Source organism: Pseudoalteromonas sp. c7(2019), from assembly GCF_011378625.1.
Lineage (GTDB): Bacteria > Pseudomonadota > Gammaproteobacteria > Enterobacterales > Alteromonadaceae > Pseudoalteromonas > Pseudoalteromonas arctica.
In genome coordinates this window covers 288,357-343,671 of record NZ_WTKS01000003.1, presented here as the reverse complement: position 1 = coordinate 343,671, position 55,315 = coordinate 288,357, and the positions used below count along the sequence as shown (strand labels likewise).

Below are 55,315 nucleotides of genomic sequence, written 5' to 3'. Positions count from 1 at the left end.
GGTTGTTAGAAGCTATCGCTTCGCGCGAGCTCAGCGCCACAAGAAAGGTGTCGTACTTTGAAGTTATGAGGTATGAGTGAGGTACAGAAGAGCTAATACTTTGAAACCTGAAGCTTTTGTTAAAATAGCTCCCCCTGAATAGTTGCTATAATACGTCTAGCTCCGCCTGAGTTACGATGTTCACCTAAATAAATGCCTTGCCATGTACCTAACGCTAAATAACCATTTGAAATAGGAATACTTAGCTCGCAGCCTAACGTACTGGTTTTAATATGCGCGGGCATGTCGTCATCACCTTCATAATCGTGGCGGTAGTAAGGTTGACGCTCAGGAACGAATTTATTGAAATGGCTTTCCATGTCCATACGAACAGTGGGATCTGCATTTTCGTTTATTGTAAGGCTCGCTGAGGTATGCTGAATAAATAAATGTAACAAGCCTATTTTGTAACTCGCCAGTTCAGGAAGTTGAGATAATATTTCGCCATCAATTATATGAAAACCTCGCAGGCGAGGTTTTAATGTAATTTGCTTTTGCTGCCAACTCATAGTTTATCGAAGCTAACTTCAATGTTTGCATTACCTGCGTCACAGCTAAATGGCATGATGATCTTTTTACCTTGGCTTTTATGAGTAATTGTATGACCTTTACCCGATACCACAATAGGCGTTGCCATATCAAAGTCGAAGCCTTTCTCGCCAAGTAAATTTTTAGCACCACCAGTTACCATGTTGGTTATTTCGCCAACCATATCGGTAACTTCTTCATCTATGGTATCAGGGCGTTCGCCAAGCATACGCTCCATGATGGTTAATGCTAATCCTTCATCAAATGTAATTGAAAATGAGCCTCGCGTTTGCGGGCCAACCATACCAATCAAACCTGATACATCACCACAGGCTATCTCATCAGTTTTAATGCGAGGTTTACCCGGCTTCAATTGAGTTTGAGCCATAGTGCTTAAAACATTAATTAAAGAAGATAAAAAAGGATTGATGAATTCTACATTCATAGTGGCTACTCTTAAATTTGTTCTGTGAAATGACTATATAGTTTGAGTATAGTCACTAAGGATAACTTTGAAGGATTATGATGCTCTGCAAGATTCACATTTACCATGTGCTTCTATTGTTTGCCCTGATACGACAAAGCCACCTTCGGCAGCTAGATTATTAAGCTCATGCGAAATTACACTCGAGTGTAATTCTTTAACAAAGCCACATGTATCGCAAATTAATAATTGTACCGGGTGAATATGATCAAAATGATGGCACAGCATAAATGCATTTGTGCTTTCAATTTTATGAATAAAACCTAGTTCAGCTAAAAAGTCTAATGCACGATAAATAGTTGCAGGTTTAGCACCTGTTTCAGTTACTTTTAATTGCTCAAGCAAATCGTATGCACCAACACCACCTTGTGCACTGGCTAATAGACGAAATACCTTCTCGCGGATAGGCGTAAAACGCGCACCACGGTTGTCACAAACTTGTTTTGCTTTACTTACGAGTGATTCTATATTCATCATTACTCTTATCCTTATGCTACCGTGATATACTAACATACTGTGTTGTAGTTGCAGCGTTTTTATTAAGCGCTTTTTACCTAGGAAACCCAGTAATGCACGAACTATTGGCTATATTTATTTTCTTTTTTGCGGTTATTGACCCCATTGGCACTGTACCTGTATTTATTGCAGTCACACGTGGTGATGATGAGAAATTTAAACGTAAAGTTATATTTAAAGCGGTAGGCGTATCTGCATTAGTGCTCTTATTTTTTGTACTCGCAGGTGAGCAATTACTTAACGCAATTGAAATTCCACTTTCGGCTTTTCAAATAGCCGGCGGTATCATATTACTTATTTTTGCGCTTTCAATGATATTTGGTGAAAGTAAGCCTGAAGCCGAGATTAAAAGTGTACGCGACAGCACTGAAACCGCTATTTTTCCGCTTGCGATTCCGTCTATCGCGAGCCCTGGCGCTATGTTAGGCGCCGTATTAATGACTCGTAATGAAGAATATACCTGGGTTGAGCAATTACTAACGTCTTCAATGATGCTTGCTGTATTAGCGGTTGTACTGGTTTTGTTACTGCTTGCAACGCATGTACATAAATTAATTGGTGATAGTGGTGCAAGTATAATAAGTAGAATTATGGGGCTTATTTTAAGCTCGGTTGCGGTTACCAATATTTTAAATGGCATAGCCCATTATTTTGGCTTGCAGGTATTCTCTTAACATTGATGCCTGCCAGGCTTTTGTGTAAAATGCAGCGCCTTTTAAGCTGTGCTTAATAACTTTAATACCCTGAGGTTTGCTTTGAATAAATGTACTTTGGATAGACGCTTTTCTGTGGCACCAATGCTTGATTGGACTGATCGCCATTGTCGTACTTTTCATCGCAAAATGACTAAACATACTGTGCTTTATACTGAAATGATAACCACAGGGGCTATTTTATTTGGTCGAGGCGACTACTTACATTTTAATAAACACGAAGGCCCAGTTGCACTGCAACTTGGTGGCTCTGATCCTAAAGCGCTTGCGCAATGTGCAAAGCTCGCAGGTGAGCGTGGTTATGACGAAATAAATTTAAATGTAGGTTGCCCGTCAGACAGAGTTCAAAATGGTCGATTTGGCGCATGCTTAATGGCTGAGCCTCAATTAGTTGCGGACTGTGTTGCAGCAATGAAAAACGAAGTAAGTATTCCTGTAACTGTTAAAACGCGTATTGGTATTGATGAGCAAGATTCGTATGAGTTTTTATGTGCGCTTATTGAAGCGTCTCATAAAGTAGGATGTGATGATTTTATTATTCATGCTCGTAAAGCATGGCTTAATGGTTTAAGCCCGAAAGAAAATCGTGAAGTCCCACCGCTTGATTACCCACGTGTTTATCAACTTAAAAAAGATTATCCGCAGCTAGACTTAAGCCTAAATGGCGGCGTTAAAACAATTGAGCAGAGCCTAGAACATCTACAACATATTGATGGTGTAATGATTGGGCGTGAAGCTTACAGTAACCCATTTATGCTCAATGACGTTGATGAGAAAATTTATGGTGATGCTGCAAACACACAATCACGCCACGACGTAGTGCGCTCAATGTACAGCTACATTGAAGAAGAAATGCGTTTGGGTGCTAATTTTTGGCATATTGCACGTCACATGCTCGGTATTTTTCAGGGGCAGCCTGGTGCACGAGGTTTTAGACGCCACCTTTCTGAAAGTGGTCATGGTAAGCAAGCTGATTTATCGGTAATGGATAAAGCATTAAGCTTTGTACCAGAATAAAGCTAAGCTTTAAAAGTTCTAAATTTAAGCCACTTTCGAGTGGCTTTTTTGATCCTAAATATTAGTCAAAAGCATAATTTATTGGCCAATTACACTCTATGCTGTTCAGCTGGAAGTCACTAAAAACTAGAGTGCTTATTGTTTATCACTATGATTTTAAATGTTTTATTTTTGTTTTGATGAACTTGGCACAACTCTTGGAATCTTCTTGTTGAAATTAATTAAAAATCAACAGGAGAATACCATGGGAATATTTAACCGCGTAAATGATGTAATTCAATCAAACATTGTCGCTATGCTTGATAAAGCTGAAGACCCAGAAAAACTTTTAAACTTGATGCTTACCGAGATGCAAGATGCGTTGAATGAGTGCCGTAGTACAGCAGCCGCTTTATTGTGTGAAGAGAAAATAATTAATCGCCAAATTGATACTAAAAAAACAGAATTAGCAGCTTGGCAAGTTAAAGCAGAACGTGCGGTTGAGAAGGGCAGTGATGACCTTGCTAAGTCTGCCTTACTTGAAAAGCAGCGCGTTAACGAAAGCATTGAAAATAAGCAAACTCAACTAGAAACACTGCAAGAGTCTATTGCAAAAATTAAGGTTGATTGTGAGCGTCTGCAGCAAAAAATGGCTATGGCTAAAACTAAGCAAGCTCAGTTAATGCAGCGTCATAATGTTGCTATTGCTAGAGGGCGGATCAGTACGCAACTACAAAGCGATAAAGTAGCTCATGCGTTGTCTCGTTTTGAACAAATAGAGCAGCGTGTTGAAGGTATTGAAGCTCAAGTAGAGGCTTATGAGCTGACTGATACAGCAAGCTCTACGAGTGCCCAAATTGAGTCGTTAGTTAAAAATGAAAAAATTGATGCTGAACTGGCTCGCTTAAAAGCGAACTTAAATACTAATTTAAAACAAACTGCTTAGGAGATTGCTATGAACAGCTTTAATCGTCAACGAGGTTGGTATAAAGATACTCTAAATAAAAAAATATCGGGTGTTTGTAGTGGTTTAGCTCATAGATTGGACTTTCCTGTATGGGCAACACGCGTAGTTACTATTTTGTTGTTTTTGAGTTTTCCGTTTGCAATTGCACTTGGTTATTTTATAGCGCATTGCTGCCTTGAAAATAAAGAGTATTAATACCAATAGGCATAAATATTTGAACAATTTAACGAATTAAATCACTCTATAACGTTGTTAAAAATTTTTATTTAGAACAACTAGATATAAAAATTTTTGCCTAGTTATAGCGAAATTTTCTTATCATTAAATCGACCTCATATATAAGCCGGTTAGTATAAGGAGAATTACTATGAAAGCTTTGGCAGTATGTGTAATTATCTATTTATTACTGTTTACTGATTTAATAACGTTTGTGCAGATTGATTCTTGGCAGTTGCCGTTATGGATTGCTGATATTAGCTGGGCTGGGCTTGAGCTTGTAGGTGCTTTGGCCGCAATTGTTGCTGTAGTTGCTGTAGTGGCTTTAATTACTATGGGATTAGTTGGTGCGGGTGTAGTGGCATTAGCAGGGACTGTTTTAGCGCTTTTATTCGGATCTATAATGATTGCATGGCCGTTACTATTTGTTGCAGTGTTGTGTTGGCTTGTTGCCGATAACAAAAAAGTAGCCTCTTAATCCTTAATTTGACTGACTATTATAGGTTAACTATGTTAAATTTAGCCTGTAATTTAAAGTTTTCATAAGGATAAGAATGATGATGAAACTATGTTTTTCGATGGCTTCTGCATTAATATTTAGTTTTTTTTCGTCATCGTTGGCGGCGCACTCAGGGCACGATCATGGTTCTGATGTGGCTGTGCTCGAAGTAACTAACGCGCAAGTTAGAGAGTTTTTACCTGGCAGTACTTCAACTGTAGGTTATTTAACGCTAATAAATCACAGTGGAGCCGCAGCAACTTTAACTAAGGCAACTATTGATGGCTTAGGGCGTGTTGAAATACACGAGCATTCACATGTAGACGGCATGATGAAAATGCAACAAGTTGAATCAGTTGAAATTAAAGCGCACGAAAGTGTCAGTTTTCAACCTGGCGGTTATCATTTAATGGTATTTGAACCACAAGAGCCATTAAAAGTAGGGCAAGAACGCAAACTCACGCTATATTTTAGTGACGGTAATCGCTTGTTCACTAATGCTCAAGTCGTGTCGCTTGAAGCGCAAGCTACGCAGTCAAAACCATCTACTCAACACGCTCATCACTAGGAGTACACATGTCGCAACACAAAGGAAAAATAGCAGGAATAGTTGTTTTACTGCTTATCATATTTTACGCAATTGCTGTTTACTGGAGCACTGAGCCTTCACGTTTTGATGTTGTTGCAAACGCCAAAGAGCAAGCGCAGCTTCGTAATGAAAAAATAGTTACGGGTTATGTAACGACTTCTACATTAATTACAGTAGCAAATACCTTACTAGATAAACCCGGTGGCTACTTATCAAATGATGTAATACCACCAAGTATTATTATGGATGATATGCCGGCGTGGGAATATGGCGCACTAGAAATGGTACGTGATTTATCGCTTTCTATGCGAAAAGATTTTAGCCGTTCACAATCACAGTCTACGGAACATGAAGCACTTAAAAAGGCGCAGCCACAGTTTAATATAAGCTCTGAAGCATGGGCATGGCCAAGTGCTGAAGGTGAGTACCAAAAAGGTATTGACTACTTAATGGTATATCGTGGACAAATTGCTAACGAGCATGAGCGTGATAGTCAATTTTATGCACGAGCAGATAACTTACGTAGTTGGCTTAAAGAAGCTGAAAAACGTTTAGGTAGTTTAAGCCAGCGTTTAAGCGCAAGCGTAGGCCAAGAAAAAGTGAATACCGATTTAGCAGGTAATTCATCTAATAAACAAGCAACCCTTGCTCCACTGCAGCAACAAGTAAGAACGCCGTGGTTAGAAATCGACGACGTGTTTTACGAGTCGCGCGGTGCTACTTGGGCGTTACTACACTTTTTACAAGCGATAGAGTATGACTTTAATGATGTACTTGAAAAGAAAAATGCACGTGTAAGCGTTCAGCAAATCATACGTGAACTTGAGGCAACTCAAGAAACAGTATGGAGCCCACTTATTTTAAACGGGAATGGTTTTGGCTATGTTGCTAACCACTCTTTAGTTATGGCAAATTATATTTCTAGAGCCAATGCGGCTTTAATCGAACTTAGCGAACTACTAGCTCAAGGATAAAAAATGAAAAAGTATTGTTTAGCAGCAGCCCTTTCAATGGCATGTTTAGCACCGGCAGCGCAAGCTGACACTCTACTAGGTTTATACGTAGGTGTTGATGGATGGAAGTCAGATAACGATGGCCAATTTTCTTATAAAAATAATGCATCTCAAGATTTTAATTTTGAAGATGAGACTTTTGTAAGTTATTACGCGGCGCTTGAGCACCCAGTGCCGTTAGTACCAAATATCAAATTAAAGTATACAGAGCTTGAGTTAAATGGTTCTGCGCTGCTTACAGATACATTTAGCTTTAATGGTTCTGATTATGTTGTTGGTTCTACTGTAAATACGGTAAGTGATTTAACGCATATTGATTATATTTTTTATTATGAAATTTTTGATAATGACTTAATTTCAATAGACCTAGGTTTAAATGCTAAACAGTTTGACGGTGATATTGTTGTAAGTGGTACTACCCAAAATGGTGGTACTAACTTTACCGAAACCAAAGACTTCTCTGGTTTTGTTCCTCTTGCATACGGCCGTGCCGAAGCTGGCTTACCATTTACTGGTTTAAGTGTATTTTTTGAAGGTAGCTTTTTGGCTATTGACGACAGTAAAGTACAAGATTACCAAGTAGGTGTAGCGTGGGAACTTATTGATAACTTGGCAGTAGATGTTGCTGTTAAAGCAGGTTACCGCTCTATGGTATTAGAACTTGATGATGTAGATGATATTACTACTGATATTGATGCATCTGGCCCATTTGCGGGTATTCAGGTTCATTTTTAATTAGTACTTTCTAATTAAATGAAGCGTGGCATATTATTTTATTGCGTGCCACGCTAAATCAAACTCTCCCTCTAGCGCATTATTAATCAACTGCTTATAGACCTTATTGACAGGGAAATTAATGAGTTTAGATAGCTCATCACCTGTTTGAGTAAATTTGTAATAGCTTAATACCAAATCACTACTCTTTGCTTTTAACGTTACTTTTTGCGATAAAAATGAAAGGGTAAGTTCTTGCCCCGCTTTAAGCACTGCAGATTCAATTTCTTTTCTATACAGTAAATTAAGATCCATGAGCGTTAAAATATCAGGAAAGCTAATACCCGTTTTTCCTAAATTTAAAGATACTTTATTGCCTTTTCGTAGCAAATCAAACAACGATGGTTTTTTGTAAAAGCCGAGTAATATAAAGTGGCTGTCGTCTTTTTCGTTATAGCCTGAGAGCGACACACATTTTTGCAAAGAGTCTGCTTCTCGCTGTGTCATATGCTTTAAAGTTTGTAGGCTTTTAATTGAAAACGTACCAGGATTGAGTGTTTCTCCTGTTAAAATTTTTGCCCATAAAATTTGCATTGATTCATTAGAAGTATCTTCACACAGAGCTATAAAATGCTCTACCCAATCAACATCGGGCTGTTTACTACTTGCTACATCAGGGCAAAACCCCATAGCCATTGCTAAAATTGATTCTATATTTTGTTGTTGTTTAATAAGTAATAAATCTTGGCGCTTTTGAGCGCGAGCTAAAACAGAGTTTTCACTGTTAATATGATAAAGCGGCTTAATTTGGCCCTTAATATCGTAACTTTGCTCGTTAGTGGGTAGTACACCGTTACTACCTACTTTTGTTATAGGGTAACCAAGTAAGGATTCGATGATGTTGGCAAGATTAATTCTCGCCTGTGCTGTTTTGACTGTCATGACTGTGCATTATCCTTTGTGGATCACTAAGCTGTGCAACAGTTTGAAGGTTATTTAAACCCAGTGAAACTGTATTACTGAGTACGTACTCGCTTAAAATTGCAGTGTAACCAGATATTAAAGGAGCAGTTGTTTGACCTTTAATATTACATATTAACGTAACTATACCGTTTTGCTCGCTAAGGTTAAAAGTGCCTCTAATAATATGTTCAGCATTTAAAAGTATGTTGAAGCTGACTTTATTTTGGCTTACCGAAGTTATGATCATTTCACCATATCCCCATTTTCCTTTCCAAGACTGATGAGCCCCTAGGCCAGAACTGGGTTCGCCCAAAGTAAAACGTATGCTGGGGTCTACTTTTTCCCATGGAGACCATTTTTGCCATTGGCTAAAGTCGGTGATAAGCGGCTTTATTACTTTAAGATTGGCATTAATTTCGATTGTTTTATTTACACTATAACTTTGAGGCAGTATTAGCCCTACCAGTGCCAATACTAATAGTAATAACAGTACGCATTTGATTAATATTTTTAATGGTTTAATAAGCACACCTTTTATTAGTTTTTCAAGTTGAAATACAACAACTTTTTATTAATCGACTATAGTATGAATTAGATTATAAACCAAAAATAATTTATTGATTGCTACTTAGGAGAGCGAATGTCGTCAGATCAAAACGATTTTTTATTTTTTGAACAAGATTTTGAAGACGATGCTGTTGTTGAGCAGACTAAGTTTTGGGATATTTTAATTGTTGATGACGAACCTGAGATTCATTCTGTAACAAAATTAGCTTTGTCTGGCGTTGAGTTTTTAGGGGCTGGCTTGCGATTTCACGATGCTTATTCGGGTGCAGAAGCAATAGAAGTGCTAGCTAAAAATAAAAATATTTCGGTTATTTTTTTAGACGTTGTTATGGAAACTGACGATGCCGGTTTGCAGGTTGTAAAAAGGGTGCGTGACGAATTAAATAATCAACATGTAAGAATTATTTTAAGAACAGGGCAAGCAGGTATTACACCAGAAGAAAAAGTAATACGAGAATACGACATAAATGACTATAAAACGAAAACAGAGCTGACTCGTTCTAAGTTAGTAACTTCGCTTATAACCGCTATTCGCTCATACGAGCAGGTATGTCAGCTTGAATATCAAAGTGATGCAATGAACACGATTGTTTCAGCATCAAAGTCTATTTTAGGACTTACTGATGTTAAGCAATTATGCAAAGAAATTATTAAGCACATGAGTATTATTTTAAAATGTTCACCTAGAGGGCTTGTTTGCAGTAAGTTAGATGGCGATGACTTTATTCAAGTCTTAGGTGGTTGCGGGCATTACGAAAGCTATTTTGGTAAAAAATTAATTAATGTTGATAGCAAAGTATTTGAACAAGTTGAGTCGTGTTTTGGTTTGTCAAAGCACCAACACATAGACTCAAGTTCAACATTTATATTAAAAAGTAAGCATCGAAAAGCGGCTTTATATATAGAGTGCGACCACATTCCCTTACAAGCACAGCTACAATTTGCTGAAATTTTCTTAACTAATGTAAGTGTAGCACTTGATAACATAAGGTTATTTGTAAAGTTAAGAGATGCTGCTTATAAAGATGTGCTTACTGGTATTTCAAATCGTACTAACTTTATTGAGCGGGTGGTGAGTTATCAAAAGCCACACGTGAACGATCATGTATTTGTATTACTTGATGTAGTTAATTTTGCAGATATTAATAATGGCTTAGGGCAAGAGGTCGGCAATAAAGTATTAATTGGCATTGTGCAAAGGTTAAGAGAAAATTACCCAACAGCTAAATTACTATCACGTATTGGCGCTGATGTTTTTGGTTTTATTATTCGCCAAGACGAATTTGACTTAAAAAAGTTGAATGAGCAATTAGGTATTTCATTTTACGCAGAAGAACATTTACTCCCTATCGATTTTAGAGTGGGCTTATGCCAACAACAAGACTTTCAAAGTAGCGGTATTGATACACTGAAAGTTGCTTATATTGCACTTGACCAAGCTAAAAAAGCAAAACATAAAGAAGGCGTTTATTACAATATTGATATGCAAGATAAGATGGCTTGGCGGATAGGGATTATTAGGCAGTTACGTCATGACTTTGCTCGAAATAAATTAGAGGTATGGTACCAACCTCAACTTGCACTAGATGACTTATCGCTAATTGGATGTGAGGCATTATTACGCTGGCCGGCAAGTGATGGCGTGTATATATCGCCGGCTGTGTTTGTGCCACTTGCAGAGGATGCGGGCTTAATTGTTGATATAGGGCAGTGGGTATTAGAACAAGCTTGCCAACAGCAAAAGCGCCTAGAAAATATGGGCACAGAAATTTGTATTGCAGTTAATGTGTCTGTTCCACAGTTTAAAGTAAAAGGTTATGCGCAAACTGTTAAAAATACATTGTTAAAATATGGTGTTAAGCCAAAAAACATAGAATTAGAAATCACCGAGAGCGTAGTAATGGATGAGCTGGAAACGGTTATTAGTACACTAAGCGAGCTAAAAGAACTCGGAATGGAAGTTGCTATTGATGACTTTGGTACTGGTTTTTCGTCGCTGAGTTACATTCAAAGTTTACCTTTGGATCGGTTGAAAATAGATCGTGCATTTATTAAAGATTTACCAAATGATGACACTGGCGCTATTGCTGCCTTAGTTATATCTCTTGGTGCTAAGTTGGGCTTAAAAACGATTGCTGAAGGGGTCGAAACACAAGAGCAAGCCCAGTTCTTAAAAAATTTAGGATGCGATGAAGTACAAGGTTTTATGTATGCTAAACCCATGCCTGAAAATGAATTAATAGAATTTATAAATAAACGCTAAAAAGATTAACTTATTATTTAAGCTAATGAACGATTTAGAATTTAAGGCGCGATATGCTTTGACTACTTTGTATATATAAACAATTTAGTAGGGTATAATTCGCGCCTTTTGTTATTCTACGGCCACAATTATGAGCACACTCAAAGCTAAGCGCGCCTTATTTTCATACCCTAAATACTGGGCTGAATGTTATGGCACCGCGCCATTTTTACCAACTACACGTGAAGAAATGGATGCACTTGGCTGGGATAGCTGCGACATAATAATAATTAGTGGCGACGCGTACGTTGATCATCCTAGTTTTGGTATGGCGGTAATTGGCCGTGTACTTGAAGCGCAAGGTTTTAGAGTAGGTATTATCGCCCAGCCAGCATGGGACTCTAAAGATGCATTTATGGAACTAGGCAGACCGAATTTATTTTTTGGTGTAACAGCTGGCAACATGGATTCGATGATTAACCGCTATACAGCTGAAAAGCGTATGCGCCACGATGATGCTTACACGCCAGATAACGTAGGTGGTAAACGTCCAGATCGCGCCGTAATGATTTACTCGCAAAAATGCCGTGAAGCATACAAAGGTATCCCAATTGTTATTGGCGGTATTGAAGCGAGCCTTCGTCGTATAGCTCATTACGACTATTGGCAAGAAAAAGTACGTCGTAGTATTTTGTTTGATGCAAAAGCTGATATTTTAATTTACGGTAACGCAGAGCGTCCGTTAGTTGAAGTTGCACATCGTATTGCTGCGGGTGAAACAATGGACACTATTCAAGATATTCGCGGCACGGCTGTTATCAGAAAAGAACCTTTACCAGGTTGGCGTGGAAGTGACTCCACCGCTATAGATAAAATTGGTAAAATCGACCCTATTCCAAATCCATACGGCGCTGATGATGTTGGCTGTAGTAAATCTGAATTTAAACAAGCCGGTATAGATTTAAAAGCAGAAGCTGCAAAACCAATTATGGTTCAGCCTGCGCGACCTAAGCCGTGGGAAAAAACCTATGTTAAGTTACCTGCTTATGAGCAAGTAAGTGTTAACAAACCTTTATATGCCCATGCTTCGCGTATTTTACATCAAGAAACAAACCCTGGTTGTGCAAGAGCGCTGTTTCAACGACATGGCGAACGCTCTATTTGGGTTAACCCGCCAGCATATCCATTAGAAACACATGAAATGGATGCTGTATTTGGTTTACCGTACCAGCGTATTCCTCACCCAAGTTACGGCGACTCTAAAATTCCTGCTTACGACATGATAAAAACGTCAGTTAATATTATGCGCGGCTGTTTTGGAGGTTGTTCGTTTTGCTCAATTACGGAGCATGAAGGGCGTATTATTCAAAGCCGTTCGCAAGAATCAATTATTGAAGAAATTGAACAGATTAGAGATAAGGTACCCGGTTTTACTGGTGTTATCTCTGACTTAGGTGGCCCAACGGCAAATATGTATAAACTGCGTTGTACTAGCAAAAAGGCAGAAAGTACCTGTAGACGTTTATCATGTGTGTATCCTGAAATTTGTAAGCATATGGATACAGATCATACGCCAACAATAGACTTATACAAAAAAGCACGTGAAGTTAAGGGTATCAAAAAGGTATTGATTGCTTCCGGTGTTCGTTACGACTTAGCTGTACGCGACCCGCGTTACGTTAAAGAATTAGTAACGCATCATGTAGGTGGCTACTTAAAAATAGCGCCAGAGCATACAGAAGATGGTCCATTATCAAAAATGATGAAACCAGGTATGGGGGCGTACGATCAATTTAAAGAATTATTTGATAAGTACTCTAAAGAAGCCGGTAAAAAGCAGTATTTAATTCCTTACTTTATATCTGCTCACCCAGGGACAAAAGATGAAGATATGGTAAACATGGCTTTATGGCTTAAATCAAACGACTTTAAGCTTGATCAGGTACAAAATTTTTACCCATCACCGATGGCTAATGCGACGACTATTTACCACACTGAAATGAACTCTTTACGGAATATAAAAAACAATACAGAAGTTGTTCCAGTACCTAAAGGTGCTCGCCAACGTAGATTACATAAAGCTATTTTACGTTACCATGATGCAGCAGGTTGGCCGATGATACGTGAAGCACTGCGTAAAATGGGTAAAGCTAATTTAATTGGTAAAGGGCCTAACTGTTTAGTGCCTGAAGAAGGGCGTGATGAAAAAGCAGGTAAAGGTGGCAGTAAAGGCGGACGTCCTGCACTAACGCGACATACCGGCTTTAGCCAATTTAAAAAGGCAAACACTAAACCAAAAGTAGGCGGTAATCGTCAAAGTACACGTTAGTGATTCAATCTATTAATAACTAGGGCGTGTTGATCTTTGGTGGGTGAATTTGCAGCAGTATGTTTGGTTTTTAGGCAAGGCGGAGCCTATGTAGTGTGGTTATTCCCCATGAATAGGCGATAACGCAGCATAAATACCAAACATGCGCTGCCCTTTGGGTTCTTTCTAGGGACGATTAACTCTTTGTTGCTCGGTTTTTACTTAGCCCACTAGGTTACAAACCTCGCGCCGCGATTTAATCGCCCCTAGATTGAACAAATTTCAATCCACAAAGATCAACACGCCCTAGTAGATTAGTTTAATTACGCTAAGGGTTTTTAAACCCTTTTAATGCGTAAATTAAGTAAACCTTGCTCTTTATTATCTATATTATTGTAGGTGATAAAGAGCAAGCTTTTAGAAACCCCTCTTGAGATAGCACATATTTAGTGCCTATATACTTGCAGTTAGTTTTTCTTAAAACGTTGATGATAACCACAAACGTAATTTAAGTGACCATAACGGCTGAATGCCTGTTAGCCCTTGCGTCATTTTATTATCTTTTAAGATTATATAAGATGGCGTGACTTGCCCTTGCCAATCGGCAAATATCTCACCGTGTTGATCGTTGACAGTGGTAAAACTGTAGCCATGATCATTTAGATACTCATGTAGTTTTTGATCCGAGCCTGATTTTATTGCGATGCTCACGACAGGGTAGTTATTCTCGTTTGCGAGTTCGTTTATGGCAGGGGAGGTAATACTACAAATAGGGCACCAAGTTCCCCAAAAATAGACAAGTGTTGGTTTATCTTGGCTCATTGCTGACAAATCAATGTTTTGCCCTTTATAATCTATTAATTGTAATTGAGGATTTGCTGGCATAACAGGTTGTCGCCACCAATTGACAGCGTTATAAATTACGAAAAATATGAAACCATATATCAACACACTTTTTAATATTGATAGGCCTTTTTGTTTTGGCGTTTTTTTAGGTGTGTCTTTTTTATTTTTGGTACCCGTTGTCATAGTTGCAGCTTTACCCTAAGTGTTTTTTACTTTAGTTATTTGCAAAAGTTTCTAATTTAAACCAGCAACCAAGTAGCAGTACCTAAAAAGGCGAATATACCCACAATGTCTGTAATTGTAGTTAAAACTACACTACCTGCAAGAGCGGGATCTATATTCATCTTTTTAAGAATAATAGGGATACTCGCACCAGCAACACCGGCCACCACTAAGTTCATAAACATAGCGAAGGCGAGTACGCCACCAAGCATAAAGTCCCACTGCCATAGGGCAATAACACCTGCTATTAACAACGACCACAAAACACCGTTTAACGCGCCAATAGCAAGCTCTTTCATCATCAAGAAACGTTGGTTAGTTTGATTTATATGACCTACCGCAATACCACGAATAACAAGCGTTAATGATTGGCTACCTGCAACACCACCCATAGAAGGGACAATACCGTTAAGCACAGCTAAAATAGGGAGCACATCTAAAGTGCCTTCAAAAAAGCTAGCTACAAAAGCAGCTGCAAGTGCAGTTAGTAAGTTGACACCTAACCAAACTGAGCGTTTTTTAGAGCTTTTTAGTACTGGCGCAAAGGTATCTTCTTCATCATCAAGACCGGCTAAGCCCAATAAACTATGCTCAGCATCTTCTCGGATTACGTCAACGATGTCATCGATCGTGACACGACCAAGGAGCTGATCGTTATCATCGACTACGGGGGCCGATATCCAATTATGACGTTCAAATAATTGCGCGACTTCACTTTCATCCATTGAGATTGGAATGGATTCACAATCTTCATCCATTAAATCGCGAACAATCTTTTCTGGCGGGTTAGTTAATAATGTACTCAGCGATAAAGCGCCTATAAAGCAGTTATGCTTATCAACAACGTACAAGTCATCGGTACCTTCTGGTAACTCGCCACGTAGCCTAATATATCTAAGTACAACATCGAGCGTAACATCAGGGCGAATGGTCACCGTATCGGTGTTCATTAGCGCGCCAGCAGAACGCTCTTGATACGAAAGTGCTTGTGTTGCACGTTCACGGTCTTGAATGTCCATCGCGCTAACAACGTCTTTATAAACGGTGTCCGGCAGACTACGTAATACTTCACCTAAGTCATCGTGGCCCATATCTTCTGTTGCGGCTGCAATGTGCTTAGGTTCCATTTGGGCAATAATGCCTAAACGAACATCTTCAGATAGTTCTTCAAGAACATCGCCTTGCACATCAGGATCAACCAACTGCCAAAGGAGTCGGCGAATTTTATGTGGTGATGATTCTAATAATAATGCGGTATCACAAGGAGCTGTTTTTGCGAGCATGCGCCTAACTTGAACAAATTGACCACTATTGAGTGACTTAGTCACCTGTTTTAGTTGCTGTAGTGGGTAATCTTGTTCAAAAGCTTCAGGCATTGGCGTCCTTTATAAATTTTTATATTACTTTATGGGGAGAGGTGAGTTAACTGGCGTCACTAACCGTATTTATTTTATATATCTGTTTTAGTTGGGGCATTAGTAATGCGAGCATTATTTTTATAACTGTTTATTCTTGTTCATTAAAACGTTGTGCTATTAATTCTCCAACAGCATGTAAAGCTTGCTCAGAATCGGGGCCTTTACATACAACTTTTACTTCTTTGCCTTGGCTACTTTCAAGTAACATTAATGCAAGTACGCTATCGCCTGCAGCTTCTTTGTCATCTTGAAATAATGTAATTGTCGCATCAAACTGCACTGCTAATTGGGCAAGCACGGTGGCTGCTCTGGCGTGCAATCCTAATTTGTTTTTTATTAAAAAAGTGTCTTCACAATGCATAACTTACTCTACCTAAGCTGAACAGGTGATTATTCAGCTATATTATTTTTCTTGTTCGCGATGGCGAATTTTAACATTGGGATGTGTCATTGCAAAACTTTCACCGATAGTTTGCGCTAAATATACAGAGCGATGTTGTCCGCCTGTACACCCAATAGCAATGGTTAAATAACTGCGGTTATTTCGCTCTAAGTGCGGTAACCATGTTTGTACAAATGTTTGAATTTGCCATGTGAATTTTTGCACTATGCTGTGATTGGCCAAATAATCTTTAACAGGTTGATCTAACCCATTTAAAGGTTTTAATTCAGGTTCCCAATGTGGATTTGGTAAAAAGCGTGCATCAAATACGTAATCTGCTTCTTTTGGTATACCGTATTTAAAACCAAACGATTCAAACGTGACAATCAGTTGCTTATCTTTTTTACCTAAAATCTTTTCACGAATAGATTCAGCAAGTTGATGAACACTCAAATCAGTCGTGTCTATCATAAAGTCGGCGCGGGTGATTAATACATCAAGTAATTCTTTTTCTTTTTTGATGGCTAAATCAAGAGGCAACGAGTCAATTGATAGTGGGTGTAATCTACGAGTTTCAGAAAAACGTTTGATCAATGTTTGATCGTCGCTATCTAAATAAAATAACGTAGGTTTTGCAAAGCCAGGCAAGTATTCAAGAATATCGTTAAATTCATCTTGTTGTTTAGGGATGTTACGCACATCAATGCTAACAGCAATTTTATCGTAGCTATCAGACACACTGCGAACTAATGAAGGAAGCAAGTTAACTGGAATATTATCTACGCAATAATAACCTAAATCTTCTACAACGCGTAAAGCAACCGACTTTCCAGAACCAGAACGGCCGCTTATGATAATTAACTCCATTTAACACCCTTTATAAAACTATGATTGATTGACAATAACTTGGTAAAGCTCAGTATCTGATTTTGCACTGCGTAACTGTTTACAAAAATCTTTGTTGTTTAGTTTATCAGCAATGGTTGCTAGAGTCTTTAAGTGCTGCTGGTTATCGCCATCTGGTACGATGAGTGCGACGAAAATATCAACAGGGCGATTATCGATCGCATCAAAATTTATTGGAGTTTCGCTAACGAGTACTAAAGCCAAAGGCTCTTCTGCACCGCTCATTCTTCCATGAGGAATGGCAATGCCACGCCCTATACCTGTACTACCCAATTTTTCTCTGCTCATTAAAGCATTAAGAATATCTTGTTGCGGTAAATACGGAAGTTTGTCGTGGGCAAGTTCGCTAATGAACTCTAAAATTCTTTTTTTGCTATTAAAAAGGACCGCAGCTTTGCTGCAGTCCTGGCATATAAGTGAGCTTAATTTCATCATATTAGTGTCGAGCAAGCTTCTCTTTGTGTTTAATTACTTGTCGATCGAGCTTGTCGATCAACGAGTCAATGGCGGCATACATATCTTGATGTTCTGTAGAGGCAAATAGCTCAGCACCGCTTACGTGTATGGTGGCTTCTGCTTTTTGATTTAATTTTTCTACATCGAGAATGACATGAACATTATTAATATGATCAGAGTGTCTTTCTAGCTTCGCAAATTTGGTATTAATATAGTCTCTTAGTGAATCGGTTAATTCTACGTGACGACCAGTTAAGTTTAGTTGCATAAGCATTACCCTCTTTTTTTTGCGTCTTAAATCAAACTTTTACGCTGATTTGACGGTGGAATAGCCAGAGATTCGCGGTATTTTGCGATTGTACGTCTCGCTACTTTAATTCCTTGCTCAGCCAATATATCCGCTATTTTGCTATCACTCAATGGTTTTGCTGAGTTTTCTGCTGCGATTAATTTTCGGATAAGCGCACGGATTGCTGTAGATGAACATTCACCACCGTTTTCGGTGCTTACATGGCTTGAGAAAAAGTATTTAAGCTCAAATATACCACGGGGTGTGTGCATATACTTTTGGGTTGTTACGCGCGAAATTGTTGATTCGTGCATTTCTACCATTTCAGCAACATCATTTAAAACCATTGGTTTCATGGCTTCAGGACCGTGTTCAAAAAAGCCTTGTTGTTGCTTAACAATACAATTTGTTACTTTTAATAGCGTGTCGTTTCTACTTTCTAAGCTTTTAATAAACCATTTAGCTTCTTGTAAATGCGAGCGAATAAACTGGCTGTCACCACTGGATTTTACAGTGCGAGACATTGCAGCGTATTGGCTATTAACACGAATTTTAGGCATGCTATCTGGGTTTAACTCAACAACCCAGCGGCCTTTAATTTTTTTAACTGACACATCAGGAATAACATACTCAGATTCTTCTCTTACAATAGTATCTGCAGGTTTAGGGCTAAGAGTATGTATTAATGTCATTACTTCTTTAAGCTCTTCTTCTTTGAGCTTAGTTTTCTTCATTAATGTACGATAGTCACGAGCAGCTAATAAATCAATATGCTCGGTTAAAATCATTTTTGTTTCATTAATGTAAGGTGTTTCTTTATCAAACTGGTTAAGCTGAATACACAAACACTCTTGTAAGCTACGTGCAGCAATGCCTACTGGATCAAACAGTTGGATGCGTTTTAATACAGCTTCAATTTCATCAAGTTCGACTTCGTTATCATCTTCGTTTTCTTGATTAAAGCTTTCTAAAATCTCTTCGCAGCTTAGTGTTAAAATACCTGAATCATCGACGGCTTCTACAATAGCAATAGCAATAGCTTCGTCTGTAGGGCTAAATGGCGTTAGTTGTAACTGCCACATTAGATACTCATGGAGCGTTTCAGTAGAGGCGCCTTGGTATATTGATTCGTCTTCAGGCATCGGACCCGATGATGCTGCTGGAGCGGCACTCATGTACTCATCCCAACTAACATCCATAGCCATGTCGTCACTTAGCGTGTCTTTTGCAAGTGCTTCACCACTATCTTGTTCGTATTCGCTTGGAGCATCATCGGCAGATGCGCTAACAGTTATGTCATCTGTATCTGCTTTTTGCTCGTTTTTACCTGCAGCGTCTTCTGAATAGTCTGCTTCTTCAACCTCTAATAGCGGGTTGCTGTCGAGAGCTTCTTGTATTTCTTGCTGGAGATCCAATGTACTGAGTTGCAACAAACGAATAGCTTGTTGCAGCTGTGGAGTCATTGTAAGTTGCTGGCCCATGCGCAGCTGTAGTGATTGCCTCATGTATCTCTAACAATCCTTTTATGTTGTTATAATTAATACTAGCAGATGCTTAAAGACATGGCGTAAATGTTACAGCCTAAATTGCTCGCCTAAGTAAACATCGCGTACTGTTTTATCATTTAATACGTGTTCTGGAGTACCTGATGCAATCAGCTCCCCATGAGAAACAATGTAGGCTTTTTCACAAACATCAAGGGTTTCTCTTACGTTATGATCGGTAATTAATACACCAATCCCACGATTTTTAAGATGTTCTATTATTTTCTTTATATCTAATACCGAAATCGGGTCAACACCTGCAAATGGTTCATCCAGTAATATAAATTTAGGATCTGCTGCCAGCGCACGTGCTATTTCAACACGACGACGTTCGCCACCCGACAATGCCATACCTTGGCTATCACGAATGTGTTGTATGCTAAATTCATCTAATAATTTATCGAGAGTGTCTTCTCTAGCTTGTTTATTTAACTCTTTGCGCGTTTCTAAAATGGCCATTAAGTTTTGATAAACAGTCAGCTTTCTGAATATTGAAGACTCTTGCGGTAAGTAGCCAATGCCTAATCTAGCACGACTATGCATAGGTAAAAGAGTAATATCGTTATCGTCTATCGATATTTTACCTTTGTCGCTAGGTACAAGTCCTACTATCATATAAAACGTGGTGGTTTTACCTGCGCCGTTAGGGCCAAGTAAGCCAACAATACTGCCAGCTTTGACTTCAAGGCCGACGTTTTTTACAACTTCACGGCCTTTATAGCTCTTTGCTAATAGCTCTGCTTTTAATGTGCTCATGGTTGACCTTTGTCGCTTTTTTTACTTTTTTTAGTCTCGATTGGTACTAAAATTGTGTGAACGCGGTCAGTTGAGTTTTCATCTTTTTCGGCACTGATTAGCTGCTGCTCTATATCGTAGGTAATGCTTTTAGCATTTATTTTTTGTCCCGCTTGCGATACTTGTGCATTACCAACAAGCGTTAAAAAACGCTTAGATACATCATAACGCACTTCGTCAGCACTGGCGCTCATAGTCGTGCCATCTGATTGCTTTTCTTCAAAGTGCGCAGGGCTACCTGTAGCAATTAATAATTGTTTATTATCACCAAGTTCATCGCGTTTATGTACTTCTAAGCGGTCGGCTGTGATACGGCGGTTACCGTGAATAATTTCAACGTTTTTCTCAAAAATCCCGACATTAGCTTTTAATTGACCTTCTTGCTTATCGGCGCTTATTGAAATTTGATTTGCAGTCGGTTGCGTGTTTTGCTCTGCAGCACTACTATTAAACGCTAGTATAAGTGTAGGAATAATAAGTGATTTTAATATTTTATTGGTCATAATATATGGTTCGCGTATGGTTAATTAGTTTTATCACTTCGGTTTTTAAGTCGGCTTCTAGGCCTTTACCAGTGATTTTTAAATTGGGTCCAGTGATGATAACGGGTTGCTCCGAACGCATTGTTAATAGCTTTATATCTACCTGAATATTATCAGCATTGATTTTGTCTATCATGGCGTTATCGGTTAAGTTTTTGGCAACCACATTGCCTTCTAAAATTAATTGTTTGTCTTCGTATAATGTTGCTTCGTCTGCATTTATTTGCCACGTTTGCTTTTCGTTATATAAAGTAAAAATAGGTTTTTCAAAAAACGTAAAACCTAATTGTTGATATAGCTCCATTTTAGCCGCAGTTACTTTGTGGCTAATTTTACCTTGTTCGTCATAGGCTGTTTGTTTGAGTTCAATGGCTATGTAATCAGGCTTGGCAATAACTTCAGGCTCAGTCTGAGGCACAATATTTGTTTGTGTAAAATAAGGGTACCAAAGCCAAACCATACAGCTAATGAATAAAACGCTTAATATTATGCGCGCTGCATTCATGAACTAGTGCCTTGTGTAGTCAATGCTTTACCATTTTCAAGCATAAGTAAGTCGGTGAGCTCTCTTACTGCACCAAAGCCGCCAGGCATTTGCGTTACATAGTGTGATAAACGTTTAATAAGTGGATGGGCATCATTTACTGCAACAGCAAAGCCGACTAATTCCATAACGGGCATGTCAGGACCATCATCACCGATATAAGCAATTTGTTCATCGCTAAGGTTGAGTTTGTCTTTTAATTCTTGATAGGCAATGAGCTTATTTTCTTGGCCTTGATAAATATGCTGTACGGTTAAGCTGCTCATACGTTGTTGCACTATTTGTGAATGACGACCAGTAATTACAGCCACTTCAAAGCCACTGTTTATAAGCGCTTTAATGCCAAAACCATCTTTTGTATTAAATGCTTTTAGCTCTTCACCTTGATTACCAAGATAAATACGGCCATCAGAAAATACACCATCAATATCGCATATAAGTAGTTTTACTTTTTTAGCGCGTGCTTTTGCATCATCGCTCAGCGGTTGATAGAGTTCTTCAAATTGCATTTATAATACTCCTGCTTTTAATAGGTCTTGCATGTTTAATGCGCCAATAGGTTGGTTTTTCTCATTGACGACGATTAAGCCATTTATACGTTTGTGTTCCATAATGTTAAGCGCTTCAGCGGCTAAAATATCTTGTGTAGCCGTAGTACATGACTTAGTCATAACAACATCTATTTGTGTTGTATGAATATCAATTCTTTGCTCTAAAATACGACGCAAATCGCCATCGGTAAATAATCCCACGAGCTGCTGATTTTCATCAACAATGGCTGTCATACCTAAACCTTTAGCAGACATTTCAATGAGGGCGTCTTTAACTGTTTGTGAAACGCTAATAATAGGTGTATTTGCGCCGCTGTGCATAACATCTTTTAAAGTAAGTAATAAGCGCTTGCCTAAACTACCACCTGGGTGAGATAGCGCGAAGTCATCAGCTGTAAACCCGCGAGCTTCTAATAATGCAACTGCCATGGCATCGCCCATCGCAAGCGTTGCAGTGGTACTTGATGTAGGAGCTAGACCCAATGAACAGGCTTCTTTTTCTACTTTAATACACACATGTACATTAGCAAGGGTCGCCATGGTTGATTGCGTATTGCCAGTCATCGATATCATTTTGGCACCAAGTCGTTTTAAAACCGGAATGATATTTAAAACTTCGCTGGTCTCCCCTGAATTAGAAATAAGCATAACCACGTCATTTTTAGTGATCATACCTAAATCACCATGGCTTGCTTCACCAGGGTGAACAAAAAATGCTGGACTGCCAGTGCTTGCAAGGGTTGCCGCTATTTTATTGCCAATATGACCTGATTTACCCATACCAATGACAATAATACGGCCTTCGCAGTCGTACATTAATTGGCACGCGTTATGAAAATTTTCATCTACATATTGTGCAATATCACTAAGTGCTTGGCGTTCAACATCTAAAACGCGAAGGCCTTGTTCAATAAAATTTAGCGTTGCCATCATTTACCCTACTTGACTAAAAATATACCCTTGGTAACCCAAAAACGCTATTAGCAATAAGCCGCCTTCTACTCTATTGATACGTTGGGTGCCTCTAAAGTTCAATGACATAATAATAAGAGCAAGTGTTGCGCCAATCATAATTAATACGTCTCGGCTTACTAATGATGGGTCAATGGCTGAAGGGTTAATAATACCGGCAAGTGGTAATACCGCTAGAATATTAAATATGTTTGAGCCAACAATATTACCTAGTGCTAAATCATCTTCATTTTTAAGTACACCTGCAACCGAAGCGGCAAGTTCAGGCAAACTAGTACCGATGGCAATAATTGTTAAGCCAATGACTAAGTCGCTTAAGCCGAAGTATTTAGCAATATCGACAGCCGAACCTATTAAAAAATGAGAACTAACAGGTAGGAGTATCATGCCGACAACTAACCAAAATACCGCTTTTTTCGTAGGTACATCGTTTGGTACATCGTCGCAGGCTTCTGACACAAATGGATCATCTTGGTTTTTTGCACGCATAGATACAATAATTAACCCACCGATGAATACGATAAAGCCAACCAAAAGTGCAACACCTTCATTAAATGAAAAGTAGTTATCTGAGAACACATACCAAGTAGCTAAAGATACGAGCATCACTAATGGCATTTCACGTTTTAATGTACTTGATGAAACTGAAAGAGGGCGAAATAGAGCAGTGATACCTAACACAAGTAAAATGTTTGTAATATTAGAGCCAACAGCATTGCCAACCGCTGTGTCGGTTTTGTTAGCCAGAGCGGCAGAGGCTGAAACCATCATTTCGGGTGCTGAAGAGCCCATAGCTACCACGGTTAAACCAACAATAAGTGTAGGTACACCAAAGTTTTTAGCAAGAGCCGCAGCGCCATAAACAAACCTGTCTGCACTCCAAACAAGAGCTGCAAAACCAAGAATTAAAATAACAAACGAGGTAACCATTGTGTTAAGCCAGTTATACAAAATACGGATGGCGCGAATAGTAACAAAAGCCAAGATGAAAGTATAAATAAAAGAGTAAGGTCAACTACGTAACAATGCTGCTTTTAAACAGCTAATTTAAAAATTTAAGCCGGGGTTAAGCTGTTTTGAGCGAGTCTTATAATCCTTTTTATGGGTGTATTACAAAATCTTACGAATTGTTTTTTCCATCTTTGACAAAAAAGCTTTAAAATAGGTGCACTAGTGAACATTTTTATGGAGAGCGACTTGTCGCAATCAATAGTAGAAGTCAAGGATGTTAGCTTTTCGAGAGGCAATAGAACTATATATAAAAATATGAGTTTTAGCGTTCCTAAAGGTAAAATTACTGCGATCATGGGGCCAAGCGGAATTGGCAAAACCACTATGTTGCGTTTAATTGGTGGTCAGCTTAAACCAGATTCAGGTGATATTTTATTTGAAGGTGGCAGCATTCCTAAAATGTCTCGTAAAGAGTTATACGAAGCACGTACTAAAATGAGCATGCTTTTTCAAAGTGGTGCGCTGTTTACTGATATGTCGGTATTTGACAATATTGCGTTTCCTATAAGAGAGCACACAAAGCTAAGTGAAGACCTTATCCGATTAGTTGTATTAATGAAATTGCAAGCGGTTGGGCTACGTGGCGCTAAAGATTTAATGCCCTCTGAGTTATCGGGCGGTATGGCAAGACGTGCTGCACTTGCGCGCGCTATAGCACTTGATCCAGAGCTAATCATGTACGATGAACCATTTGCAGGACAAGATCCTATTTCGATGGGCGTATTGGTTAAGCTAATTAAGTCGCTTAACGAAGTATTGAGTTTATCGTCTTTAATTGTGACACACGATGTGACAGAGGTAATGAGTATTGCCGATCACGTTATAATTATCGCCGATCAAGGTGTAATTGGTTGTGGTACTCCTGATGAAATGCGCAATCATGAATCTCCTTTAGTTCAACAGTTTTTAAAAGGCTTGTCGGATGGTCCAGTACCATTTCATTTTCCGGCTCAAGCTTATGCAGACGAACTACTTGGAGAAAAAGCATAATGTTGGATTTATTTCAAAAGCTAGGGCATAAAACGCTAGGACGTTTTGCGGCTCTTGGCCGTTCGGCTTATATGCTGTTTAGTGCGCTTGCGCATGTTCCTAATTTTAAAAAAGGCACACCGTTACTTGTTCGCCAACTTTATATGGTGGGTTCGCAATCGTTACTGATTATTATGGTGTCGGGTTTGTTTATCGGCATGGTGTTGGCTCTACAAGGTTACACAGTATTAGTTGGTTATGGCGCTGAGGATAGTTTAGGGCCGTTAGTGGCTCTGAGTTTATTGCGAGAACTGGGCCCGGTTGTTACTGCATTACTATTTGCAGGACGCGCAGGTAGCGCATTGACTGCTGAAATTGGCTTAATGAAAGCAACAGAGCAACTTTCATCACTTGAGATGATGGCAATCGATCCGCTAAAACGTATTATTGCACCGCGCTTTTGGGCGGGTTTTATAAGCATGCCATTGCTTGCATTGATATTTTCAGCCGTAGCAATCATAGGCGCTCATTTAGTGGGCGTAGATTGGCTGGGGGTTGATACAGGTAGTTTTTGGTCAATCATGCAATCACAAGTGTCGTTTCAGCAAGACATACTAAACGGTATTATTAAGAGTTTTGTATTCGCCATAGTGGTGACCTGGATTGCGCTTTATAAAGGATATGACTGTGTGCCGACCTCAGAAGGGATCAGCAAAGCAACCACCGAAACGGTTGTTCATTCGTCATTAGCAGTTTTAGGTTTTGACTTTATTTTGACAGCGGTAATGTTTACCAGCTAATAGGGTATAGATAATGAATTCACGGAAATTAGAAATTTTAGTTGGTTTTTTTGTAGCACTTGGCATTTTAGCTTTTGCGATGCTCGCACTTAAAGTTGCCAATTCAGGTATTAGTGGCTCTGGCGAAACATATACGCTTAATGCCAAGTTTGAAAACATTGGCTCATTAAAAGCGCGTGCGCCGGTAAAAGTAGGTGGTGTTGTAATTGGTCGTGTTGAATCAATTTATGTACACCCACAAGAGTTTTTACCAGTGGTAAACATGACCATTGATGCACAGTATTTATGTCGTTTTTCAGACACAAGCTCAATCTCTATTTTAACGTCGGGTATTTTAGGTGAGCAGTACTTAGGTATTCACCCTGTCATTTCTCCAGATTCGGCTAAACAACGTTGTTTAGGCGAAACAGTGACTGAAAACAAGCAAGATGAAGCAATTGACGATTTGTTTGGTGTGGAAAGTAAAGCACTAGGTGATGGCGATTCAATTACTGATACTAAGTCTGCCATTGTACTTGAAGAATTAATCGGGCAGTTTTTATTCAACCAAGGTAGTGAGTAATTATTATGTTGAAAAAGTTTTTAGCTATTGTAGCAATTGGCACAATGACGCTAACTCAAAGCGTAAGTGCAGCAGATGTTAAATTGGTTGATCCAAATAAAATGGTACGCCAAGTTGCCGATAATACATTTGCACGTATTAAAAAAGATCAGCCATTAATTGTTAAAAATCAAGAGCATCTTCGCGTAATCGTTGAAGAAGAATTAATGCCTTATATCGACTACAAATATGCAGCACTTCGCGTACTAGGTAGTGAAGTATCTAAAGTACGTGCAATTACCGACGAAGCTGAAAAAGCCAAAGCAATTAAAGAAATTCAACGCTTTATTGGTGTGTTTAGAGAGTATTTAGTTGCTACTTATGCAGGTGTATTCACTCAATATACAAACCAGAAAGTTGAGTTTGGTGCAGAACAAGCATTTAAAGGCAAAGATGTCGTTGTCGTTAAAACTAAAATTATTGAAGATGGTAAACCTGATATCAGAATCGATTTTAAAGTACGCGAAGACCGTGACGGTGAATGGCGCGCGTACGATATGATTGCTGAAGGTATTAGTTTACTAGACGCAAAACAAAGTGAGCTACAAGGTATTTTGCGTCAGCAAGGTATTGATAATGTAAGTAACCTTTTAGAGCAAAAGAGTCAGCTACCAGTTCAGTTTAGAGGCAGTAACTCGAATGACTAAATTGGCAATAAGCCAAGTTGATGGACAACATTTTCGAGTAAACGGTGAGCTTACTCGAAATTCAATTGGCGATGAACAGCTTCTGAACAACAAGCTATTAACCAAGCATAAAATCATCTATTTCGACCTAAGTGGTGTATCTAGGGTTGACACAGCGGGCTTAGCTTGGTTAATTCACTCTTTTGCAGAATTAAAGCAGCAAGGCATTCGCCTTGAATTGCAAAACCTACCTGAGCAATTGCAAAATTTAATGCAATTGGGTCAGGTTACAACCCTATTTGAGTGAGAGTTATGGAAACTAGCCAAGTCGAAACATTATTACGCGAAGAACTTCAATTAGCTGAAGTACATGTAAAAGCCAATGGTAGTCATTATGAAGTTGTTGCAGTAGGTGAATGCTTTGACGGTTTAAGCCGAGTTAAAAAGCAGCAGCTAGTTTATGGCCCATTAATGAATACAATTTCAGATGGCACAATTCACGCAGTATCTATTCGTGCATTTACTCCTGTAGAGTGGAAGCGTGAACAAAAATTTATTTTACCGCAATAAATAGGGCCTCTTAATGGATCAATTTGTAATTCAAGGTGGTACTTCACTTGCTGGTGAAGTGACTATTTCTGGCGCTAAAAATGCCGCACTTCCTATTTTGTTTGCTTCATTATTAGCTGATGGAAAAAGTACATTTACTAATGTACCGCGCCTTCGCGATATAGTGACCACTGAAGCCTTATTAAAAACTCTAGGCGCTGATGTTAATTGGCACGGCGATACGCTAGTGATTGACGGCGCAACGGTTAATAAAACATTAGCGCCATACGACTTAGTTAAGCAAATGCGTGCCTCTGTACTTGCATTAGGCCCTTTAGTTGCTCGTTTTGGTGAAGCTCAAGTGTCTTTACCTGGTGGGTGTGCTATTGGTGCTCGCCCTGTTGATATACATATTCAAGGTTTGGAGCGCATGGGCGCACAAATAAACGTTGAAAATGGTTATATTAATGCCAAGGTAAACGGTCGCTTAAAAGGCGCTGAAATCTTTATGGAAATGGTAAGCGTAGGCGCTACCGAAAATCTATTGATGGCAGCAGCCCTCGCTGATGGTAAAACCATACTTGATAATGCTGCACGCGAGCCCGAAATAATTGATTTAGCTAACTGCTTAATTGCTATGGGCGCTAAAATTACGGGTGCAGGCACTAGCCGCATTGAAGTTGAAGGCGTTGAGCGTTTAGCAGGATGCGAGCACAGCATTTTACCAGACAGAATAGAAACAGGTACATTTTTAGTCGCTGCAGCAATGGCAGGCGGTGAAGTACTTTGTAAAAACACTGACTTTCATTCTCTTGAGCCTGTGATTGAAAAATTACGTGCAACAAATGCACATCTAGAAGTGCATAACGACAGTATTTATCTTGATATGCGCGGCCGAGAACTGAGAGCCGTGAATATTAAAACAGCTCCACACCCAGGTTTTCCTACGGATATGCAAGCTCAGTTTACAGCATTAAATGTAGTAGCAAATGGTAGTGCAACGATTACGGAAACGATTTTTGAAAACCGTTTTATGCATGTACCTGAGTTGCAGCGTATGGGCGCTAATATTCGTTTAGAAGGGCATACCGCAATTTGTGGTGAGACTGAGAGCCTAACGGGCGCGCAAGTGATGGCAACCGACCTACGCGCTTCAGCTAGCTTAATCTTAACGGGTATAGTGGCACAGGGTGAAACGGTTGTTGACCGTATTTATCACGTTGATAGAGGTTATCAGCGCATTGAAGATAAGCTAAGTGCGTTGGGTGCAAATATTAAACGTCGAAGTAGTTAAGTAGATATTTAACTAGCTAAGCTATTTTAAAAAGGTCGGATACGCAAATTGCTATCCGACCTTTTTATTGACGATTTATGGAAGTTGGTATTATTTTTTATTAAAGCTTTGTTTCAAGCTCAGCTACCACCACCATGATTTTTTCTATTTTACCATTCCGGTAAAGCTCAAATTCTATTTCTTTACCTGGTTCTGTATTACCTATTTCTTCCAGCACTTTTTGTGGATTTGCTACCGAAAGCCCTGCAATTTTAATAACAATATCTTGCTCTTCAATACCCGCTTGCCATGCTGGTCCCAAAGGGTCTAAATTAGTAATACGCATGCCAGTAACTGGGGTCAGACTGTCGTTTACTTCCTTGCCGGTACTATCTACTGCTGTGCCTTCAAAGCCTAAATAGCCGCGCACAACACGACCATGACGAATGAGCTTACCCATTACTTTTTTAGCAAGTGAGTAAGGAACCGCAAAGAATATTCCTTGAATATTCAAGTTCTCACGCGTTTTAAACTGCGCAGAAGTAATGCCGACTAAATCACCATTGGAGTTAACTAATGCGCCGCCAGAGTTGCCCACATTAATAGCCGCATCCATTTGCAATAAGTTATTGTACGGACTGTCTGTAATTTTTTGCTTACCCGTTGCGCTAATAATGCCTTGCGTGATTGTTTGGCCTAAATTAAGCGGGTTACCTATGGCAAGTACAACATCGCCTACATTGGATACATAGCTATCATTTACAGGAATTACCGGGAGGTGATCTGCATTGATTTTAAGTAAGGCTAGATCAGTAATAGTATCAAAACCAATTAGCTGTACATCAAAAAAGCGTCTGCCATCGGTTAGAATAACCATAATTTGATCTGCATTATTAACAACATGGTAGTTGGTAAGAATGTAACCGTCTTGCGACATGATGACGCCAGAGCCTAGCTCTTGTACCGTGTTTTTTCTTTTATAACGAGGTTCTTTGGAAATACTTTCTGAAAAAATAGTAACCACAGAAGGAGCTGCTCGTTTAACTGCATCAGAAAAACTCAGGTGACTCGAACTCATTGCGCTTGGTAGGGGAACATTTGGAAGTAAAGCAGCTCGCATATTAGGGCTGAAAAAAACCACTAAAAAAGCAATACTTAGGCCTGCAAATAAAGGGGGAAGAATAAATTTTATTAGTTTCAGCACGATTTTCTTATTATGTAAGTGAGCAATCTCTTTATGATGACATAAAAAAAATAACAGCGGCAAGTGCCACTGTTATTTTTATTACATTAATAGTGCTATTTATTACTGAATTAAAATAAATATAGACTCACGACCACGTTGCACGCCAAGTACTATATTACCTTTTGTACTGTCGATGATTTTATTCATGTCGCGAATCGTTTCAACTCGTTGACGATTCACTTGCATAATAATATCACCTTCTTCAAGGCCAACACGGGCAGAAGGTGAGCGAGGATCTACAGAAGTAACCTCAACACCTTTATTACTGTTTTTTTGTACATTTTCAAGTGTCGCGCCTTGGAATGCAGGATGCAGCTCTTCACCGGTCGCTGTAACACCTGATGCACCATCAAGGGTTACTTTCACTGTTTTAATTTTACCATCGCGGTAAATGCCAAGTTTTATCTCACGGCCTTCACCTAGCGTAGCAATTTTGCTGCGTAGTTCATGAAAGCCACTAATGTCGCCACCGTTTATGCTAACAATAACGTCACCAGCTTCAATTCCTGCCTTACTTGCGGCAGTGTCGTCCATTACTTGCATTACATAAGCACCTTGTTTGACATCAAGTTGCTGTGCTTTTGCAAGTCCTGCATCAAGTGGGCGACCAGAAATGCCTAACGAGCCTCGACGTACTTCACCATGTTCAATAATTTGATCGACTAGATTTTTCATCATATTAGATGGAATCGCAAAACCAATGCCCACGTTGCCGCCAGAAGCACCTAAAATAGCGGTATTAATACCAATCAACTCACCATTGAGGTTAACTAAGGCACCGCCAGAATTACCTTGGTTAATAGCTGCGTCGGTTTGAATGAAATCTTCGTAGCCCTCAATGTTTAAACCACTTCGACCAAGGGCACTAACAATACCTGATGTAACTGTGTGGCTAAGGCCAAATGGGTTACCAATAGCGACAGCAAAGTCACCCACTCGTAAATTATCTGAGTTGGCGAGTTTGATTTCAGTTAAGTCATCAGCGTCTATTTGTAAAAGAGCGATGTCTGATTCTGTGTCAGTACCAATTTTAGTTGCTTCAAATTCACGGCCATCTTCGAGAGTAACTACCATTTTTTCGGCGTCTTGGATTACGTGGTTATTAGTCACTACATAGCCCTCATCAGCATCGATAATGACCCCAGAACCTAATCCACTAAATTGGCGTTTTTGACTGCGAGGCTGCTGTTGTCCAAAAAAGTATTCGAGTGGATCTGCACGGCGGCGTACTTCTTTAGAGCCTGAAACTTGGATACTTACAACACCAGGAGATATTTGCTCTAGCATGGGGGCTAGAGTGGGTAGTTGTTGACCATTTACTGCAATTGGCATTTTCGCATAAGACGCTACAGGGCTCATTAATAAGCTTGTAGATAAAATAGCTGCGCTGATAAGTGATAATTTCATTTTCATAGTCAGGGGTAACTCCACTTAAGATAAAGCAAAAACAAAAAGGGCTACTTTAAAAGCAGCCCTTTTCGATTTATTAAGATAAAACAACAAAGCTGTTATATCTAAAGACTATGGGGTCTAAAAAAAGTTCATCAAGATACTTTAGAATGTTCTGAAACTTTATTTTGACCAGCAAATAAACCAGATTCACCCGATACATAATCAGCTGGTTGCGCTGCGGCTGAAGAACGATCTGAACGACGTTCTTTTAAAGACGCTTGTAGTTGTTCTGTTGTTTCTTTAGAAAAATAAGGTTCTGCTGGTGCTTTATTTCTATCTTCTAAAAGAAGTTGGTTTGTTTCTTCAACGTGACTAAGCAGTTGATCATAGTTTTCTTTCATTTTATTTACGAGCTTGCCAGTATTCGCTAAATGATCAGCTACATCTTGACGATACTGCTCTAACGCATTTTCAGCTTGCTCTGCCTGCTCTTTTAATTCATCTTGTTTGAATTGTTTTTTAGTAACAAATGCGCCAATAAAAAATGCTACAACAGCAGCAATAACAATTAAACCTACCCACATAACTGTGCCCATAAAAACTACCCCTTTGGGAAAATAACTAACGAATGCCGATTCAATTATAAATCATACTAAGTGTAATATACCCCGAGTTATGATGCGTGTTAATATGCTTTGCAAATTAAACTGTGTTTTAACTGTAAATAGATATGACTCCTTGGCAAACATACCAACAAGACTTAAAGCGAGATGACTTTGTACACGACGCAGCACAAGAAAATGCTGTGCGCCATTTACAACGTCTATACGATGACCTGACTCAGGCAAAGCCAAAACAAAAAGGTTTTTTTGCTAAGTTATTTAGTAAAGATGAACCTGCGCCTATAAAAGGTTTGTACTTTTGGGGTGGAGTAGGGCGTGGTAAAACTTATTTAGTTGACACTTTTTACGAATCACTACCGGGCACACGTAAAATGCGCGTGCACTTTCATCGATTCATGCACCGAGTGCATAATGAGCTTAAAAAACTAAACAATACGGCTAATCCATTAGAAAAAATAGCCGACACTTTCAAAGCTGAAACAGACATAATTTGTTTTGATGAGTTTTTTGTTCAAGACATTACCGATGCTATGTTGCTAGGTGGCTTAATGGAAGCGCTATTTGCACGGGGTATAGTACTTGTTGCTACATCTAATATAGTGCCTGATGAGCTTTACAGAAATGGCTTGCAGCGTGCCCGCTTTGTCCCTGCTATAGAACTGGTTAAGCTCAATACAGAAATAGTTAATGTAGACTCAGGTATTGATTATCGGTTGCGTACCTTAGAGCAAGCCGAAATTTTTCATAGTCCGTTAGATAAAGAAGCGGATAAAAACTTATTTGAATACTTCGATAAGCTATCGTCAGAGCCTGGACAATTAGATGAGCCGATAGAGATAGAAGGTCGTTTAATCAAAACGCGAAAAGTAGCTAAATGCGTGGTGATGTTTGAGTTTAGTGAATTATGCGAAACAGCGCGTAGTCAGGTTGATTACATGGAGATTAGCCGCTTATATAATACGGTGATTATTTCTAACGTAAAACAGCTCGGGCAAACTAATGATGATGCCGCTAGACGCTTTATTGCTTTAGTGGATGAATTTTACGAGCGCCATGTAACTTTAATTATATCGGCTGAAAAACCTATTACCGAACTTTATACCCAAGGTAATTTAAACTTTGAATTTAAGCGCTGTATAAGCCGTTTGCAAGAAATGCAGTCTCTAGAGTATTTAGCTAGAGAGCATTTGGTTTAAATTAGTAGGTAAAAGTGTAATAGGTTAGCCATTAAAAATAAGAGGTGCATATATAGTACTTCTTATTTCTAAAATTTCTTGTGGAAAAAACAACCGGCGAGTAGCAATGTGTTTTAAGTGCTGGTATACTCCCGCGTCTGCCACGTTGCGTTCTATGCCCTCATATAGTCTAGCCACTTGTGAGCGGCGCAAAAGTCTAAAACTCGAAGGGGTTATAGCAAACTTAGAGCAGTAGTTAATATTAACTACTTGTGGTTTTAATTGAAAAACATTGGATTTTTATAAATGAAAACGTTTGTTGCTAAACCAGAAACAGTAAAACGTGACTGGTACGTAGTTGACGCTGAAGGTAAAACTTTAGGTCGCATCGCTACTGAAATCGCTCATCGCCTACGCGGTAAGCATAAAGTTGAATATACACCGCACGTAGATACTGGTGATTATATCATCGTTATCAACGCTGAAAAAGTTACTGTAACTGGTAACAAATTCAAAAACAAAGTGTACTATTCACACTCTGGTTTTCCAGGTGGTCTTAAGTCTACTACTTTTGATAAACTTCAAGCTGCAAAGCCTGAAATGATCATCGAGAAGGCTGTTAAGGGCATGTTGCCACGTGGTCCTTTAGGCCGCGCTATGTACCGTAAACTTAAAGTTTACACAGGTACTGAGCACAACCATGCTGCACAACAGCCTCAGGTTCTAGACATTTAAGGAGCACCATCATGGCAAATCAATACTACGGTACAGGTCGTCGTAAAAGTTCAAGTGCTCGCGTATTCTTACGCCCAGGCACTGGTAACATCGTAATCAACAAACGCTCTCTAGAAGAGTATTTTGGTCGCGAAACAGCACGCATGGTTGTTCATCAAGCTCTTGAGCTAGTTGATATGACTGAAAAATTTGACCTTTACATCACCGTTTCTGGTGGTGGTACAACTGGTCAAGCTGGTGCTATCCGTCATGGTATCACTCGTGCACTTATGGAGTTTGACGAATCATTACGTTCACAACTTCGTAAAGCAGGTTTTGTTACACGTGATGCACGTAAAGTTGAACGTAAGAAAGTGGGTCTTAAGAAAGCGCGTAAGCGTCCACAGTTCTCAAAACGTTAATCTATACGTTATCAAGAATTCAAAAACCCAGCTTATGCTGGGTTTTTTGTTTTCAAATCAAAATGTTTACATTTGCAACTTAATATAAAGTTATTTATATCGACGGTGATACTGGGTGATTGCAGCAATTAATGATGATCAAATTGATTAATAACTGCGTATTAATCAAACGAAAGTTAAAAAACACTCAGATAGCTGCAAAAAAGTTAAATAATTATCGTAATTAGTTTAAATCCATCAGTTAATTGGTGGAATTTTTTGCTACAATTGGCATTGAAGTAAAATGAGTGAGTTTAACCGCACTATGTACAGTTTTTACTGTTTCCTCTTAGTGGTGTTGATCTTGGTCAGTATATTGTTTTTACAGAAGCGTTATTATAGTCGTTCGGCTTTATTCTCGAGCTTACTTAATCAAATTTTGATCAAGTTAGTTTTATTCGAGCATAGGGCTTTGAATAACCTTGTTTTAATCAAGGGTTTTAATTATGATCGCTTCTATTTTAAAAATTCGAATAATTAACCTGCTGTAACTGATGTTCTCAATATAGCAAGTGTTGAGAATCATAGTGGAGATAAGTGGATGAGCAATGCGCCTGTAGACAATGGCCGACGTCGCTTTTTAACCATAGCTACCTCTGTTGTAGGTGGTGTTGGTGCGGCTGGGGCTGCTGTTCCTTTTATTGCGTCTTGGAATCCAAGTGAGCGAGCTAAATCTGCGGGTGCGCCTGTAGAAGTAGATATCAGCAAACTTGAACCGGGACAATTAATACGTGTCGAGTGGCGTGGTAAACCTGTATGGGTTGTATCACGGACCCCAAAAATGCTTGAGCAAATGAAAGAACATGAAGGTCAACTTCGTGATCCGCATTCGCAAGAGCCACAACAATTAGAATCATCAACAAATGATTACCGTTCATTACGTCCAGAAATCTTTCTGGCTGTAGGTATTTGTACGCATTTAGGGTGTTCACCTGGCTTTTTCCAAGGTAACTTTAGTGAGAAAGTTGAAGGAACCGATGATGGCTTCTATTGCCCATGTCATGGTTCTAAATTTGATATGGCTGGCCGTGTATTTCAATCGGTACCTGCTCCATTAAACTTAGAGATACCACCTTATACTTTTCTTGATGAGACCACTATTTTAGTGGGCGAAGAAAAAGGGGCAGCCTAATGTTTGGTAAGATTATTGGTTGGATAGACGACCGTATCCCAATGACACGTGTTTGGAACATGCATATTGCACAGTATCCAGCACCTAAAAACTTTAACTTCTGGTACTTTTTTGGCTCATTAGCCATGTTGGTACTAGTAAACCAAATCCTAACAGGTATTTGGTTAACGATGAACTTTGTTCCGTCTTCTGAAGGCGCATTCGCTTCAGTAGAATACATCATGCGTGATGTAGAATATGGCTGGTTATTACGTTACTTGCACTCAACCGGTGCATCAGCGTTTTTCATCGTTGTATATATGCATATGTTCCGTGGCATGATCTACGGTTCTTACCAAAAACCACGTGAGTTACTGTGGTTATTTGGTATGTTTATTTTCTTAGCGCTAATGGCTGAAGCATTCATGGGGTATTTATTACCATGGGGGCAAATGTCGTTCTGGGGTGCACAGGTAATCATCTCCTTATTCGGGGCTATTCCGGTTATTGGTGATGACTTAACACTTTGGATCCGTGGTGACTATGTAATATCAGGTGCAACGCTTAACCGCTTCTTTGCATTACATGTAATTGCACTACCACTGGTTATCGTAATCTTAGTTTTCTTACACATTGTTGCTCTACACGAAGTGGGTTCAAATAACCCTGAAGGTATTGAGATTAAACGTAAGAAAGGCTCAGTAGCTGAAGAAGATAAGCCTAAATTTAAATTTCATGAGTATTACACCGACAAGAAAGATATTGTTGATGCGATACCGTTCCACCCTTACTACACAGTTAAAGATATTGTGGGTGTGGTTGGTTTCTTAATATTGTTCTGTTGGGTTGTGTTCTTTATGCCAGCGATGAATGGCTTCTTTTTAGAAGGTCCAAACTTCGAGGCAGCTAACCCACTTAAAACACCTGAGCATATTTTCCCGGTTTGGTACTTTACGCCATTCTATGCAATCTTACGTGCAATCCCTGATAAGTTAATCGGTGTTGCGGCGATGGGTGCATCGATTGTGGTACTTGCGTTACTACCTTGGGTAGACCGTGGTAGAGTTAAATCGGTTCGTTACCGTTGTGGTTTCCATAAATGGAACATTGCAGGTTTTGTTGTAACTTTCGTTCTTCTAGGTTGGGTGGGTGCAACTCCACAAACTGATATGAAAACGATTATTTCTCAAATCTGTACTGTGACTTACTTTATGTTCTTCGTACTGTTGTTTGTATACAGTAAGAACGAAAAAACTAAGCCATTGCCAGAGAGGTTAACGAAATGATGAAGAAGCTTATTATTGGTTTATTTGCTTTATCAGTAAACTTGTTGCCGAACATGGTTATGGCAGCGGGTCCATCGGTTCCTTTAATGGAAGCGAACAACGACCTTACTGATCAACCATCTTTACAACGCGGTGCAAAGTTGTTCATGAACTACTGTCTTGGTTGTCACCAAATGCAGTATCAACGTTATGAACGTACTTTTCGTGATATCGGTATCCCAACAGAGGTTGGTTTAGAGCAGTTGATTTTTGACGGTTCTAAAGTTGGTAGTCATATTACTAACGCGATTACAAAAGACGATGCAGCAAAATGGTTTGGTGCGGCTCCGCCGGATTTAACTCTAATTGCTCGTGTAAAATCACCAGATTATATTTACACGTACTTAAAATCGTTTTATAAAGATGAATCTCGCCCGTTTGGGGTTAACAACATTGTTTTCCCATCGGTAGGTATGCCTCACGTTCTTCAAGAACTACAAGGTTTACCAACACCTATCACTAAAGAAGTACAAGAGCATGGTCACACTGTGACTAAAGTTATTGCTACTGAAACCGATGGTACGGGCGAATTAAGCATAGATGAATACGACCAAGCGGCTCGTGATTTAACAAACTTCCTTGAGTACGTGGGTGAACCTTCACGTCTTGAATCGGAAGCGCTAGGTATTAAGGTAATAGGATTTTTAATTATCCTGTTTATCTTGGCATTTATGCTTAAGAAAGAATACTGGAGAGATGTTCATTAGGTTGAACATTTTTAAAGGTAATTTTGCAATAGGGGCTTAAGCCCCTTTTGCTGTTTTAGTTATTTAATGGAGGTATAGGCATGGCCGTAGCTGCCAATAAGCGCCCTGTAATGACCCTTTTTTCTGGTGCTAACTGTATGTATAGCCACCAAGTACGTATTGTACTTGCGGAAAAAGGTGTAAGTGTAGATATTCATTTGGCTGAAAAAGATAACTTGCCAGAAGCACTTCACGAAATTAACCCTTACGGTACAGTGCCAACACTGATTGACCGTGAGCTTGGTTTATACCAGGCAAACATCATCATGGAATACCTTGATGAGCGTTTTCCTCATCCTCCACTAATGCCTGTTTACCCGGTAATGCGTGGTCGTAGCCGCTTAATGATGCATCGTATTGATACTGATTGGTACAGCCTAGCTGACAAAATCAGTAACAACACGTCAGACGCTGCTCAAGCTCGTAAAGAGCTAACAGAAGCATTGCTTGCTGTAGCACCTATTTTTAGCGAAGCACCTTACTTTATGAGTGAAGAGTTTAGCTTAGTAGACTGTTATTTAGCTCCACTGTTATGGCGTTTACCAGAGTTTGGTATTGAGCTTAATGGTGCAGGTTCTAAAGAGCTTAAAGAGTACATGATCCGTTTATTTGAACGTGAGTCATTCCAAGCCTCTTTAACTGAAGCTGAGCGTGAGATCCGTTTATAATGACGCCTAATCGTCCTTATTTATTACGTGCTTTTTTTGATTGGATAGTCGATAACGAGTGTACACCGCATTTAGTGGTAGACGCTGGATTTGCAAATGTACAAGTGCCAACACAATTTGTTCAAGACGGACAAATTGTTTTAAACATAAGTCCATCAGCGGTCACACAGTTTTCGTTAGACTTAACCCAACTTAGCTTCAGTGCGCGCTTTGGTGGTCAGCCAATGCAAGTGTATGTACCTCTAGGTGCTGTGCTTGCAATATACGCGCGTGAAAATGGCGAAGGAACAGTCTTTACCGCAGATGAGTTTTTAGAGGACGAAGACGATTTTGTGCCAGAGCTTGAAAGTGTTGATTCATCAGCTGAGTTTATTGATGAAACACCACCAGAAAAGCCTGAGAAGAAAAAAGGCTCTCATTTACGCGTTATTAAATAACAAGTAAATGCCAAAAAAAACCGCTGAATAAGCGGTTTTTTTATGTCTGTATTTTGTGTTTACAAGTATTCAAATACTTTAATTACACGCTCTACGCCAGAAACATTGCGGGCAATATTTACAGCTTGAGTTGACTCAGAGTCAGATACTAAGCCCATTAAAAAAACTTCAGCATTTTCTGTCACTACTTTAATGTTATTACTGCTAATGTCTTTTGCTGTTAGTAGTTGGGCTTTTACTTTAGAAGTTAGCCAAGAGTCGTGAGTTTGTGTAGTAATGCCAGTATTTGAGCCAATACGAATTTGGTTATGTATTTTACGAATACCTGAAACGCCCTCAATAGTGCGCTGCGCTTCGTTTCTCATTTCTTCGTTAGCAACTTGGCCAACAAGTAAAACAATACCGTTAACACTTACAGCGCTTATATTGGCAAATTTTTCAAGACGTTCTACTTCGCTAAGTGCAATACTGGCTTTTATTTCAATGTTGTTATCGTCAATTTGAGAGCCAATAGTACGGCGGTCGTTCGCTGCAGTTACTGCACTGGCTGTACCTGCAACAACAGCGGCTGCGCAGCCTTGCAGTAATACAACAGTACCTAAAACAATAAGAGAGCGTTTAAACATAATTTTCATCCTGAGGGAAAAGCGTTAAATCAACAAGTTCGCTTAAACAATGTAAGTTAACTAAATGGGATTCGATAATGCGGCTAGGGCGTTTAGATGGCGATCTAATTTCAACATCGTTAGGGCCAAGTAGCCCTACCAACTCGCCACCATCATCACCAACCATAACTATGACCTTCATATCTTTAGTTAGTGCAGCTTCAACGGCAGAAATAACATGTTTTTCGTTACCGTTTATAGCCAGTACAAGCAATAAATCACCTTGTTGGGCAAAAGCGCGGACTTGGCGAGCAAATGTATCGTGATCGTCTACTTGAGTACTTTGCCCCAGATTAACGTTTTCTTGCGATAGAGCAATTGCAGGTAAGCAGGGACGTTCGGTTTCATAATGATTAACCAACACACCCGCCATATGCTGAGCGAGCATGTGGCAATTTGCAGTACCGCAGCAAATGAGTTTATTTCCGTTGATCAGACTTTGTGCAATAGTAAATGCAGCTGACTCAAGAGCACTAGGTAGCACTTCACCAGCAGCGATTTGAACTTGAATGCTTTCTGTAAAAATTTCTTTAATTGTGTCTTGCATAGCCTACCAATAATTTATCTTTGTATTTGCGTTTAAAATACATTTTTAAGCCAATTAATATTAGGAGATGCTTCTCCTGTAATGGCTACATAATCAATTCTTAGAGCTTGGTTAGTTAAATTTTTAGCTGCTAAGTAATGATAAATACTACGTTTTAATCGAGCTTGTTTTTGTGGACTAAGCGCATAGTTGGCACCGCCACGAGCATTATTTTTGCGAAACTTAACCTCAACGAATATAAGGGTATCGCCTTCTTTCATAATGACATCAAGCTCACCAAAGGGGCAGTAATAATTACGTTCAATGGGTGTTAGCCCTTGAGTAACTAAGTATTTTTGCGCTTCAAGCTCATAATACTGGCCTTTTTCGCGACTATTGTGCCACAGCTCTTTAAACCACGACATGCCGCCCCCTTAATTAAGTTTAATTGATAGTTTGTATGTCACCCGCTGATTGCATAAACAATGGTACAGGGCGTTGTGTTTCTAATTGCACAGGCTTAATGCGACGGTTTGTATATTGAGCCCAGTCGAGCGTGCGTTCTATATGGCCGCTGGTATTAACAGATAACTTACCGCTTAAACCACTATATTGATTGCCTGGCATTACGCTTAACTGCCTGATGTCATGTAATATTGATACAGCATCGTACGCCATTGCAAATAAGCGTTGGCTAATATCTACTTGCTCTGGCCATAACGAATCATACTGCTGGCGTAAGTTATGTTGTTTAATTTGCGAATCGAGCATCCACGGCAATTCAGTGAAGTATAGGCCGTCTAAGTCGCCTTTGTCAGTACTGTCAATTTGTTTACTATGACTTTTAGAGCTGGCATAAAGTGGAATACGATCTGCAAATGTACTTACGTTTACATCAAGGTAAGGTTTAATTAAGCGTGTTTCTATTGCATCACCCAAAATATAAATAACGTCTATATCACTACGCGAACGGGTTTCGTTTTCTACTTCCTGTTTAAATAGTGCTTTAATCGTTTTTATGCGCTCTTTTGATTTATCAACTTCTAACAAGCTGGTAATTGTATTAGGCATATCTTTTTTATCGTTATAAAAACCTATTTGCGGCTTGGTTTCGCTATAGCGTTGCCACTGTAAGTTAAAGTAATCAACCAAGCGTTGGCCATTTGCGTTATTTGGTGCAAGCAACATAGGTTTTTGATAGCCCTTAGTTAAAAAGTGTTCTAAGGCTTGTTGTACTTCGTGCTCAGGGTTTAGTGCAAAGTAATAATGCTGAAGCGAAATTCGCTCACCATCAAAGGTGTTTAAATGCAGTACCGGAGTATCAATAAGAGTTTGTGCATTGGCAAGTTTATCAATATTTGCTTTAAGTAGAGGACCAATTACAAAGTCAGGCTTTATTTCTTCAAGTTGCGCTGCAATTTCTTCTGTACTTAAGTTTTCATCAATAAAAATAGTGTCGTTGATATTTTGCGTATCAAGTGCAGCTAATACGCCAGCTTTAAGGGCATCACCTAAACGTTCGTTAGGGCCCGATTGTGGAAACAGCACAACTAAGCGCTCTATATTGATAGGAGCAAGTTCAGTAAGCATTTCATCTTGTTCAGGTAATACAGTAAAAGCCGGATGCCCAATATAGCGTCTGCGCCAATTGTTGATCGCTTGATCTAACTCTACGCCACTACTAGCATATACTTGATGATATAAGGCTAGGTTAGCCCACCCTTGCTGAATGACCGAACCACGGTTAAAACGTTCAAGTGCATAAGAAGAAAGTTGTTTTAAGTTATCCCACAAATTTTGATTAAGTTGAGGGATTTCTATATTATTTTTTGTTGCTGTTTCAGAGGCTCTAAAAAAGTAGGGTGCAGCTTTTTTAGGAAAATTTTGCGATGCGTAAATGCTGGCCGTTAAAAACTGATGCCAAGCAAAATGCTCAGGTTGAGTCAGTTGTCCGTCTAGCGACTGTAAAATAACCAAAGCTTGATCATTTTTATTCTGTTGTTTTTGTGCAAATGCAATATAAAGACGGTTCTGGATTTGATCAACACTTGCGGTTAATTCAAGCTCATTACCAATTATCTCCAATAAAGGCCAGTTTTGCTCACTAATTGCTGCATCACGGGCGCTATACAATAACTGTATTTTATCGGCACCTTGGCGGTTTTGCGCCAATTGATAGATGGATTGCGCACTGGTTGCCTGATTTTGCAGTGCATTAGTGCGGTTACTTACGTTATCGCTGTTTTTAGTTGGTTTTTCGGTTGTGCTACACGCCGATAACCCTGACAATATAATTAATAGACTAACTAGTTTAAGTCGCACAATGATTTCCCAATACGTTAACGCGATTTGCTTATATTACTGACTGACGCAGGAGACCTCAATGTTAAATGAGGAGAATTCACAGAAAATTGGCACTCTTTACATTGTTGCCACCCCAATTGGCAATTATGACGACTTAAGTCACCGTGCCATTGCGACATTATCGCAAGTTGACTTAATAGCTGCTGAAGACACTCGCCATACCGGCAAGCTACTTAGCCACTTTGGAATTAAGGCAAAAACGTTTGCATTACACGACCACAACGAAAAGCAAAAAGCACAACAAATTATTGATCAACTTAATCAAGGTTTAAATATTGCTTTAGTATCTGACGCTGGTACACCACTAATTAGTGATCCAGGCTACGCTGTTGTAAATCTGTGTCGCGAACAAGGCGCTCATGTTACACCTGTTCCAGGTGCATGTGCTGCAATTACAGCCGTATGTTGTTCAGGCTTACCAACCGACCGCTTTCAGTTTATTGGTTTTACGCCAGCTAAAAGCAAAGCTCGCCAAGACTTTTTTATCGAAGCTGTTAACTCAGGCATTACCAGCATAATGTACGAAAGTACGCACCGTATTATGGCAAGCCTTGATGATTTAGCACTAGCCCTAGGTGATGAGCAGCAAGTTGTGTTTGCTAAAGAGCTAACCAAAACCTTTGAAACATTTTTTAATGGTAGTGTAAGTGAGCTTAAACAGTTTTTAACTGATGATCCTACCAAGCAGCGCGGCGAAATAGTGCTTATGCTTGCGGGCAAACCAAAGCAAATAGACGATGTTCCGCCTGAAGCGCGCAAAATGCTGGCACTTCTTGAAAGTGAAATGCCAATGAAAAAAGCCTGTGGCGTTGTTGCTGAATACTTTGGAATGAAGAAAAACGCTTTATACAAAACAATTATTGAAGAAAAAGAGTAAATTTTACTGCGCTTGGTATTAGCCTCATGTATACTGCGCGCCGAGTCAGCCAAGATGATCGCTGCCTGTGACGAAAATGATCAGGGGGAGGAAAGTCCGGGCTCCATAGGGCAGAGTGCCAGCTAACGGCTGGGGGGCGTGAGCCCACGACAAGTGCAGCAGAGAGGAGACCGCCAATCTCGATTGGTAAGGGTGAAAGGGTGCGGTAAGAGCGCACCGGGCCGCTAGTAATAGTCGGTTGCAAGGTAAACTCCACTCGGAGCAAGACCAAATAGGGTTCCTTATGGCGTGGCCCACGTTGGAACCGGGTAGGTTGCTTGAGCCATAGAGCGATTTATGGCCTAGACGAATGATTATCACTTTCTTCGGAAAGGACAAAACCCGGCTTATACGGCTGACTCACTCATTCAATAAAAAGCCCGCAGTTAATACTGCGGGCTTTTTTGTGTTTAAATTTTAGTTAATACAATTTAAGCATTATTAAATAATATTTTTCCCTTGTTCTGGATCGCGAGATTGCTCTGCTTGTTCACGTATTTCGTCGGTATCACTGCTTACATCATCAAGCGTTTTAGTTTGCTCAACAGTTTCATTCTTTCCGTTTTGTATTTGCGATGGTTGTTTTCGATCTGAACTAGAAATACTGTCGTTAGGGTCGGTGAGTATAATTCTTTCTCGTGCGTCATCAGGCATGCTGATGTTTTGTTTTGTGAACTCATTGACTAATTCGCGCATAAGTTGTGAGGCTACTTTTAATGGACTGTGCTGCTCGCTATTAACCCAAAAATACAAAACGAAGTTAATAGTAGATGAGCCTAAATTTTTTATTAAAACTTGCGCGGGTGGGTCGCTAAGTACCGCATTTTGTTGATTGGCAATATCGAGGGCGAGGGTTTGTGCGCTGCGTATATCGTTATCGTAGCCAATACCAATTTCTACTTTGCCGCGCATTTTTGGATTGGCAGTCAGATTTTTAATGGTATTTTTATATACAGTCGCATTGGGTATTTGAATATGATTGCCATCGTAATCAACAAGTGTGGTTGCTCTTGCTGTTACTTTTTTAACAATACCTAATCGGCCATCCACTTCAATTACGTCGTCAATTTTAAAAGGTCTTTGTACGCTCAGTAATAAACTGGCAATAAAGTTCTCTGCTATGTCTCTAAAAGCAAAGCCGAGTATTAAACCTATTAACCCAGTCCCACTCATAATAGCAACAGCAAACTGAGTAAGCCCTGCTAAACGTAAAAATAAATATACCCCAAATAAAATTATTAGGGTGCTTATGCTGCGCCTTATAACTAGGTGAACAAGCTTGCTGTCAGTCATATAGTCAATGGGTTTGATTAGTAATCTAGAAAGTGGTCCTGAAATTAAGTAACTGAGTACTAAAAGCATTATACCGAGTAAAATAGTGGGTAATATTTGCGCTGTTACGTGAAGTAATTGCACGCCTTGCTCATAAAAGAAGTTCCACGAAAGTGTATCAACTTTGATCACTTCAGTTATTGGTGTTGTATTATTTAGCGCTACACTGCTTTTTAGGGTACCGAGCATGGCTTATCTTCCGTGTTAGAGTCTTTTATAGATAAATATTAGCAAGTTTGGTACCAAACGCTTATAACTTGGCAAATATTTTGCTGTAGTAACGTAATACAAATATTGAGGTTTAGAATGAAAGAAGCTAAACGAGGACAGCAAGCAGAGCAGCCTGCACATATCCCTTTTATAGGTTGGTGGGATATTGTTAAACGTATTTTTAAGCAAATGAGCGAAGATAATTTATCAATAGTAGCTGCAGGTGTCGCATTTTATGCACTGCTTGCTATTTTTCCAGCCATTGCGGCGATGGTATCAGTGTATGCGTACTTTTCATCCCCAACAGATATTAGTGAGCACTTAAGTAAAATAGTTACTTTGCTTCCACCAAGCACCAGCGAACTGATTTTATCTCAGGTTTCTAGCCTTGCTAAAACATCAAGTGCAAGCTTGAGCTTAAGTGCAATTGGTACGCTCATACTTACTATTTGGAGTAGTTCAAAGGGCAGCCAAGCACTTATTACTGCATGTAATATTAGTTATCGTGAATATGAAAAACGCTCATTTTTTCAGGCTCAATTAGTCCGTTTTCTATTTTCGGTAGGAGCGATTGTAGTCGCAATTTTTGCGCTATTAATTATTGGTATTTTACCTATTGTACTTAATTTAGTGGGACTAAAAGAAAGTATAGATTTATTAATTAAACTCATTTCTTGGCCATTATTGGCTTTTACCTTTAATTTTGCATTGGTACTTTTATATCGTTATGCCCCACATCGTAAACCTGCTAAATGGCGTTGGATCACAATGGGGTCGTCTATTGCTACCGTGCTGTGGATTTTAGCATCTATAGGTTTTTCATTTTATGTGTCGCGCTTTTCTAGTTACAACGAAACGTATGGCTCACTAGGTGGTGTAGTGATCATGCTGATGTGGTTGTATATCAGCGCTTATATAATCACATTAGGTGCTGTAATTAATGCAGCTACTGAGCAGCAAACAGGTAAAGATAGCACTGTAGGGCCGGCTAAAGAGCGTGGGCAGCGAGGCGCCTATGTAGCAGATCACCTCGATGTAAAAAATGAATAGCTATTAATTAGCTAAATTAGTAAGTGCAGTAATTTGCTCTTTAAATTCTTGTGCTGCAGGACCAAGCCTATCGTTGTCGTTGCACATTAAATATAAATTAAGAGTGCGGGTTGTACCTTGGTCTAAATTAAGTGCAATGAGGGTTTGATCTTCAATTAAGTGTGCAATTTGTGTTTTTGGCAGCCAAGCATAACCTAAATTTTGACTAACCATATCAATAGAGTTACGTAAGTGGCTTACTGTCCAGCGCATATCAGCACCTAGCCAGCCTTCGTTGTGACTGGTGTGGGTTGCTGAATCGCGCACTACTATTTGTCTATGTAGCTTTAAATCACGAAAGTTGAGTTGTTCAGTATGTTGGTGTAATACATGGTCTTTATGCGCAACCGCTATAAACTCTATATCGCATAACGTACTGCAGCTAATTCCATAGATAGGAATTGATGAAATGGCTAAATCAACCACTGAGTTATGTAATAATTCGTTTGCACCTGTTAGCACGCTTTCTACTAAATCAATTTTTAAAAGAGGGTAAAGCTCACTCGTTTTAGCAAGTGCTTGGTATAAAATAGCGTGTGGAAAAACCTCATCAACAGCTATTTTTAATGTGCTTTCTACGCCTTCGCTTAGCGTACTTGCTACCGATTCTATTTTAGTCGCTTCTTCAATTAAAAACTCGGCTCTGCGTAAAATCAGCTTACCGCTATCGGTTAAAAATGCTTTACGGCCTTTTACTTCAAGCAACTTAATTTGCAAGGCGGCTTCAAGTTTTTGCACAGCATGGTGTACGGTTGACTGACTTTTATGTACAGCTGCGCTTGCGCCTGCAAACCCGCCATGATCCACAACCGCTTTAAACATTCGCCATTGCTCTAATGTTGCTTTTGCCATTTTTAAATCCTGTTACTACTTTATATCTGATTGCTTAACTTGACCGCGCAGACGCATTATTTATTGCGTAACAGTGATTTTTTGTCTATTTATTTTAACAAAGCTACTTTTTTATCAGCTAGAAGTGCCATAAAACTGCTTTTATTTAAAGGTCTTGAAAATAAATAACCTTGACCGTAATCGCATCCTGCTTCAAGTAGTAGCTGCATTTGTAATTTAGTTTCAATTCCTTCGGCGATTACTTTTAAGCCCAACTGATGCGCCATAACAATGATGGCTTCACACAATGCAAGTTCTTGACTGCCTATTTGAATATTATCAACAAAACGTTTATCTATTTTTAAATAGTCGGTGTCCATTTCTTGTAAGTAAGCGAGCGACGAATACCCGGTACCAAAATCATCAAGAGCAAGCTGCATTCCTGATTTTACTATTTCTTTTAGGCGTCTTTGCGTAAGTGCTTCAGGGTTAACCATTAAGCCTTCAGTTATTTCTGCGACAATTGACGAAGCAGGCAGTTTTGCTGCTTTTAGCATATCGTACCATTCATCTATGCCACTCTCTGGCGTGGATAATTGCACTGGCGATACGTTTACACTTATTTGAAAAGTATCATCGGTTAGTGTTTTTATATCGTTAAGTGTTTGCAAAGCTTGGGCAAATACAAATTGACCAATTGCATTTATTTGCCTGGTTTCTTCAGCAAGTGGGATAAATGCGATAGGGCTAATTAGGCCTTTTTCGGGATGTTGCCAACGAATAAGCGCTTCAGCTTTATGAATATGTAAATCATTTAAAGCAACTATGGGCTGATAAAATAACTCAAACTGTTCAAGTTCTATGGCACTTCGTAAGTCTTTTAATAGCACCATGCGCGCGTGTGCATATTCGCGCATGTCAGCAGAGAAAAACTCAAAACAGTTACGACCATTACTTTTTGCTTTATACATAGCCTGATCGGCTGCCTTTAAAAGCTGTTCAGTATTTTCACCATCATTAGGAGCGCAAGCAATGCCTATGCTTGCACTAATAAATAACTCTTCGTTTTCAAGATGCAAAGCTGACGATAGACTAAGTAAAATATTATTCGCAATTTGATTAATATGGCGCGTACTTTTAATGTGACTAAATACAATAACAAACTCATCTCCCCCAATTCGTGCCACAAACTCAGCGTTTTTTGCCGACTGGACTATACGCTGAGATACGAGTTTTAATAAGTTATCGCCATAGTGATGGCCTAATGTGTCATTAATATCTTTAAAGTGATCAATATCTAAAAGCATGACAACCAATTGATTATCTGGAGTAACAACATTTGAAAATCGTTGATTTAATCGCTCCTTTAACTCTAAACGATTTGGTAAGTCAGTTAGGTGATCAAAATGAGCTTGTCGCCAAATGGTTTCATCAGCTTGTTTTTTTTCTGTGAGGTCTGTGAATATCGCAATACGACGAATAGGTGCGTTGTTTGTGTCATAAATAGTATCGATAGTGAGCCACTCAGAATAAAGCTGCCCGTTTTTTTTACGGTTAATAACCTCGCCTTGCCAGCGGCCTGTTTGCTGTAATTCAGACCACATTTTATTGTAAAAATTCTTATCATGTTTTCCTGATGAAAGAATTGAAGAGGACCGGCCAATAACTTCTTCTTTACTATATAAAGTCGTTTTACAAAACGCAGGATTTACATCAAATATAATGCCCGTTGGATCGGTGATTGCCATGCCTTCACTACTGTTGTTATACACTAGTGAGGCAAGGTGGAGTGCTTCTTCATTTACTTTTCGTTGTGTTATATCTCGTAGCACAACAACGTATTCATTTTTACTTTGCATTGCGCTAATACGTGCTTCAAAGCTGCGTTTAGGATCTGATTTTTCGAGTGTGAATTCTAAATTGCTCGAAACATCAAGTTTAGATAACTGCGATAACAAAAGCTGAACATTGCTGTGTGAAAGAATTGATGATAAATGAGGTACTACAGTGCTGTTAGGATTTACTTGAGGCTTAAACTGTCCTGTTATGTTGAGAATATCGCCATGGATGTTAATTCTAACGTAACTATCGGGCAGAGTATTAAGCAAGCTAGTAAGCTCATCATGCTTGTTTTTTAAATTAGCCTCAGCTGTTAACCGAGTTTGCGCCATTGATTTAAAACGCTGATAGAGAGTATTTAGCTCTGGATTATTGGGTTGTATTTTTTGTGACGGCATTTCGCCCTTAGCCAATACGTTTGTTGCATTTGTTAGATTATTAATTGGGTCAATAATGCTGGTTTTAAGTAGTTTACGTGCAATTAAAGACAGTATCAGCAGCGATAAAATAAACACACCAATCGCTATAAAAAAATTATTATTTATTTGCTTTAAAGCATGTGTGACAGGAAGTGCGATATGTATATTTAAGCTGTTATTACTCGGATCGCTGTAAATAACAGAGTGATGAAGCATTCGGGCTTCACCTTCAATAGACTTTATTTTTGTTGATGCCTCATTATCAATCGAAGAATCAGTTGCTAATAAAGTCTGTGCAATATTATCGCCAAGCGCGGCCGTTGTAGGTGGATAACGCGCTAAAATTTTTCCGTTAGAATCAGCAATTGCAGCAATAGAGCCTGGCGGAAGTTCAATGTCATTAAAAGCATTGTTCCACCAGTCAAGCGCAACAACGATAACTACAACGCCCTGAATTACATTTTTTTTATTAATAATAGGTAACGCAAAGTTAAGGGTGTTTTTTTGCAGACTTCGGTCGTGCTGAAAATAACCTACCGACAATTGGTTACTTTTTAAGGCGTTTTGGAAATACGCCCGATCGGCAATATTAATTGTTTTGGCTAACCCGCTTGTTGTGCATATAACAATGCCATTTGGATCTATAATCCCGATATTGGCAACATGTGCGTAAATAGATCTAAATTGATTAAAATAATTAGGGCAGGTCGTTGCTAAATTTTCTTTCTTACTTTCCTCTTTAGCCAAATAACGCGCTAAACGGTCAATATCATCGACTAAGTGCTTTTGCTGTAAAATTAATTGCTTAGCAATATTTTCTACTTTTTTTTCACTTTGCTCAATAGAGTGATCGCGTTCAAGCAGCAGTGTAAAAATAATTACAGCGGTGCCCGGAATACTTAGCAATATAAGTAAACGATAAAGCTGATGTTTGAGAGAATAAGTAAAAATAACCATTCCTTAGTTTTGTATTTTGCAATAACAATTGTAGCCAAATTCACTCCAAATAACCATAGTAATTATAAGGTTGAAAATGTAACCAATGAATCATTATAGTTCTATTTTTTGGAATGTTAAGGTCGATTTAAAGACATAGTTGTTTTGTTTAATGGATGATTTAATAACCCCATAAACTTATTCTTTAGAGTGAATTAATAAATGAAAATATCAAAAATACTTACAGCTTATGCAACTCAAGATGGCGATGGTGTGAGTATTAGCCGTATACCTGGGTTTGATGGTAAATATTTAGATCCCTTTTTAATGATTGATGAACTTAAGTCAGACGACAAAAAAGATTATATGGGAGGCTTTCCTGAGCATCCGCACCGAGGTATTGAAACGTTTACTTATATTCTAAAAGGTGGCTTTGAACATCGTGACCAAATGGGTAACAGAGAAGCAATTAAAGCAGGCGATGTGCAATGGATGAGTACAGGGCGCGGCGTCATGCACAGTGAAATGCCACTCGCGGATGCTGTAGATGGACTGCATGGCTTTCAAATTTGGATCAACATGCCAAGCGCAGAAAAAATGCGTGATTCACGTTATCAAGATACTACTAAAAACCCAGCTCCGAGTTTTACAAATACGCAAGGTGTGACGTTAAAATCACTTGCGGGATCGTGGCAGTTCGAAAGTGAAACGCTTACAAGCGCTCTGCAAAGTTTAGCGGCTAATGCGGCGCTCGCTGATATTACATTACCCGCTGGTAAAAACATCTATTTAGAGCCTCTTAGCCAACAAAAAGTAATGCTTTATATTCATAGCGGCTCACTAATAATGAGCGACAATCAAACAATACCAGCGGGCAAGTTACTTATTTTGGAACCAGGCAGTGATATTAATATTAGCTCTGAGCACGGCGCTGGTGTTTTGGTTTTAGCAGGCGATCCACTTAATCAACCGATTGCTCATATGGGGCCGTTTGTAATGACGACGCAAGCAGAAGTACAGCAAGCAGTGCGTGATTATCAAAACGGCGAGTTTGGCAAAATTTAACGGTATTTTTAGGAGAGTTTTATGGGATTATTAGTTAACGGTCAATGGCAAGATAAATGGTACGACACCGATTCAAGTAACGGTAAGTTTGAACGCGAAACAGCGCAGTTACGTCACTGGATCACTGCAGATGGTAGCGCTGGAATAACGGGCGAGGCCGGTTTTAAAGCTCAAGCGAACAGGTATCATTTATATGTGTCACTTGCGTGTCCTTGGGCGCATCGAACGCTTATATTTAGAGCGTTAAAAGGGCTGCAAGATTTAATTACGGTGTCGGTTGTTAGCCCTGACATGCTTAATAGTGGTTGGGCTTTTGATACGCAAAACCACAGTACTGGCGATGCATTATTTAATAGTAATTACTTACATCAAGTGTATACAAAAAATAACCCTGAGTATTCTGGGCGAGTAACGGTTCCCGTATTGTGGGATAAAAAGCTCAATAGAATTGTCAGTAATGAGTCTGCCGATATTATACGTATGTTCAATAGTGCGTTTAATGAATTAACAGGTAATAACGATGATTACTATCCTGAGGCACTGCAACCAAAAATTGACGAATTAAATACACTGATTTATCCAAATATAAATAATGGTGTTTATCGTACGGGCTTTGCTACAACTCAAGATGCGTATGAAGAGGCGTTTAACGATGTATTTAAAGCACTCGATACAGTAGAGGGGATACTGAGCAAACAGCGGTATTTAACAGGGGATAACCTCACAGAGGCTGATTGGCGATTATTCACCACGCTCATTCGGTTTGATAGTGTGTATGTTGGCCACTTTAAATGTAATTTACGCACAATTGAAAGCTATCCTGCACTGAGCGGATACCTTAGAGAGCTATATCAGGTTAAGGGAGTAGCACAGACAGTTGATTTTTATCATATTAAACGTCATTACTATTTTAGCCATACAATGATCAATCCAACACAAGTTGTGCCAAATGGCCCAAGTGTTGATTACTTATCTGATCACGGTAGAAATGTTTAACGTTTAAGCAAACAGCCTAACAAGCCAGCCGTATTTTCTTACCAAGCTGGTTTCGCCTTTCCCTGCTTGTACAGCTGCGCCGGCTAAAAAGGCACTTGTTAGTCCCACTTTAGTTGCGGCAAAACGCTTAAGTCTATATTGAAATGCCGCATGATGTTGGCGTTTTAACTCGCTGCGCGTGTCCATTTGCTTACTAAGAGCATCAACGTTTTCATTAGGTGCTTTGATTAAGTAGTTAACTAACATGATAATTTCCTTATAAGTTAAACAGTTGTTTTAAGCTTTTGAGCGTTTTACTAAAGCCAATTTTATTGCTTAGGTAAACCGTATTTTTCCAAAGCCATGCTAAACAAGCAACTTGCAGCAAAGCAGCTGTTGCAATACTCAACCATACTGACCCAAAAAGATCATATACACCGTATCCAACAGCACCTAATACTCCTGCCCACAACAAAACCAAACCACTGGCAAAACAGCCTAAAAATATAGTGATCAATGCAAGCGATCTAAGCGATAACCGCCATTCAGCTTTAGCAAGCTGATGGGTGATCTTTCCTTGAGTTTGGTAATCGTCCTTGAGCTGCTTAGAGTACTCTAAAAGCTTTGCAATATGATCTTGCCAATCGTCCTTTTGGCTCTGCTGCTCAGTAGTTTGGTTTTGCGCTTCACCATCCTTGGCTGCGCTTGTTTGTGGGTTATTCATCACTGATTACTTACGACGAAATAGTGATGTAATCAGCATACCCGCAGCAAAAGCAATACCCGCGGTTGCTAATGGATTTTCAGAAGCAAATGCACGGGTTTTAGCTGTACATTCACTTAACTTTTCGCGTGCAATAAGTTGTTTTTCGCTTAGTGCTTCTGCTGAACTCGAAGCGCCTTTACGAACACTGCTTTCAGCTGTTGCTGCTTTGCTAGAAAGTGCATCTACAGCATCGTGCGCCGCTGATGTTGCTTTCTCTGTAAGAGGTGATTCAGTATTTGTTAGTTTAACGTCAGGCTTAACATCTGAAGTTGTGTTTGGTTTCGTATTTGTTGCAGTAGCCATAATCAATCCTTAATAAGTTAAAAATTTAAATAGTGATTTAGATGATGCAATGATTAAACCAAAACTGTTATTTATTTTAAATTATTGATTTTGTTTGTTTTTGTTGTTTGTATATAACTTTTTGTATTTGGTAATTTAAAGCAAACAGTAACTATTACTACACGGTTAGGTAAATTTTACAAAGGGAGTAAAAATGCTTAAAAAGTTGTAAATATTCATTGGTTATTCAGTAAGCAAAGCGTGTAAACAGAAAGTTATAAAAAACAGAATAGATATTTTTTTCATCACAATCCCACTTTTTCCCACGTAATTCAAACGCTTCGCTTGAGCCCTTATTTTTTCTAGCTTTGGGACTTACTAAAGCTGGTCAGCTTACTTGACAAAATGGCTTGTCAAGCCCTAAACTGGAGCACTGTGGTAAAAAGTGGTTTTTAGTGGATCACACTGGATAAAAATAAACAAAAGTTGAATAAAACAATTTTAAAGTAGGTTTTTTATGTTTCGTGGCGCGAGTTCACTGAGTTTGGATGATAAGGGGCGTTTTGCGGTACCGACTAAGTACCGAGAATCTCTATTGTCTGAAGATCAGGGAACGGTTATTTGTACCGTCGCATTAAATGAGCCGTGTTTATGGTTGTATCCGCTGGCTGAGTGGCTAGAAATAGAAAGCCGTTTAGCTAAAATCTCCAATATGAACCCACGAGCCCGTCGAATGCAGCGTATGTTGCTCGGGAATGCTACTGAATATCAACTTGATAAAAATGGTCGAATTTTGCTTGCGCCGTCACTGAGGGCTCATGCATCACTTGGCAAAAAAATCATGCTAGTTGGTTTGATGAATAAATTTGAAATTTGGGATGAGGCGCGTTGGCACGAGCAAATGCAGCAAGATACTGAGCTTGAAAGGCTTGGCGATTTTGAACCTAACCAAGATTTAGATAATTTTACACTCTAACAGCACAAAAAAAGGCAAATAATAGCTAATGACAGCGCAATTTGAACACGTATCCGTATTAATGGACGAAACCATCGATGCCCTCGCAATTAAGCCAGACGGTATATACATGGATGGTACGTTTGGACGTGGCGGCCACTCTGGACAAATTTTAGCACGCCTAGGTGATGAAGGTCGCCTGCAAGCAATTGACCAAGATCCACAAGCGATACAATCAGCCGAAAAATTTGCTGATGATCCACGTTTTGCGATTGCACATACTCGTTTTTCAAATTTATACGAAGTAGCAGAGCAGAACGATCTAATTGGTAAAGTGGATGGCATTTTATTAGACATTGGTGTCTCGTCGCCACAACTTGATGACGCTGCGCGTGGTTTTAGTTTCATGAAAGATGGGCCACTTGATATGCGCATGGACCCAACAACAGGTCGCAGTGCTGCGCAGTGGTTAGCAGAAGCTGAATTAGATGATATTACCCACGTAATTAAAAAACTGGGCGAAGAAAAGTTTGGTAAACGCATTGCACACAAAGTACTCGAAGTTCGTGAGCACACGCCAATCACAACAACCAAGCAACTTGCTGACCTTGTTGATGAAGCAGTACCGGTAAAAGATAAGTTTAAGCACCCTGCAACACGTACTTTTCAGGCGATTCGTATTTATATTAATAGCGAGCTTGAAGAGATTCAAACAGCGCTACAGTCTGCAGTTAAAGTGCTAAAGCCAGGGGGACGTTTAGTGGTGATTTCGTTTCACTCACTAGAGGATCGTATTGTAAAACAGTTTATTAGAAAACAGAGTAGGGGAGAAGTGTTACCCAGAGGTCTGCCTTTAACTGATGCACAAATAAATAAAAACCTGACGTTAAAAGCAGTGGGTAAGGCTATTAAGCCAAGTACTGTTGAAGTAGAACGTAATCCACGTTCTCGTAGTTCTGTACTTAGGATTGCACAGAGGTTGGGATGAGTAAAAAAGCGAGCTATCGTCAACCCAATTTATTCTTTGAAATATTAAAAGGCCTAGGTGCTAACAAGCTAACCTCGGCCTTGTTGGTTGTGATATTCGCTTCTAGTTTAGCTGTTGTGCAAACAACACATTTAGCTCGTGGGCAACTTATAAAGCAAGATCAATTATTACAAGAACGTGATGAACTCGATTTAGAGTGGCGCTACTTACTTGTTGAAGAAGAATTTTATTCGCAACATGCGCGCATTGAAGAAGTTGCTATATCACAATTAAAAATGAAACGACCTACGAGTCAAGATGAGCAGGTAATAATAGTACAATGAGAAATAGAGGCAAAAAACCAGTCACTAATTTAATCACATGGCGCTTTATGCTGGTGTGTACAGTTGTGTTTATGGTGTTTGTAACACTCGTATCTCGCGCTGCTTATTTACAAGTGATAGAACCCGATAAAGCACGTTCAGAAAGTGATAAACGTACGGTACGTGTTGAAAAACTGCATGTGCAACGCGGAATGATTTTTGACCGCAATGGTAAAGAATTAGCGGTAAGTGTGCCTGTGGTAAGTGTATATGCTGATCCTAAAGCATTACATAAATCGCTTGTTTC

64 protein-coding genes and 1 other RNA gene (1 of these 65 running past the window's edge) are annotated in these 55,315 nt (G+C 39.3%); 34 read left to right on the top strand and 31 right to left on the bottom strand.

The genetic code is table 11. The annotated features are described in order from the left end of the window. Window positions 1-119: 119 nt before the first annotated feature. The 3 genes from GQR38_RS05285 to GQR38_RS05275 all read right to left on the bottom strand — a co-directional run bounded on the left by GQR38_RS05285 (window position 120) and on the right by GQR38_RS05275 (window position 1,525). Entirely contained in the window at window positions 120-548 is a 429-nt protein-coding gene (locus tag GQR38_RS05285; protein ID WP_165721147.1) for a secondary thiamine-phosphate synthase enzyme YjbQ, read from the bottom strand. Beyond that, the gene (locus GQR38_RS05280; RefSeq protein ID WP_007580265.1) at window positions 545-1,012 is read right to left on the bottom strand and encodes a chemotaxis protein CheX; all 468 of its coding nucleotides are present in this window, start codon (window positions 1,010-1,012) and stop codon (window positions 545-547) included. The genes GQR38_RS05285 and GQR38_RS05280 overlap by 4 nt, the downstream gene beginning before the upstream one ends. Window positions 1,013-1,087: 75 nt before the next feature. Beyond that, the gene (locus GQR38_RS05275) at window positions 1,088-1,525 is read right to left on the bottom strand and encodes a transcriptional repressor (protein WP_007580267.1); all 438 of its coding nucleotides are present in this window, start codon (window positions 1,523-1,525) and stop codon (window positions 1,088-1,090) included. Between the two features lie 95 nt (window positions 1,526-1,620). Here GQR38_RS05275 and GQR38_RS05270 point away from each other — a divergent pair, with 95 nt between their 5' ends. The 8 genes from GQR38_RS05270 (at window position 1,621) to GQR38_RS05235 (ending at window position 7,295) form a co-directional block, all read left to right on the top strand. Beyond that, the gene (locus GQR38_RS05270) at window positions 1,621-2,241 is read left to right on the top strand and encodes a MarC family protein (RefSeq protein WP_024589771.1); all 621 of its coding nucleotides are present in this window, start codon (window positions 1,621-1,623) and stop codon (window positions 2,239-2,241) included. 123 nt (window positions 2,242-2,364) lie between these two features. Next, window positions 2,365-3,297 carry a tRNA dihydrouridine(20/20a) synthase DusA gene (gene dusA, locus GQR38_RS05265; protein WP_024594008.1) on the top strand — a complete coding sequence of 311 codons (933 nt, stop codon included), beginning with the start codon at window positions 2,365-2,367 and terminating at the stop codon, window positions 3,295-3,297. A gap of 244 nt (window positions 3,298-3,541) precedes the next feature. Further along, window positions 3,542-4,222: a PspA/IM30 family protein gene (locus GQR38_RS05260; RefSeq protein ID WP_165721146.1), complete on the top strand. Its 681-nt coding sequence runs from the start codon at window positions 3,542-3,544 to the stop codon at window positions 4,220-4,222. A gap of 9 nt (window positions 4,223-4,231) precedes the next feature. Then, entirely contained in the window at window positions 4,232-4,438 is a 207-nt protein-coding gene (locus GQR38_RS05255; protein ID WP_008172691.1) for a PspC domain-containing protein, read from the top strand. A gap of 172 nt (window positions 4,439-4,610) precedes the next feature. Beyond that, window positions 4,611-4,937, top strand: coding sequence for a hypothetical protein (locus GQR38_RS05250; protein WP_010554260.1), 327 nt, complete (start codon window positions 4,611-4,613; stop codon window positions 4,935-4,937). Window positions 4,938-5,016: 79 nt separating this feature from the next. Further along, window positions 5,017-5,526, top strand: coding sequence for a copper chaperone PCu(A)C (locus GQR38_RS05245; protein ID WP_165721260.1), 510 nt, complete (start codon window positions 5,017-5,019; stop codon window positions 5,524-5,526). An 8-nt stretch (window positions 5,527-5,534) separates the two neighbouring features. Beyond that, window positions 5,535-6,521, top strand: coding sequence for a DUF2333 family protein (locus GQR38_RS05240; protein ID WP_010554262.1), 987 nt, complete (start codon window positions 5,535-5,537; stop codon window positions 6,519-6,521). A gap of 3 nt (window positions 6,522-6,524) precedes the next feature. Continuing rightward, window positions 6,525-7,295, top strand: a complete 771-nt coding sequence (locus tag GQR38_RS05235) for a TIGR04219 family outer membrane beta-barrel protein (protein ID WP_007580285.1) — start codon at window positions 6,525-6,527, stop codon at window positions 7,293-7,295. A 33-nt stretch (window positions 7,296-7,328) separates the two neighbouring features. Here the strand turns inward: GQR38_RS05235 and GQR38_RS05230 are convergent, their stop codons facing one another. Both GQR38_RS05230 and GQR38_RS05225 read right to left on the bottom strand, forming a co-directional pair. Further along, window positions 7,329-8,216 (bottom strand): TIGR03899 family protein, encoded by an 888-nt coding sequence (locus tag GQR38_RS05230; protein WP_024594005.1) that lies wholly within the window; start codon window positions 8,214-8,216, stop codon window positions 7,329-7,331. Next, window positions 8,185-8,766, bottom strand: a complete 582-nt coding sequence (locus tag GQR38_RS05225) for an SRPBCC family protein (RefSeq protein ID WP_007580289.1) — start codon at window positions 8,764-8,766, stop codon at window positions 8,185-8,187. The genes GQR38_RS05230 and GQR38_RS05225 overlap by 32 nt, the downstream gene beginning before the upstream one ends. Before the next feature lie 111 nt (window positions 8,767-8,877). On the opposite strand from GQR38_RS05225, the gene GQR38_RS05220 reads away from it, so the two are divergent. After that, window positions 8,878-11,067: an EAL domain-containing protein gene (locus tag GQR38_RS05220; RefSeq protein WP_165721145.1), complete on the top strand. Its 2,190-nt coding sequence runs from the start codon at window positions 8,878-8,880 to the stop codon at window positions 11,065-11,067. Window positions 11,068-11,197: 130 nt separating this feature from the next. Beyond that, a complete protein-coding gene (locus GQR38_RS05215) occupies window positions 11,198-13,375 on the top strand; it encodes a YgiQ family radical SAM protein (RefSeq protein ID WP_165721144.1) in 2,178 nt (725 codons plus the stop codon). Between the two features lie 456 nt (window positions 13,376-13,831). Here the strand turns inward: GQR38_RS05215 and GQR38_RS05210 are convergent, their stop codons facing one another. The 13 genes from GQR38_RS05210 to GQR38_RS05150 form a co-directional block, all read right to left on the bottom strand. After that, complete coding sequence (locus GQR38_RS05210; protein ID WP_165721143.1) at window positions 13,832-14,383, bottom strand: protein disulfide oxidoreductase; 552 nt, start codon at window positions 14,381-14,383, stop codon at window positions 13,832-13,834. Between the two features lie 56 nt (window positions 14,384-14,439). After that, entirely contained in the window at window positions 14,440-15,798 is a 1,359-nt protein-coding gene (gene mgtE, locus GQR38_RS05205) for a magnesium transporter (protein ID WP_007580297.1), read from the bottom strand. 130 nt (window positions 15,799-15,928) lie between these two features. After that, a complete protein-coding gene (locus GQR38_RS05200) occupies window positions 15,929-16,201 on the bottom strand; it encodes an HPr family phosphocarrier protein (protein ID WP_002957937.1) in 273 nt (90 codons plus the stop codon). 42 nt (window positions 16,202-16,243) lie between these two features. Then, window positions 16,244-17,089, bottom strand: coding sequence for an RNase adapter RapZ (gene rapZ, locus GQR38_RS05195; RefSeq protein WP_010554269.1), 846 nt, complete (start codon window positions 17,087-17,089; stop codon window positions 16,244-16,246). 18 nt (window positions 17,090-17,107) lie between these two features. Continuing rightward, window positions 17,108-17,560 carry a PTS IIA-like nitrogen regulatory protein PtsN gene (gene ptsN, locus GQR38_RS05190; RefSeq protein ID WP_024590190.1) on the bottom strand — a complete coding sequence of 151 codons (453 nt, stop codon included), beginning with the start codon at window positions 17,558-17,560 and terminating at the stop codon, window positions 17,108-17,110. A 4-nt stretch (window positions 17,561-17,564) separates the two neighbouring features. Then, window positions 17,565-17,852 carry a ribosome hibernation promoting factor gene (hpf, locus tag GQR38_RS05185; RefSeq protein ID WP_007580301.1) on the bottom strand — a complete coding sequence of 96 codons (288 nt, stop codon included), beginning with the start codon at window positions 17,850-17,852 and terminating at the stop codon, window positions 17,565-17,567. A 26-nt stretch (window positions 17,853-17,878) separates the two neighbouring features. Continuing rightward, window positions 17,879-19,378 (bottom strand): RNA polymerase factor sigma-54, encoded by a 1,500-nt coding sequence (locus GQR38_RS05180; RefSeq protein ID WP_007580303.1) that lies wholly within the window; start codon window positions 19,376-19,378, stop codon window positions 17,879-17,881. A 69-nt stretch (window positions 19,379-19,447) separates the two neighbouring features. Further along, on the bottom strand, window positions 19,448-20,173 hold the full coding sequence (gene lptB, locus GQR38_RS05175) for an LPS export ABC transporter ATP-binding protein (protein WP_007580304.1): 726 nt from the start codon (window positions 20,171-20,173) through the stop codon (window positions 19,448-19,450). After that, window positions 20,170-20,715, bottom strand: a complete 546-nt coding sequence (lptA, locus tag GQR38_RS05170) for a lipopolysaccharide transport periplasmic protein LptA (protein ID WP_007580307.1) — start codon at window positions 20,713-20,715, stop codon at window positions 20,170-20,172. Before lptA ends, lptB begins: the two co-directional genes overlap by 4 nt. After that, on the bottom strand, window positions 20,705-21,259 hold the full coding sequence (gene lptC / locus GQR38_RS05165) for an LPS export ABC transporter periplasmic protein LptC (protein WP_007580308.1): 555 nt from the start codon (window positions 21,257-21,259) through the stop codon (window positions 20,705-20,707). Before lptC ends, lptA begins: the two co-directional genes overlap by 11 nt. Next, entirely contained in the window at window positions 21,256-21,807 is a 552-nt protein-coding gene (gene kdsC, locus GQR38_RS05160; protein WP_007580311.1) for a 3-deoxy-manno-octulosonate-8-phosphatase KdsC, read from the bottom strand. Before kdsC ends, lptC begins: the two co-directional genes overlap by 4 nt. After that, a complete protein-coding gene (locus GQR38_RS05155; protein ID WP_024607452.1) occupies window positions 21,808-22,779 on the bottom strand; it encodes a KpsF/GutQ family sugar-phosphate isomerase in 972 nt (323 codons plus the stop codon). It abuts the gene before it with no gap. Between the two features lie 3 nt (window positions 22,780-22,782). Beyond that, entirely contained in the window at window positions 22,783-23,751 is a 969-nt protein-coding gene (locus GQR38_RS05150; RefSeq protein WP_024607453.1) for a calcium/sodium antiporter, read from the bottom strand. 255 nt (window positions 23,752-24,006) lie between these two features. Here GQR38_RS05150 and GQR38_RS05145 point away from each other — a divergent pair, with 255 nt between their 5' ends. The 7 genes from GQR38_RS05145 to murA are packed head-to-tail and all read left to right on the top strand — an operon-like array spanning window position 24,007 to window position 28,671. Then, on the top strand, window positions 24,007-24,822 hold the full coding sequence (locus GQR38_RS05145) for an ATP-binding cassette domain-containing protein (protein WP_076916424.1): 816 nt from the start codon (window positions 24,007-24,009) through the stop codon (window positions 24,820-24,822). After that, window positions 24,822-25,601: a lipid asymmetry maintenance ABC transporter permease subunit MlaE gene (gene mlaE / locus GQR38_RS05140; RefSeq protein ID WP_002957949.1), complete on the top strand. Its 780-nt coding sequence runs from the start codon at window positions 24,822-24,824 to the stop codon at window positions 25,599-25,601. Before GQR38_RS05145 ends, mlaE begins: the two co-directional genes overlap by 1 nt. Window positions 25,602-25,614: 13 nt before the next feature. Continuing rightward, the gene (mlaD, locus tag GQR38_RS05135; protein ID WP_002957950.1) at window positions 25,615-26,163 is read left to right on the top strand and encodes an outer membrane lipid asymmetry maintenance protein MlaD; all 549 of its coding nucleotides are present in this window, start codon (window positions 25,615-25,617) and stop codon (window positions 26,161-26,163) included. Window positions 26,164-26,168: 5 nt separating this feature from the next. Continuing rightward, complete coding sequence (locus tag GQR38_RS05130) at window positions 26,169-26,849, top strand: ABC transporter substrate-binding protein (protein WP_101163629.1); 681 nt, start codon at window positions 26,169-26,171, stop codon at window positions 26,847-26,849. Beyond that, window positions 26,842-27,135, top strand: a complete 294-nt coding sequence (locus GQR38_RS05125) for an STAS domain-containing protein (RefSeq protein ID WP_010554274.1) — start codon at window positions 26,842-26,844, stop codon at window positions 27,133-27,135. The genes GQR38_RS05130 and GQR38_RS05125 overlap by 8 nt, the downstream gene beginning before the upstream one ends. A 5-nt stretch (window positions 27,136-27,140) precedes the next feature. Beyond that, window positions 27,141-27,398, top strand: a complete 258-nt coding sequence (locus GQR38_RS05120; RefSeq protein WP_002957953.1) for a BolA family protein — start codon at window positions 27,141-27,143, stop codon at window positions 27,396-27,398. Window positions 27,399-27,411: 13 nt separating this feature from the next. Beyond that, complete coding sequence (gene murA, locus GQR38_RS05115) at window positions 27,412-28,671, top strand: UDP-N-acetylglucosamine 1-carboxyvinyltransferase (protein ID WP_007580318.1); 1,260 nt, start codon at window positions 27,412-27,414, stop codon at window positions 28,669-28,671. 100 nt (window positions 28,672-28,771) lie between these two features. Here the strand turns inward: murA and GQR38_RS05110 are convergent, their stop codons facing one another. The 3 genes from GQR38_RS05110 to GQR38_RS05100 form a co-directional block, all read right to left on the bottom strand. Beyond that, window positions 28,772-29,854, bottom strand: a complete 1,083-nt coding sequence (locus tag GQR38_RS05110; RefSeq protein WP_024590199.1) for a trypsin-like peptidase domain-containing protein — start codon at window positions 29,852-29,854, stop codon at window positions 28,772-28,774. Window positions 29,855-29,956: 102 nt separating this feature from the next. Continuing rightward, window positions 29,957-31,309, bottom strand: coding sequence for a Do family serine endopeptidase (locus tag GQR38_RS05105; RefSeq protein WP_007580322.1), 1,353 nt, complete (start codon window positions 31,307-31,309; stop codon window positions 29,957-29,959). 131 nt (window positions 31,310-31,440) lie between these two features. After that, entirely contained in the window at window positions 31,441-31,884 is a 444-nt protein-coding gene (locus GQR38_RS05100) for a YhcB family protein (protein WP_007580324.1), read from the bottom strand. A 134-nt stretch (window positions 31,885-32,018) separates the two neighbouring features. On the opposite strand from GQR38_RS05100, the gene zapE reads away from it, so the two are divergent. The 8 genes from zapE to GQR38_RS05060 all read left to right on the top strand — a co-directional run bounded on the left by zapE (window position 32,019) and on the right by GQR38_RS05060 (window position 38,548). Continuing rightward, the gene (gene zapE, locus GQR38_RS05095; protein ID WP_010554277.1) at window positions 32,019-33,107 is read left to right on the top strand and encodes a cell division protein ZapE; all 1,089 of its coding nucleotides are present in this window, start codon (window positions 32,019-32,021) and stop codon (window positions 33,105-33,107) included. A 285-nt stretch (window positions 33,108-33,392) separates the two neighbouring features. Continuing rightward, complete coding sequence (gene rplM, locus GQR38_RS05090) at window positions 33,393-33,821, top strand: 50S ribosomal protein L13 (RefSeq protein ID WP_007378318.1); 429 nt, start codon at window positions 33,393-33,395, stop codon at window positions 33,819-33,821. 8 nt (window positions 33,822-33,829) lie between these two features. Beyond that, the gene (gene rpsI, locus GQR38_RS05085) at window positions 33,830-34,222 is read left to right on the top strand and encodes a 30S ribosomal protein S9 (protein ID WP_024590200.1); all 393 of its coding nucleotides are present in this window, start codon (window positions 33,830-33,832) and stop codon (window positions 34,220-34,222) included. A gap of 580 nt (window positions 34,223-34,802) precedes the next feature. Further along, a complete protein-coding gene (gene petA / locus GQR38_RS05080) occupies window positions 34,803-35,393 on the top strand; it encodes a ubiquinol-cytochrome c reductase iron-sulfur subunit (RefSeq protein WP_007580333.1) in 591 nt (196 codons plus the stop codon). Next, complete coding sequence (locus tag GQR38_RS05075; RefSeq protein ID WP_007580335.1) at window positions 35,393-36,658, top strand: cytochrome b N-terminal domain-containing protein; 1,266 nt, start codon at window positions 35,393-35,395, stop codon at window positions 36,656-36,658. Before petA ends, GQR38_RS05075 begins: the two co-directional genes overlap by 1 nt. Beyond that, a complete protein-coding gene (locus GQR38_RS05070; RefSeq protein ID WP_007580337.1) occupies window positions 36,655-37,404 on the top strand; it encodes a cytochrome c1 in 750 nt (249 codons plus the stop codon). Before GQR38_RS05075 ends, GQR38_RS05070 begins: the two co-directional genes overlap by 4 nt. An 80-nt stretch (window positions 37,405-37,484) precedes the next feature. Then, window positions 37,485-38,111, top strand: a complete 627-nt coding sequence (sspA, locus tag GQR38_RS05065) for a stringent starvation protein SspA (RefSeq protein WP_002957965.1) — start codon at window positions 37,485-37,487, stop codon at window positions 38,109-38,111. Continuing rightward, on the top strand, window positions 38,111-38,548 hold the full coding sequence (locus GQR38_RS05060; protein ID WP_007580339.1) for a ClpXP protease specificity-enhancing factor: 438 nt from the start codon (window positions 38,111-38,113) through the stop codon (window positions 38,546-38,548). The genes sspA and GQR38_RS05060 overlap by 1 nt, the downstream gene beginning before the upstream one ends. Window positions 38,549-38,607: 59 nt before the next feature. Here the strand turns inward: GQR38_RS05060 and dolP are convergent, their stop codons facing one another. The 4 genes from dolP to GQR38_RS05040 are packed head-to-tail and all read right to left on the bottom strand — an operon-like array spanning window position 38,608 to window position 42,061. Then, window positions 38,608-39,174: a division/outer membrane stress-associated lipid-binding lipoprotein gene (gene dolP / locus GQR38_RS05055; RefSeq protein WP_165721142.1), complete on the bottom strand. Its 567-nt coding sequence runs from the start codon at window positions 39,172-39,174 to the stop codon at window positions 38,608-38,610. Continuing rightward, complete coding sequence (locus tag GQR38_RS05050; protein ID WP_002957968.1) at window positions 39,167-39,760, bottom strand: SIS domain-containing protein; 594 nt, start codon at window positions 39,758-39,760, stop codon at window positions 39,167-39,169. The genes dolP and GQR38_RS05050 overlap by 8 nt, the downstream gene beginning before the upstream one ends. Before the next feature lie 32 nt (window positions 39,761-39,792). Further along, on the bottom strand, window positions 39,793-40,164 hold the full coding sequence (locus GQR38_RS05045; RefSeq protein WP_165721141.1) for a YraN family protein: 372 nt from the start codon (window positions 40,162-40,164) through the stop codon (window positions 39,793-39,795). A gap of 19 nt (window positions 40,165-40,183) precedes the next feature. Further along, the gene (locus GQR38_RS05040) at window positions 40,184-42,061 is read right to left on the bottom strand and encodes a penicillin-binding protein activator (protein ID WP_007582872.1); all 1,878 of its coding nucleotides are present in this window, start codon (window positions 42,059-42,061) and stop codon (window positions 40,184-40,186) included. A 61-nt stretch (window positions 42,062-42,122) separates the two neighbouring features. Between GQR38_RS05040 and rsmI the strand changes: the two genes are divergently transcribed. Together rsmI and rnpB are read left to right on the top strand one after the other, a co-directional pair. After that, window positions 42,123-42,980, top strand: a complete 858-nt coding sequence (gene rsmI / locus GQR38_RS05035; RefSeq protein WP_138488543.1) for a 16S rRNA (cytidine(1402)-2'-O)-methyltransferase — start codon at window positions 42,123-42,125, stop codon at window positions 42,978-42,980. Between the two features lie 42 nt (window positions 42,981-43,022). Beyond that, an RNA gene (gene rnpB, locus GQR38_RS05030) (RNase P RNA component class A) lies at window positions 43,023-43,385 on the top strand. A gap of 75 nt (window positions 43,386-43,460) precedes the next feature. On the opposite strand, the gene GQR38_RS05025 is transcribed toward rnpB, so the two are convergent. Then, on the bottom strand, window positions 43,461-44,540 hold the full coding sequence (locus GQR38_RS05025) for a mechanosensitive ion channel family protein (RefSeq protein ID WP_165721140.1): 1,080 nt from the start codon (window positions 44,538-44,540) through the stop codon (window positions 43,461-43,463). Between the two features lie 117 nt (window positions 44,541-44,657). On the opposite strand from GQR38_RS05025, the gene GQR38_RS05020 reads away from it, so the two are divergent. Next, window positions 44,658-45,611, top strand: coding sequence for a YihY/virulence factor BrkB family protein (locus tag GQR38_RS05020; RefSeq protein ID WP_007582878.1), 954 nt, complete (start codon window positions 44,658-44,660; stop codon window positions 45,609-45,611). 3 nt (window positions 45,612-45,614) lie between these two features. Here the strand turns inward: GQR38_RS05020 and GQR38_RS05015 are convergent, their stop codons facing one another. Together GQR38_RS05015 and GQR38_RS05010 are read right to left on the bottom strand one after the other, a co-directional pair. Next, on the bottom strand, window positions 45,615-46,502 hold the full coding sequence (locus tag GQR38_RS05015) for a LysR family transcriptional regulator (protein WP_010554286.1): 888 nt from the start codon (window positions 46,500-46,502) through the stop codon (window positions 45,615-45,617). A gap of 89 nt (window positions 46,503-46,591) precedes the next feature. Further along, window positions 46,592-49,696 (bottom strand): EAL domain-containing protein, encoded by a 3,105-nt coding sequence (locus tag GQR38_RS05010; protein ID WP_165721139.1) that lies wholly within the window; start codon window positions 49,694-49,696, stop codon window positions 46,592-46,594. A 201-nt stretch (window positions 49,697-49,897) separates the two neighbouring features. Here GQR38_RS05010 and GQR38_RS05005 point away from each other — a divergent pair, with 201 nt between their 5' ends. Continuing rightward, complete coding sequence (locus tag GQR38_RS05005; RefSeq protein ID WP_010554288.1) at window positions 49,898-50,740, top strand: pirin family protein; 843 nt, start codon at window positions 49,898-49,900, stop codon at window positions 50,738-50,740. Between the two features lie 21 nt (window positions 50,741-50,761). After that, on the top strand, window positions 50,762-51,736 hold the full coding sequence (locus tag GQR38_RS05000; RefSeq protein WP_165721138.1) for a glutathione S-transferase family protein: 975 nt from the start codon (window positions 50,762-50,764) through the stop codon (window positions 51,734-51,736). 3 nt (window positions 51,737-51,739) lie between these two features. Here GQR38_RS05000 and GQR38_RS04995 read toward each other — a convergent pair whose 3' ends face one another. The 3 genes from GQR38_RS04995 to GQR38_RS04985 are packed head-to-tail and all read right to left on the bottom strand — an operon-like array spanning window position 51,740 to window position 52,784. Continuing rightward, window positions 51,740-51,982 carry a hypothetical protein gene (locus tag GQR38_RS04995; protein ID WP_007582895.1) on the bottom strand — a complete coding sequence of 81 codons (243 nt, stop codon included), beginning with the start codon at window positions 51,980-51,982 and terminating at the stop codon, window positions 51,740-51,742. 10 nt (window positions 51,983-51,992) lie between these two features. Beyond that, complete coding sequence (locus GQR38_RS04990; protein WP_165721137.1) at window positions 51,993-52,439, bottom strand: hypothetical protein; 447 nt, start codon at window positions 52,437-52,439, stop codon at window positions 51,993-51,995. A 6-nt stretch (window positions 52,440-52,445) separates the two neighbouring features. Continuing rightward, window positions 52,446-52,784, bottom strand: coding sequence for a hypothetical protein (locus GQR38_RS04985; protein WP_010554292.1), 339 nt, complete (start codon window positions 52,782-52,784; stop codon window positions 52,446-52,448). 496 nt (window positions 52,785-53,280) lie between these two features. Here GQR38_RS04985 and mraZ point away from each other — a divergent pair, with 496 nt between their 5' ends. The 4 genes in view from mraZ to GQR38_RS04965 are tightly spaced (at most 28 nt apart) and all read left to right on the top strand, a layout consistent with a single transcriptional unit that may run on beyond the window. Beyond that, complete coding sequence (gene mraZ, locus GQR38_RS04980; RefSeq protein WP_007582904.1) at window positions 53,281-53,739, top strand: division/cell wall cluster transcriptional repressor MraZ; 459 nt, start codon at window positions 53,281-53,283, stop codon at window positions 53,737-53,739. A gap of 28 nt (window positions 53,740-53,767) precedes the next feature. Then, a complete protein-coding gene (gene rsmH, locus GQR38_RS04975) occupies window positions 53,768-54,706 on the top strand; it encodes a 16S rRNA (cytosine(1402)-N(4))-methyltransferase RsmH (RefSeq protein WP_008167099.1) in 939 nt (312 codons plus the stop codon). Then, window positions 54,703-55,029, top strand: a complete 327-nt coding sequence (ftsL, locus tag GQR38_RS04970; RefSeq protein ID WP_007582915.1) for a cell division protein FtsL — start codon at window positions 54,703-54,705, stop codon at window positions 55,027-55,029. Before rsmH ends, ftsL begins: the two co-directional genes overlap by 4 nt. After that, window positions 55,026-55,315, top strand: partial view of a peptidoglycan glycosyltransferase FtsI gene (locus tag GQR38_RS04965; protein ID WP_010554293.1) — the 5' end (the start) only. It continues 1,528 nt past the right edge of the window; 290 of the gene's 1,818 nt are visible here — the first part of the coding sequence; its start codon is at window positions 55,026-55,028; the stop codon falls past the right edge of the window. Before ftsL ends, GQR38_RS04965 begins: the two co-directional genes overlap by 4 nt.

Excerpts from the sequence above, each read along its gene's own strand:
- GQR38_RS05100 (WP_007580324.1), bottom strand. The coding sequence starts at position 31,884 with ATGGGCACAGTTATGTGGGTAGGTTTAATTGTTATTGCTGCTGTTGTA.
- GQR38_RS05105 (WP_007580322.1), bottom strand. The coding sequence starts at position 31,309 with ATGAAAATGAAATTATCACTTATCAGCGCAGCTATTTTATCTACAAGC.
- GQR38_RS05260 (WP_165721146.1), top strand. The coding sequence starts at position 3,542 with ATGGGAATATTTAACCGCGTAAATGATGTAATTCAATCAAACATTGTC.
- GQR38_RS05155 (WP_024607452.1), bottom strand. The coding sequence starts at position 22,779 with ATGGCAACGCTAAATTTTATTGAACAAGGCCTTCGCGTTTTAGATGTT.
- GQR38_RS05215 (WP_165721144.1), top strand. The coding sequence starts at position 11,198 with ATGAGCACACTCAAAGCTAAGCGCGCCTTATTTTCATACCCTAAATAC.
- GQR38_RS05245 (WP_165721260.1), top strand. The coding sequence starts at position 5,017 with ATGATGAAACTATGTTTTTCGATGGCTTCTGCATTAATATTTAGTTTT.
- GQR38_RS05005 (WP_010554288.1), top strand. The coding sequence starts at position 49,898 with ATGAAAATATCAAAAATACTTACAGCTTATGCAACTCAAGATGGCGAT.
- rapZ (WP_010554269.1), bottom strand. The coding sequence starts at position 17,089 with ATGGAGTTAATTATCATAAGCGGCCGTTCTGGTTCTGGAAAGTCGGTT.
- GQR38_RS04995 (WP_007582895.1), bottom strand. The coding sequence starts at position 51,982 with ATGTTAGTTAACTACTTAATCAAAGCACCTAATGAAAACGTTGATGCT.
- rplM (WP_007378318.1), top strand. The coding sequence starts at position 33,393 with ATGAAAACGTTTGTTGCTAAACCAGAAACAGTAAAACGTGACTGGTAC.
- GQR38_RS05000 (WP_165721138.1), top strand. The coding sequence starts at position 50,762 with ATGGGATTATTAGTTAACGGTCAATGGCAAGATAAATGGTACGACACC.
- GQR38_RS05200 (WP_002957937.1), bottom strand. The coding sequence starts at position 16,201 with ATGCATTGTGAAGACACTTTTTTAATAAAAAACAAATTAGGATTGCAC.
- GQR38_RS05280 (WP_007580265.1), bottom strand. The coding sequence starts at position 1,012 with ATGAATGTAGAATTCATCAATCCTTTTTTATCTTCTTTAATTAATGTT.
- GQR38_RS05250 (WP_010554260.1), top strand. The coding sequence starts at position 4,611 with ATGAAAGCTTTGGCAGTATGTGTAATTATCTATTTATTACTGTTTACT.
- GQR38_RS05270 (WP_024589771.1), top strand. The coding sequence starts at position 1,621 with ATGCACGAACTATTGGCTATATTTATTTTCTTTTTTGCGGTTATTGAC.
- dolP (WP_165721142.1), bottom strand. The coding sequence starts at position 39,174 with ATGTTTAAACGCTCTCTTATTGTTTTAGGTACTGTTGTATTACTGCAA.
- GQR38_RS05075 (WP_007580335.1), top strand. The coding sequence starts at position 35,393 with ATGTTTGGTAAGATTATTGGTTGGATAGACGACCGTATCCCAATGACA.
- GQR38_RS05145 (WP_076916424.1), top strand. The coding sequence starts at position 24,007 with ATGGAGAGCGACTTGTCGCAATCAATAGTAGAAGTCAAGGATGTTAGC.
- GQR38_RS05180 (WP_007580303.1), bottom strand. The coding sequence starts at position 19,378 with ATGAGGCAATCACTACAGCTGCGCATGGGCCAGCAACTTACAATGACT.
- GQR38_RS05220 (WP_165721145.1), top strand. The coding sequence starts at position 8,878 with ATGTCGTCAGATCAAAACGATTTTTTATTTTTTGAACAAGATTTTGAA.
- mraZ (WP_007582904.1), top strand. The coding sequence starts at position 53,281 with ATGTTTCGTGGCGCGAGTTCACTGAGTTTGGATGATAAGGGGCGTTTT.
- ptsN (WP_024590190.1), bottom strand. The coding sequence starts at position 17,560 with ATGAAATTAAGCTCACTTATATGCCAGGACTGCAGCAAAGCTGCGGTC.
- GQR38_RS05050 (WP_002957968.1), bottom strand. The coding sequence starts at position 39,760 with ATGCAAGACACAATTAAAGAAATTTTTACAGAAAGCATTCAAGTTCAA.
- GQR38_RS05010 (WP_165721139.1), bottom strand. The coding sequence starts at position 49,696 with ATGGTTATTTTTACTTATTCTCTCAAACATCAGCTTTATCGTTTACTT.
- GQR38_RS05210 (WP_165721143.1), bottom strand. The coding sequence starts at position 14,383 with ATGACAACGGGTACCAAAAATAAAAAAGACACACCTAAAAAAACGCCA.
- rsmI (WP_138488543.1), top strand. The coding sequence starts at position 42,123 with ATGTTAAATGAGGAGAATTCACAGAAAATTGGCACTCTTTACATTGTT.
- mgtE (WP_007580297.1), bottom strand. The coding sequence starts at position 15,798 with ATGCCTGAAGCTTTTGAACAAGATTACCCACTACAGCAACTAAAACAG.
- ftsL (WP_007582915.1), top strand. The coding sequence starts at position 54,703 with ATGAGTAAAAAAGCGAGCTATCGTCAACCCAATTTATTCTTTGAAATA.
- rsmH (WP_008167099.1), top strand. The coding sequence starts at position 53,768 with ATGACAGCGCAATTTGAACACGTATCCGTATTAATGGACGAAACCATC.
- lptC (WP_007580308.1), bottom strand. The coding sequence starts at position 21,259 with ATGAATGCAGCGCGCATAATATTAAGCGTTTTATTCATTAGCTGTATG.
- zapE (WP_010554277.1), top strand. The coding sequence starts at position 32,019 with ATGACTCCTTGGCAAACATACCAACAAGACTTAAAGCGAGATGACTTT.
- GQR38_RS05125 (WP_010554274.1), top strand. The coding sequence starts at position 26,842 with ATGACTAAATTGGCAATAAGCCAAGTTGATGGACAACATTTTCGAGTA.
- lptA (WP_007580307.1), bottom strand. The coding sequence starts at position 20,715 with ATGACCAATAAAATATTAAAATCACTTATTATTCCTACACTTATACTA.
- GQR38_RS05045 (WP_165721141.1), bottom strand. The coding sequence starts at position 40,164 with ATGTCGTGGTTTAAAGAGCTGTGGCACAATAGTCGCGAAAAAGGCCAG.
- GQR38_RS05120 (WP_002957953.1), top strand. The coding sequence starts at position 27,141 with ATGGAAACTAGCCAAGTCGAAACATTATTACGCGAAGAACTTCAATTA.
- GQR38_RS05130 (WP_101163629.1), top strand. The coding sequence starts at position 26,169 with ATGTTGAAAAAGTTTTTAGCTATTGTAGCAATTGGCACAATGACGCTA.
- GQR38_RS05235 (WP_007580285.1), top strand. The coding sequence starts at position 6,525 with ATGAAAAAGTATTGTTTAGCAGCAGCCCTTTCAATGGCATGTTTAGCA.
- GQR38_RS05150 (WP_024607453.1), bottom strand. The coding sequence starts at position 23,751 with ATGGTTACCTCGTTTGTTATTTTAATTCTTGGTTTTGCAGCTCTTGTT.
- GQR38_RS05020 (WP_007582878.1), top strand. The coding sequence starts at position 44,658 with ATGAAAGAAGCTAAACGAGGACAGCAAGCAGAGCAGCCTGCACATATC.
- mlaE (WP_002957949.1), top strand. The coding sequence starts at position 24,822 with ATGTTGGATTTATTTCAAAAGCTAGGGCATAAAACGCTAGGACGTTTT.
- GQR38_RS05070 (WP_007580337.1), top strand. The coding sequence starts at position 36,655 with ATGATGAAGAAGCTTATTATTGGTTTATTTGCTTTATCAGTAAACTTG.
- GQR38_RS04985 (WP_010554292.1), bottom strand. The coding sequence starts at position 52,784 with ATGGCTACTGCAACAAATACGAAACCAAACACAACTTCAGATGTTAAG.
- GQR38_RS05230 (WP_024594005.1), bottom strand. The coding sequence starts at position 8,216 with ATGACAGTCAAAACAGCACAGGCGAGAATTAATCTTGCCAACATCATC.
- GQR38_RS05255 (WP_008172691.1), top strand. The coding sequence starts at position 4,232 with ATGAACAGCTTTAATCGTCAACGAGGTTGGTATAAAGATACTCTAAAT.
- sspA (WP_002957965.1), top strand. The coding sequence starts at position 37,485 with ATGGCCGTAGCTGCCAATAAGCGCCCTGTAATGACCCTTTTTTCTGGT.
- GQR38_RS05285 (WP_165721147.1), bottom strand. The coding sequence starts at position 548 with ATGAGTTGGCAGCAAAAGCAAATTACATTAAAACCTCGCCTGCGAGGT.
- GQR38_RS05025 (WP_165721140.1), bottom strand. The coding sequence starts at position 44,540 with ATGCTCGGTACCCTAAAAAGCAGTGTAGCGCTAAATAATACAACACCA.
- GQR38_RS05015 (WP_010554286.1), bottom strand. The coding sequence starts at position 46,502 with ATGGCAAAAGCAACATTAGAGCAATGGCGAATGTTTAAAGCGGTTGTG.
- GQR38_RS05060 (WP_007580339.1), top strand. The coding sequence starts at position 38,111 with ATGACGCCTAATCGTCCTTATTTATTACGTGCTTTTTTTGATTGGATA.
- hpf (WP_007580301.1), bottom strand. The coding sequence starts at position 17,852 with ATGCAACTAAACTTAACTGGTCGTCACGTAGAATTAACCGATTCACTA.
- petA (WP_007580333.1), top strand. The coding sequence starts at position 34,803 with ATGAGCAATGCGCCTGTAGACAATGGCCGACGTCGCTTTTTAACCATA.
- dusA (WP_024594008.1), top strand. The coding sequence starts at position 2,365 with ATGCTTGATTGGACTGATCGCCATTGTCGTACTTTTCATCGCAAAATG.
- murA (WP_007580318.1), top strand. The coding sequence starts at position 27,412 with ATGGATCAATTTGTAATTCAAGGTGGTACTTCACTTGCTGGTGAAGTG.
- GQR38_RS05275 (WP_007580267.1), bottom strand. The coding sequence starts at position 1,525 with ATGAATATAGAATCACTCGTAAGTAAAGCAAAACAAGTTTGTGACAAC.
- GQR38_RS04990 (WP_165721137.1), bottom strand. The coding sequence starts at position 52,439 with ATGAATAACCCACAAACAAGCGCAGCCAAGGATGGTGAAGCGCAAAAC.
- mlaD (WP_002957950.1), top strand. The coding sequence starts at position 25,615 with ATGAATTCACGGAAATTAGAAATTTTAGTTGGTTTTTTTGTAGCACTT.
- lptB (WP_007580304.1), bottom strand. The coding sequence starts at position 20,173 with ATGAGCACATTAAAAGCAGAGCTATTAGCAAAGAGCTATAAAGGCCGT.
- kdsC (WP_007580311.1), bottom strand. The coding sequence starts at position 21,807 with ATGCAATTTGAAGAACTCTATCAACCGCTGAGCGATGATGCAAAAGCA.
- GQR38_RS05240 (WP_010554262.1), top strand. The coding sequence starts at position 5,535 with ATGTCGCAACACAAAGGAAAAATAGCAGGAATAGTTGTTTTACTGCTT.